We start from the raw sequence: 57671 nt of genomic DNA on the forward strand, positions 1-57671 counted from the left end.
AACTAGAAACTCGCGCATAAATAGCTACTTTATTTTCACCGCAAGAACGGTCATCTTCAAAAATAATAATTGTTCCTGTAGGAAGACGTTCTCCTTGTAACTGCCCTCGATTCCACATTCTCCAAGCAGTGTCATAACTGACCCCTTTTTTCTTAGCATAATCTGATAGTTTTATATGAACTGCAACGTAAACTTGTACTAACCATGTTAGCAGTTTTTTGCAGTCATTTGCATATATTTTTTACAAAACTTTACAATACCGACAATCAGCAATTATCAGTGACTCTTAGATGATAACAAATGTATCAGCAGCTGCGTGTAAGCATCCCACCGAAAAACTAATGCGCGGGGGGTTTGGGGGCGGCACCACGCCCCCAACGGGGGGTTTGGGGGGTAGAACCCCCCAAAAGCTGGGATTGAGTGGTAAAATCAGAAACAACGCCCGATTTTAGCAGGGGGGTTTCTCCGTAAAAATCCCAATTGGTAGATTTACAAAAATGAGATGTACCCGCCGTCAAATTTTGCCAAAACAGAAAATCCCCTCTTATGTTATATAAAGTAAAGGATTATTAAGCTTCGCGGAAGTTTATTAATTAAAGTTAAAAATATATTGACAAAAAAATTGGCTTGTGGTAAGGAGCAGAATTTAGCCAAACCTCCTAGCTGATTTCTTGTCAAGGGTTCACCTAAGTGTAATTGGAGATTTCATGACGGCAACGACGGATAAATTGCATGGGGAGTTGATCACCTCGATCGAGCCAGACTTTAAACTGAAAGATATTATTAAAACCATTCCCAAAGAATATTTCCAGAAAGACCCAGTTAAAGCTTGGTTTGGAGTGATTGCGAATATTTTGGCGGTCATTGCGGGTTATGCAATGCTAGTTTATTCTCCCTGGTATTTACTGCCTTTAGCTTGGATTTTCACTGGTACAGCTTTAACGGGATTTTTTGTCATCGCCCATGATTGCGGTCATCGGTCTTTTTCTAATCGATCCTGGGTTAATGATCTTGTCGGTCATATTTTCCTCTTACCGCTTATCTATCCCTTCCACTGCTGGCGTTTCCTCCACGATCGCCATCATGCTAAAACTAACATGGTAACTATAGATAATGCTTGGGATCCGTGGGAATTAGAAGCTTTTAACTCGGCCAATCCCTTAGTGCGTCTCTTTTATCGCGGCATTCGCGGTCGTTTCTGGTGGCTTGGTTCGATCGCCCACTGGGCTATTCTACACTTCAACATCGAACAATTCAAGGAGAACGAACGGGAAAAAGCCCGCTTTTCGATGATTGTCGTCCTAGTTTTTGCCGCTATTTTTTTCCCAACCCTCATTTTCTACACTGGTGTCTGGGGATTGGTTAAATTTTGGGTGGTGCCTTGGTTTGTCTATCATTTTTGGATGAGTACCTTTACCCTTGTCCATCACACGGACCCCGATATTCAATTTTCCTATCCCGAAGACTGGAATCAAGCTGTAGCGCAACTAGAAGGGACAGTTCACTGTAGCTATCCCCGTTGGGTAGAAATTCTCTGTCACGATATTAATGTCCATATCCCCCATCATATCTCGACGGCGATTCCTTCCTATAACCTCCGCAAAGTTCACGCTAGTCTCAAAGAAAATTGGGGTAGTCACCTGAAAGAAACCAAGTTTTCTTGGGCATTAATGAAGCGAATCGTTGATTATTGCCATATTTTCGACTCCGAAACCGCCTACAAAACCTTTAAGGAAAGCCGCGGTTAAATCAGTTATCAGTTATCAGTTATCAGTTATCAGTTATCAGTTATCAGTTATCAGATTTGAGTTTTAAGTGACAGTATTAAATCGAATTTTCCTACTGTCTTTTCACTGATTACTGATTATTGTTTACTGGCCACTGTTTACTGGACGGCTACGCCGTGCCTTTGGCAACACTGAAAAAAGCTCCCTGCTCCCCAATTCATAATTCATAATTCATAATTCATAATTCATAAGGAAAGATTACCAGTAAACGCGTTTACCATTGGGCATAACTGTTAACCAATTGGTTTTTGCTAGGGCGATTTGTTCTTGAGTTACTTGGGCATCAGAGAGATTAGCCCCGCAAAGATTAGCGTTTTTGAGATGAGCGTAGCGAAGATTGGCTCCGGTGAGATTCGCCCCGCGTAAATCGGACTCTTCCAGGTCTGCATAACCGAGATAGGCATCATTTAAATTGGTATTTTTGAGAATAGCTTGAGTGAGATTAGCCCGGCCCAGATCCGCATTGGATAGATCCGCCCCTTGTAAATTAGTGCCTGTTAATTTGCATTGAAAGAAATTTACCCCCAAAAGTTTTGCTTTAGACAGATTGAGATTCGATAAGTCCTCCTGGGCGAAATTGCGCCGGCCGTTATCGTAAGCATCGAAAATCGCTTTTTCATCTAAGCGGCGTTTTCTCTTCGATAAGGTTATATCTACGCTGCTGTGGTCTTTGTTTCTAGATGGTGTATTTGTATTGGTTGTTGAAAAGGCGATCTGTCCCCCCGACAGATTATCTGGAGAGGCCCCTGAATTTTTATTTTTGGAGCGAAATTTAGAGTTGATAGTGCCAGAAACTGAGGAAGTGAGTATTTGACCTGAATCTTGTGGTGGTTTCGGGGCAGTAACCATTGGAGCCGAGGTTAAACTTTGGGCTAGACTATCGGCATAAGCGGTCATGTCTAAAGCATCCATTACCTCTTGGGCGGATTTGTAGCGATGACGGACGGAGACTTCCAGCATTGTTTTCAGGACTTTAGCAAACTGGGGACTCACCTTGACTAATTTTTCCCAGAGTAATTCACCTGTATTGACATCAACTTCGATAGCTTTAGGAGATTTGCCCGTGAGTAGATAGATACAGGTAGCTCCCACGGCATAGATATCACTAGCATAGACCGGACGCATGGCCATCTGTTCGGGAGGGGCAAAACCTTGGGTACCCACGGCAAAATTAGTGAAAGCAGTTTGAGAATTGACATTGACAATAATAGTGTTAACTTGATTTTTGACAGCCCCAAAGTCAATCAGAACCAATTTTCGATCCGTTTCCCGAAGAATTAGGTTAGCGGGTTTGATATCCCGATGAATTACCTTTTGTTTGTGGATATATTTCAAAATCGGCAACAGTTCACTTAAAAACTGTTTGACTCCCGCTTCGCTAAACGGTCCGCGTTTTTTTACCTCTTGGTGCAGGTTATGACCTTTAACGTATTCTTGAACTAGATAAAACTGTTGATTATCTTCAAAATAGTCCAATAATCGGGGAACCTGCGGATGAACGCCCAGTTTTCCCAGGGTTTCCGCTTCTCGCTCAAAAAGTTCCCTGGCCATCTGAAAAACATTAGGATCGTCAGTGGAAGGTCGCAGTTGTTTAACCACACATAGGGGGGTACCTGGTAGAGACAAATCCGATGAGACAAAGGTTGCCCCAAACCCTCCTTTTCCCAAAATGCCTAGGATCTGATAGCGGTCGTGCAGAAGAAGTTTTGAACCGCAACTCTGGCAGATTAACGCTTTTGGGGTGTTTTTCGGTTGAGGACAGTCGGGATTAAGGCAGTAGGTCATATAGAGTCACCAGTTGACCAATACTTTTTGGCTAACACAGTTCAACAATGTATTCTGGGAGATTCTCCTCAAGAGGGAGGGTCTCCCAGAGTCTAAAACTATACAGAAACTCTAGACAGTCAAAGTGCGCCTCTAGTCTTGGTTATCGACTAAAACAACGTCTTTTAGTGTCATTGCTTAGTTAACGCAGAGGCAACTTATCAAGATAGCGGTTGCTTGCTAACTGGGATTTTTACCTAAACTCTTCTAGCCTATCACAGATTTGACAATTGGCGACCTCTATCAATTGTTAAGTAATCTTAGCTTTTCTTGATAATTCATCACCTCTAATCACTTTTTCCCTTTCATCAAAGCGGCCCGGGCCTGTTCGCGGTCATCGAAATGGATTTTTTCTGTCCCCAAAATTTGATAGTCTTCGTGGCCTTTACCCGCAATAATTACTCCGTCTCCCGGTTGTGCTGTTTGAATAGCCGTGTCAATGGCTAAAGCGCGATCGCTAATTACCTGTACGGTAATTTCTGGGGGAATGCCAGCGATAATATCCTCAAGGATTCGTTCGGGAGCTTCTGTGCGGGGATTATCGGAGGTAACTATGGCTAAATCTGCTAATTCTGCCGCTATTTTCCCCATTAACGGCCGTTTTGTCCGATCTCGATCGCCGCCACAACCAAAAACACAAATCATCCGACCAGAAATAAAGGGACGTGTTGCTTTTAAAACATTCTCTAAACTGTCGGGAGTATGGGCATAATCGACAATGACGCTGATATCTTGGTCGGGAGCGATTCTAACCCGTTCCATCCGCCCCGGTACTCCTGAAAACTGGGGAATTTGACCGATTACTGTCTCTAGCTCTACACCACATTCTAACACTGCCGCCACCGCCGCTAAGAGATTAGCCAGATTATATTGACCCACCAGAGGAGAAGCAAAGGCTATTTCCCCTTGGGGAGTCCCCATCACCCCTTCCACTCCCGTGGGTTGATAGTGTAAATCCTTAGTATAAAAATCGGCACTAGCATCGGACACACTATAGGTTAAAACCTGTTGGGGAGACAGGGAGGCCACTAAACGTTGACCATAGGCATCATCAAGGTTAATAATCGCCTTACCTTGCAGATAATCGGGACTAAATAATTTAGCTTTAGCGGCAAAATAATCCTCCATGTCGAGGTGATAATCGAGATGGTCCCGGGTGAGATTGGTAAACACCGTCACGGGAAAAGTACAACCCTGTACCCGTCCCTGGGCCAGTGCATGGGAACTAACTTCCATGACGGCGATTTCATTGCCGGTGCTCACCGCTTTGGCCAAACTAGCTTGTAACTCGTTAGCGAAAGGGGTGGTATGATTGGCGGTTTCTTGGAATCCTTGCCAACGGGTGTAAAGAGTCCCGAATAAAGCGGTGGGAATCTTTGCTTGGCTGAGAAAATATTCAATTAAATGGGTGGTGGTGGTTTTGCCGTTGGTTCCCGTCACACCGATTAATTTTAGGGTAAGGGCCGGATAATGATAGAATTTAGCAGCGATCGCAGCAGTGGCAGTAACTAAATCTGCCACAACGATTACGCAAGCATCCTCCGGGGGGGGAAATTTAGCAGCGGCTGCCGGGGAGATAATCGCCGCTAGGGCCCCGCTTTCCAAAGCGGAACGCCAAAATTCGCCGCCATCGACGCGAGTGCCGGGTAAACCGATAAATAAATCTCCCGGTTGACAAGCATGGGAGTTGGTGGAAATTCCTGTAATCTCGGTAATAGAAGCGATAGGAGAAGAAATCGGGGAAACCAGAGGGATAGTTGTTAAAAGTTCTTGTAGTTTCATAGTCAGGATTGAATCTAGGGATTGCTGCTTTTAGATTAGCCGATTATCAAAGAGGTTCCTAGGCCGAAGTGGGGGTGTGGGGTGTGGGGTGTGGGGAGATGGGAATTATGAATTATGAATTATGAATTATGAATTGGGGAGAAGGGAGTGGGAAGTGGGGAAGTGGGGAAGCTGTCTCATCACCCTATCACCCCAAAACCCTATCACCCTATCACCCTATCTCCTGCCTTTTCCCTTTTGCCTCCTGATATCTGCGATAAGCTAAAAAAAACAAGGCTATAGCTTGTCAACTGTTGACGATTTTCTGCTGACTATTTTCGGGATATTTATATGCAATTCGTCGATTTTCTGGCTCTCATTCATCCTGTCCTAGCGATAGTGGTCGTTTTTCCTATTATCGGCCTCGTAGTTAACTTTGCTTGGCAAACCCGTCAACGTCGCCTAGAAACCAACGCGGGAAATAAAAGTAAAATTCCCCCAGTGGTCGGGCCAGAACATCTACGCTTAGGCCGCTGGTTAACCGCTACAGTGGTAGGGGTTAACCTGTTAGCACTAGCTTACTCGGTCGTTTACGGTTTTAATGGTTTTGTCGATAAACAACAAGACGGAAAATTAGACTCCTTTCAGGTCATTTTTGTGATTTTGATGTTTTTTGTCACCATTGCCTCTTTGGTCTGTCTCTACCGTGCTAGACAAGGCCTCTGGCGCGGAATTTTTGCCACCTTGACTGGCATGGGTTTAATTATTATCGGTTCTCAGGATGGGGTCTGGCGACTCTCGGACCAATGGTACTGGTCCCACTACTATATCGGCATGGCGGCATCATTACTGATGATTTTCTCTCTGGCCATTGTCGAAGATATCTATAAAGACCGTTCCCATCGTTGGCGCATTGCCCATACAATTCTCAATTGTATCGCTCTGGCTCTCTTTCTGGGACAAGGGATGACCGGTTCGAGGGATTTACTGGAAATTCCCCTCAGTTGGCAAAAACCGGCAATTTATCGCTGTGATTTCACCAATAAAACCTGTCCTGAACCTAAATCCTCAACCCCCCTTATCAACCCGATAAGTTAAACTTTTTTAGGGACTGGGAGAGGTAGAGGGTGAAGGATTTGGGAAATCACACTCAGATGTACCCGTGGTATCAATGGGTTCCTCACACCAATTGGCAATCTTACCAAGTTGGGGCAAGGTGTTTAAGGGATTGGGTTTCAGGTTGTGGATTAAGTCAGTCCATTCTACTCCTTGTATCACAGCAACTTCGCCGCTATTTGGGGCACAGGTTGAAATTTTGCCCCACTTCTTACCCCAGGCGGCACCGACGAAATCACCGTTACCGGTTTTACCGAGGGAATAGGCAGGAGCAAAGATAAACGCTTCTAGTCTTTGCTTTTGACCCACTCTCAGACAAATTTGCGGCGCGGTGGAAGCTAATTCATTATTGGCATAAATTTGTAGATTGCCCGGTTTACAAACCGTGGGTCGGCTAACACGGCTGCAGTCGTGTTCGATGACACCGTTAATATCACCTCTAACATAAAAAACTACCCGTTGCCCCGGAGTAATGGTGATCCTATCGTTACCACTCAAGTTGATATTATTAACGATATACTCGTACACCTGTACGCTTTGACCGTTAATCGTGCGAGTAGTGGGTGTGTCTCCCTGTCTGGGAAAAGTTTCTTGAGCAGGCAAAAGAGGACTGGTAAGTTCTCCTAGGTTTGTAATACCGTTGGGAGGCTCCGGTAAATTGGGGAAATCAAGCCTCTCCTCCGGCACACCGACAAATTGCGCTTTGTAGGGGGTATTGGGTGCGGGTGTGGGCTGTTGAATATTATTTTGGTTAATATGACATTCTAGGTTCGGTCGCAAAGTTCCTGTCCCCTCGACAAATCCTGTGGCCTCCGTGGTGTCGCTCATAACCACATCCCCCTGAAATTTAGCACCGCCAGAATAATTCGGATTGCTGGCCGCAATCTGGTCAGTTTGACCTTCATCTTCCGTGGCTCCCTCCCTTATCCACAAAGCCGGAACCGTGGTGCGAGTGAATGCGAGGGGACGGGAAGGAAAAATAGGGATAGTTACCACCACGCGGTTACGCGAGGCGGCATTATCGCCACTATCTCTATTGATACCAATGTTAGTTAGGTCTGTTGCGGCACTTTTGAGGGAAAGTCCTTCGAGGGTGAGAACTCCCCAACCTAAACCCCTAGAGGGGGGAGTCTTCTCGGTATCATCGAGATAAACGTAGTTAACCACGCGATAATAACGATTATTACCGAGATCAAACCATTCACCACTAGCCAAATCTCTTAATCCTGGATTTACTGCTCGTTGTTCTGTGGGTGCGAGGATTTTGTAGGCAATTTCGTTATTACGATTGGTATTACCACAGGCGGTGGCAATGGCTAATTTTTTTAAATCTCTTTGGAAATTGGTACTAGGATTACCAGTGGGTATTTCGGCTCTCTCCCAACAATCGCCAGTAGTACAATTACTATCAACCGTTGCCATAACTCGAACGCTATTCAGTAAATCCCGCACGCGAGCCACTGCAGCTTCGGAACTTGTTAAACTATCAGCCTGGGCTTTTTGGGCAATTACTTTCGATTGATCCCCTTGGACGCGCATCATCACAGTTATCCCTGTTCCCATCAGGATAAGTCCAATTAACATGGCAAGAGGCAAGGCAAACCCCTTTTCCTTATTAGCCGTCAGGTGAAGGTATAAACGATTGTTCATAGACCAGTCCATCTAAGAATGGTTACTTCTATTATAATACTGTCAAGTTTTGGTCAAGTGACAAATGTGAGAATACAAGAATAGCACTGTGAGTACAATCACAGACAAAAGCCAGTTAATAGAATAGTCAGCCAGCAATTTTTCGATAAGTAGGTAGGCGTTAAAAATTATCAGATGCCCCCTTTATCAAGGGGGGATTAAGGGGGGATCGGCACCCCCCTTATCAAGGGGATCCCCCCGCCTATCGGCACCCCCCTTATCAAGGGGGGCAGGGGGGATCGAACCTAAAATCTATTTTTAATTTAATTATAACCAGCTACTTAAGTATTTTCGATTTTTGACTAAACTAAAGGACTGTTTTTCGATTCAGAATTGCCCGCCAAATCAAGCCTGTCCCCCGACAAAAGCTGATAATTAACAACCAAAGTGATTGTAATTCTCCCGCCGTATTTTTCGGTTGCCAGCGCAGGGGACGACAGAATAGAAAAGTAATTAGCTTTCTCTGCTCTGATAGGGCAAGTGGCTGGAATTTAAGAGTCGCTTGCCAGATTTTTCCTCGTTTTTCTAGATTGACTAGATGAGCCGATAGGCGCAAGTTTTCGCCTAAAATATCTAGGAGTAATTTTTCTGAGTAGATGGGTTCACTTAGGTTAATTTCTGCTCCTATTTCCGAAAGTTTTTTTAGATTGCCCTGTATAATTATATCCGATTCTGTGATCAAGTTAACAGGAGATTCCAGCACTTGATATTGAGTTTCTAAGGTGAGGGGAGCTTCCAATAAAGCCACTAAAGCAGTCATGATAATAACCACGTTATATATAGCCAAAATCAAGCCAAAATTTAGGGGACTCGCTTGATAATTGTGATGGTGCAAATTAAAGAAAATACCAATTAAAGTAATGGTGAGAAAAAAGAGCAATGGGTAGGATAAATGCCAATTATATTGATAATTTTGGCGAGCAATTCCCTTCGGTGTCACCTGAAATCCCTTGTCAAAGGGTTTCCAAAGAACATGGAGAACTGTTAGGGCTGTAGGTACACAAATAATCATCGATAGTACCTCAGAAAAAATAATGGAGCGCGAGCGAGAATTTAACCAGTGATAAGTGGCTAACTGCAGCATCATGTAGGGTAAAAATATATAGATTGTCTCATCAATAGTAATGTTAAAAGGTACTATATAACCAAAGGTATAAAGGAGAGGAATAAGCAGAGAAAATAAACGAGCTAAGGGAGAAAACCAAGATAAAAGTCCTTCTAAGTGTGCCAATCTTTGGGGTAGAGTTAGTCCCGCAATTTTTAGGGGATTAGCTTTGATAAAAAAGGCCTGTAAAGTTCCCCTTGCCCAGCGCAATCTTTGCCGTAAATAAGCTGATAAACTTTCGGCAGATAAACCAGCACTGAGTTTTTCATTTAAGTAAATAACTTCATAACCTTGGGCAGAGATAGCAATTCCAGTAAAATAGTCTTCACTAATAGATTCTATATTAAAATATCCCACTTCCTCTAAGGCTTTTCTTCTGACAATAAAAGAAGTGCCAGCACAAACAGAACTACCCACCCCATCTTTAGCTGGTTGGATATGACGATAAAATAATTCTTCGTCGGGAGTAACGATATTTTCTAAACCTAAGTTATGGGCAATAGGATCGGCATTATAAAAGCTTTGGGGCGTTTGCACTAAGGCAATTTTTGGGTTTTGAAACCAGCCAACAGTTCTTTCTAGAAAGTTCCGACAAGGGATAAAATCCGCGTCAAAAACTACCACTAATTCCCCTTGAGTTTGTCTGAGAGCATGGTTTAAATTACCTGCTTTAGCGTTTTTTCTATCCTCACGAGTCAGATAATGACAATTTAATTTTTCTGCCAATTCATAAATTTCTGACCTCTGGGTATCATCGAGAATATAAATATTTTTATGGGGATAATTAAGGGCTTGACAACCGATAATAGTTCTTTTTAAGATAAAGGCTGGCTCATTATAGGTGGGAATGAGGATATCTACCGTCGGTAAATACTGTTTATCGATCACCCCTTGGCTATAAAAATCAGCTTCTTTGCGTCTATCCTTCGTGGTTAAGACTAAAACTAACTGAATTATGCTACTACTTAAAATTATCATCTCAATTCCTAAAAGGAGTAAACTAAAAAAGCCATTGAGAGGAGTAGAAAGATTTAAGGTTTCCAGAATTCTCCAGAGTAGATAGCGCAGGGTTATAGCTAGAGTGATAGAAATAATGACTAATCTTGACCAAACTTGCGGACGCGGAGACAAGAAAACGATTAACTGCGTAAAAATTAGCAGGATAACCGTGGGTAATAATAATTGATAGCTATGAGCAACCGTGGGAACTTTAATCCAAGCAAAGGGGTTAAAAAATTCTTCTACTAAGCCAAGGATTAATCGATAAATATTGTGTTCTGGCCAACATAATGATAAACTAACCATCATTAGCCCGCCGATCACTGCCAAAATAATTAAAATAACCGATATTATCGCTAAAATGGATTTGAATACGGAGGAATATGCTGGTTTTTGAGGGAACGTAAAAATTGACTCTTGGTTAGACATAAATCCCCTTCTGAGTAAATAAATCTAACTACATTTTACAATTCTTAACAAAAACCCTGTGCATTTTTGGCAATGACAGGAGCGCTCTCCACCAAAATGCTAAATTTTGTATCAAACCCAAGATGAAACTAGCCAGAAAAAGTCTGGAAATAGTATACTCTGGTTAACCGTGAGGAAAAATTTAATCTATGATAGCCGTCAAAATCGCCGTTGTTAGCGCTCTCGTTTTAGTTGTGGTCAAATTCGTCGCTTCTGTTCTAGGTAAAGGCAATATACCCCTACTTAATCAGGCTGTCACTGTGATTTTAAGCCTTTTTATCGGTTTTGAGTTGATTCAACTAGGACAAACGGTGATTGAAAAGATTAATTAAGAGCTAAACGGGCCAGATAGAAGCTAGTAATAGTTTTAGCATCGATCGATTCTCCCTTGGCGATCGCTGATTCCATTTCCTCAAAACTCATAAAAACCACTTCTAGATCTTCATCGGCATCTTGAGCGGGGGGCAAGCTTAATTTTTCCAGATCCCGGGCCAGAAAAGCATAGATATATTCATCGGAATAACCCGGTGCCAGGGCAAATTTACCCAAAGATTGCCAATTATGCGCCCGATAACCCGCTTCTTCCTCTAATTCTCGTTTTACCGTCGTAGCAGGGTCTTCTCCTTCATCAATCGTCCCGGCGGGAAATTCCAGAATGCGAGCTTGCAAACTAAACCGATACTGACGTACTAAAACTAATTGACCTTCCTTGGTGATTGGAACTGCTAAAGCACCCCCCGGATGACGCACACATTCCCATTCTCCCTCGACACCGTTAGGTAAACGCAGTTTCGAGACTTCAAATTGAAAGACGCGACCCTGATAAAAAAGACGTTGTTGGAGAAATTGAGGCGGTTCAGACATAGAAAATTTGCAACTAGGACTTTAAGAATTAATATCAAGAAATGTCACCTTTGTCACCGGTGTTTCAGGTTATAATAGAAAATGCTGTCTTTACAGGTTAAATCTTTTTCGAGAAACCCCATGGCAAAAAAATCGATGGTAGAACGCGAGAAAAAACGCGCTCGTCTCAGACAAAAATACGAAGCTAAAAGAGCGGAACTAAAAGAACAATTCCGCACCGCCGAGGATTTTGAAGAAAAACTGGCAATTCACCAAAAATTACAGGAATTACCCCGCAATAGCGCTCCTAGTCGTCACCGCAACCGTTGTTTAACGACCGGCAGACCGAGAGGATACTATCGCGATTTTGGTTTATCCCGCAACGTTTTACGCGAATGGGCCCACCAAGGTCTTTTACCCGGTGTGGTCAAGTCTAGCTGGTAGTCAGAAACAATATCTAGGGTCTGCTGAAAAAGTTTTTCGTGGGGACAGGGTGTGGGGTGTGGGGTGTGGGGTTTTACCGGTTTTGAGGTGGCCAATTACCTAATTTTTAGGGAAAAAGTCCAAGGATTTTCCCCCTGATCACTCCCATACCTGGTACTTTTTGATTGACAAAAAGTCTAAAAGTCTTACCCAACAAGGTTTTTAGATTTATTCAGCAAACCCTATCTAGGGAAAATACCGGGATAGAGGCGTGGTTTTTGCGTCTCTATTGCTGTTTTTAGGCAATTTTAGCGATAAAATAAAAACCCTCGATCGAGTGATCGAGAGTTAAACATGAACAAAAAATTCACCTAGACTACAGTAGCAGCCTTACGGGCAGCAGCGGCCTCATCGGGATGAATACCGAGACGAGTGAGATTGAGACGACCTTTACTATCGATCTCGCGTACCTTGACTAACACCTCATCCCCCACGGCCACTTCATCTTCGACCTTACCGACGCGTCCCTCGGCCAATTGGGAAATATGGATCATTCCCTCTTTCCCCGGCAAAACTTCCACAAAAGCGCCGATTTGGATAATGCGAGTCACGCGACCGAGATAAACCTCACCCTCATTGAGTTTGCGGGTCATATTGTAAATCAGTCGTTTAGCTTTTTCGGCCTGTTCCCCATCGGTGGAGGAAATGGTGACAGTACCATCGTCATCGATATCGATTTTCGTGCCGGTCTGTTCAGTAATCCCTTTAACCGTCTTACCACCCGGCCCGATTACTAACCCGATCAGATCTGGATCGATCTTGATCGTCAATAACCGGGGTGCGTGGGGAGATAATTCCGTGCGGGGTTTTTCTAGGGTCGCTAACATCTTCTCGAGGATATGTTTGCGGGCCGGTAAAGCTTGTTCGATCGCCTTGGCCACCACTTCCATGCTTAAACCGGGGATTTTCATATCCATCTGGAGAGCGGTGATGCCGGAATCAGTGCCAGCCACCTTAAAGTCCATATCTCCCAGAAAATCCTCAATACCCTGAATATCGGTCAAAATCCGCACTTCTTCCCCTTCTTTAATTAAACCCATGGCCGCACCGCTAACGGGTTTTTTCAGGGGAACACCGGCATCCATCAGCGCCAGGGTAGAACCACACACGGAACCCATGGAGGTGGAACCATTAGAAGAGAGGACTTCCGACACCACCCGCAGCACATAGGGAAATTCCTCCTGTGGGGGGAGGACAGGTACGATCGCCCTTTCCGCTAAAGCACCGTGACCGATTTCTCGACGGCCGGGAGAACGCATCGGACGGGTTTCACCGACGGAAAAGGGTGGGAAATTGTAGTGATGAAGATAGCGTTTTTCATCTTCGGGATGGAGATCGTCGCCCAAATCCTGAGCATCACCGGGGGTGCCAAGGGTGGCGATCGAAAGCACTTGGGTTAAACCGCGATTAAACAAACCGCTACCGTGAACCCGACGGGGTAAAACTCCCACCAGGCAAGAAATCGGCCGTACTTCGTCCAGTTTGCGACCATCAACCCGCACCCCATCCTCGATAATTTGGGCGCGCATCAGTTTTTTGGTCAGATCCTTAAAGAGATTACCGATTAACTTGGGTTCTTCCAGCGTTGGAGCTTTTAAGGGATCTTCATCGGGGAGAGCGGTTATAGTTTCCTTGATCCGATTTTCGATCGCCTCTAATTTCTCATCCCGTTCGGTTTTGCTGAGGGTAAACTGACAGAGAATCTGTTTAATTTCCTCTTTAGCTTGTTCTCTCAGGAAATTCTGCACGGTTTCGTTTACTACCGGCGCTTCTCGGGTGACGAGGGGAATACCCAACTGATCGATCAATTCCCGTTGAGCGGTGATCAGGTCGCGCACTGCTTCATAACCAAAATCGATCGCCTCAATAATATCCCGTTCCGGTAACTGATTGGCTCCCGCTTCGATCATCACCACCCCTTCAGGACTACCGGCCACCACTAGATCCAATTCTCCGTTATGGATTTCCTTGTAGGTGGGATTGATGATAAATTCATCCCCCAGTAAACCGACGCGCACCGCTGCCATCGGTCCTTGGAAGGGAATACCTGCCAACAAAACCGCCACGGAAGCCCCAGTAACGGCCAAAACATCCGGGGGGACCTCCTCATCCATCGAGAGGGTTGTAGCGACCACCTGAATATCATCCCGCATCCAACTGGGAAATAGGGGCCGCAGGGGGCGATCGATCAAACGACCGGTCAGAATTGCTTTTTCCGGGGGACGACCTTCACGACGCAAAAATCCTCCCGGGATGCGCCCGGCGGCGTATAATCTTTCTTCATAGTCAACGGTTAAGGGTAGGAAATCTACTCCTTCTCTGGCTTTGGCTGTGGTTGCTGTCACTAAAACTGCCGTTTCTCCCGATTGGATCAGAACACTACCGCCAGCTTGGGGGGCTAAAAGCCCTATTTTTAGTCGAATATCCCTGCCATCAAAGGATATTGACTTGTCAAACTCTTCCATGTAAAGCTATATTCCTTTCTTTCACTTTTCTCTGTGCTGTCGCCATCCTAGCATTTTTTGTACCCCTTTCCAGCAGGTTTAGTATTCAGTGATCAGTTTTAAGAAGGTTCGGAGCCGGTCGTCAGTAGTCAGGAGCCGGTCGTCAGTAGTCAGTAGTCAGGAGCCGGTCGTCAGTAGTCAGGAGCCGGTCGTCAGTAGTCAGTAGTCAGGGGCCAGTAGTCAGGGGTCAGGAGATTATTTTTATTTATTCTTCCCACTTCTCACTTCATAATTCATAATTCATAATTTATAATTTATAATTCCTACACCCCAATTCCCCACTTTTAAACAGAATTTAAGATTACTTGCTCAAAACGGCCAAAAAATGATAGCTTCAGATATAGGAATAATCTGGTTAAGAAAAAAAATGTCTTCCCTTGCCGCTTGCTGGCCTAAAAATATTTCTAAGTATTAGCAAAACTGACTGACTCTCAGCTCTCAGCAGTTGAGCGGGATTTTTCCTAGCTCGAAGAACCCCAGACAAAGAAAATTAAGACAATTAAAAGGATTGCGTCTCTATTATCTGTTAGACGCTTCTAATCCAGTGAATTTGCGGGTTATCTTCAAATTAACCCCGTTTAACCCTATTTATTATCGATCATGGCTGAAAGTTATTTATTAAACAAACTGCAATCTGTAGAACAGACGTACAAAGAATTAACCCGTCGTCTAGCGGATCCCGATGTCACCAGTAATCCGGGTGAATTGCATCGTCTGGCCAAATCCCGCGCTTCCCTAGAGGAAACGGTCAACACTTACGAAATTTGGCAAAAAAGTCAAGAGGATTTAATCGGGGCGAAACAAATCTTTAAAGAATCCGCCAGCGATCCCGAATTACGCGAAATCGCCGCCCTAGAAGTGGCAGAATTAGAGGCAAAAATCGCCACTTTGGAAGACCAATTAACAATTCTGCTGCTGCCCCGGGATCCGCTCGATGAAAAGAATATCATGCTGGAAATTCGCGCCGGGACTGGAGGTGATGAGGCCAGTATTTGGGCGGGGGATTTAGTTCGTTTGTACTCAAAATATGCCGAAACTCAAAAATGGAAAGTTAGCCTTTTGAGTGAATCTCCGGCGGATATGGGAGGATTTAAAGAGGCAATTTTAGAGATTAAAGGCGATAACGTCTATAGTAAGCTGAAATTTGAGGCGGGAGTCCATCGGGTGCAGCGGGTTCCTCTGACGGAAGCAAGTGGTCGCGTCCACACTTCCACCGCTACCGTGGCGATTATGCCAGAAGTGGACGATGTGGAAGTGCATATCGATCCCAAGGATATTGAGTTAACCACGGCTAGATCTGGGGGAGCAGGCGGTCAAAATGTCAATAAAGTGGAAACTGCGGTCGATTTAATCCATAAACCCACGGGAATCCGGGTTTTTTGCACCGAAGAGCGCTCGCAATTGCAAAACCGGGAACGAGCTATGCAGATTCTCCGGGCGAAACTGTACGATATGAAATTACAGGAACAACAGGAAGCGGTCAGTTCCATGCGACGCTCTCAGGTGGGAACCGGTTCCCGTTCGGAAAAAATTCGCACCTATAACTATAAGGATAATCGTCTCACCGATCATCGCTTAAATCAGAATTTTTCCCTCGATCGCATTTTAGACGGCGCCATCGAAGAGGTGATCCAATCCTGTATCGCCAAGGATCAACAGGGAAAACTGGCAGAATTAGCCGCTGCCCAAGAGACAGCTTAATCAGTGATCAGTGATCAGTTACCAGTGAACAGTAAAAAGCTCCCCACTTCCGGCACTTTCCCCACTGGTGGGGGTGAGTGCGGGTGGGGAATGATGCCGGTTCCTTCAACTCACGACTAATTCTATGCTTCCACTAAACGAAAGGCCGCACCCAAACCGACAGCGATCTCATCGGGAGAAATTCTGCCATCATGGTTAATATCGATCGCATCGAATACCGCATCGGTTCCCGCCCATTCTTCCCGGATGATGAAACCATCCCCATCATGATCATAGACTGGGAAAATATCTTCGGCGGCGTGTTCTAGGGTTGACTGACCTTACAACTGGGTTAAACGTTGAATCAGCAATTGTTCTAATAATTCTAAAGCTTTGGTAAAACCTTGAATACCTTCCGTTAGTTTTTCGGAAGCCATGGCATCTTCGGCGTGCATTTTCTCAAAAGTCGCTTGATCCATGGCAATTTTGACAATATCAAGGGTTGCGGCCTGGTCTGGATCGAGCTTACGGGGTAAATCGGCTTCTGTCTCTTGCAATTGTTCGAGAAGTTTCGGGGAAATGGTTAAAAGATCACAACCAGCTAACTCGCAAATTTCGCCGATATTGCGGAAACTTGCCCCCATAACTTCGGTTTTATAGCCAAACTTTTTATAGTAGTTATAGATCTGGGTAACGGATTGGACTCCGGGATCTTCAGCGCCAACGTAGTCTTTACCAGTTTCTTTTTTATACCAATCGAGAATGCGACCGACAAAGGGAGAAATTAAGGTGACTCCCGCTTCCGCACAGGCGATCGCCTGATGAAAACCGAATAATAGGGTTAAATTACAGTGAATTCCTTCTTTTTCGAGGACTTCTGCCGCTTTAATCCCTTCCCAAGTCGAAGCAATTTTAATTAAGACTCTTTCTCTAGAGATACCCGCTTGTTCATACTGGGAAATGAGATAACGGGCCTTGTCGATGGTAGCTTGGGTATCGTAGGAAAGACGAGCATCCACTTCGGTGGAGACGCGGCCGGGGACGATTTGCAGGATTTGCAGACCAAAACCGATCGCTAGACGATCAAAAGCTAATTTGGCCACATCTTCCGGGGTGGCCTGCTCCCCTAATTCTTTTCTGGCCGCTTGCAGGGTTTGATCGACAATCGGCTGATATTGGGGCATTTGGGCCGCAGCCGTAATCAGGGAGGGGTTAGTGGTGGTATCTTGGGGGGTAAAAGCTTCGATCGCTTGGATATCGCCGGTATCGGCAACAACCACTGTAAATTGGCGTAATTGTTCTAGTAGGGTTTTAGCCATAACTTCTCCAGATGCGTGTTAACGCGAGACATTATCTGGATCTTAGCGATTCGATCGAAAGGAAGGGGAAAATTCCCGATTGATTTAATTCCCAAGCACAGACCTGGCCAAAGTCGGGATAAGAGCAGGAATCTTGGGTCCACTTCTTGCCCAAAGTCCTCTATTTGTGATAGTATTAGTGATTGTGTCGATTTAATAAAAGGGAGTTTATGCCCAAGCTAAAAACGCGAAAGGCGGCGGCCAAACGATTTGAGGCCACGGGAAGCGGCAAAAAAATCAAACGTCGCAAAGCCTTCAAAAATCATCTACTCGATCATAAGAGTGCCGAACGCAAGCGCCGTCGTTTGTCCCAGATTACCCTGGTACACGAGCGCGACGAGAAGGAAGTGCGCTTAATGTTGCCCTATTTGTAAATTTTCCAGAAAAATCGTCTAAAGGATTATCATGTCTAGAGTAAAACGGGGGAATGTCGCCCGCAAGCGACGCAAAAAAGTTCTCAAATTAGCCAAAGGTTTTCGCGGTTCCCACTCGCGCTTATTCCGTACCGCTAACCAACAGGTAATGAAGGCCTTGCGGAATGCCTATAGAGACCGTCGCAAACGTAAACGCGATTTTCGTCGTCTTTGGATTACCCGCATTAACGCCGCTGCTCGTCAACAGGGCATCAGTTACAGCCAACTAACCGGACAATTAAAGAAAGCTAATATCCTCCTGAATCGGAAAATGTTGGCCCAATTAGCTGTCCTCGATCCCGTCGCTTTTGCTAAAGTGGTAGAAACAGCCAAAGGATAATTTAGCCCCGAGCATGACGGAAACTTGGCAAACGATTCAATTCCCCAGTTCAGAAAGTGCGATCGCTTTAGCGGGTCATCAAGAAGCTAACCTCAAATTGATAGCCAGGCAAACTGGGGCGAATTTAGTCCTCAGAGGCATGGAATTGCGGATTGGGGGACAACCAACCCCGGTGGAGCGTGCCACAGCGATTGTGCGCTCCTTAAGTATTTTATGGCAAGAGGCCAAGTTAATCGCCGAAGCCGATATTATGACCGCTATCCATGCCCTCGATACGGGGCGTTCTAGCGAGTATAAAGAACTACAGCAGGATATTCTCGCCCGTACCCGTCGCGGGGAGCTAATTCGGGCAAAAACCTTCCGTCAGCGTCAATATATCCAAGCGATTCAAAGTCACGATATCACCTTTTGTATTGGACCTGCTGGCACGGGGAAAACCTTTTTAGCCGCCGTTTTAGCCGTACAAGCTTTATTAGAAGATAAAGTAGAACGGATTATCCTCACCCGGCCGGCCGTGGAAGCGGGGGAAAAATTAGGCTTTCTCCCGGGGGATTTACAGCAAAAAGTCGATCCTTTTTTGCGTCCCCTCTACGATGCTTTATACGAATTTATCGAAGCATCCAAAATTCCCGACCTGATGGAACGGGGTAAAATCGAAATCGCTCCCTTAGCTTATATGCGGGGACGAACCCTAGCTAATGCTTTTGTTATCGTTGATGAGGCCCAAAATACCACCCCAGCACAGTTAAAAATGGTCTTAACTCGCTTGGGATTCGGTTCGCGCATGGTAGTAACTGGAGATGTCACCCAAACCGATTTACCGCAACAGCAAGAATCGGGGTTAATTGCCGCTCAAAAAATCCTCAAATCAGTAGAAGGGATCGCTTTTTGTTACCTATCCCGGGCCGATGTGGTGCGTCATCCCCTAGTACAAAAAATTGTCTCAGCTTACGAACAGCACGAAAAATAACAGGCTCTTCTAGGTTCTGTGTGATAAGTTTAACTTACACAGGATCGATCTTTGTGTCCTTTGTGTCTTTGTGGTTCGCTCCACTCCCTCGCTAGGAGTAATGTATCTTAGAATACATTTTACCCACCAAACCTGGGAGAGCCAATAACAGATTGTTGAGATAGTCGCTCTTGTACTCTTGCGAGAGAGTATAGAATTAGGTTAATTTAACGCGATGTGCAACTAAAAACGACAGAATCAGGGTTCCAGAGGATACTTTATCTCTGCTGATTTCTGAAAGCCTTGTTGTAAATCAAGACTAAAAATATAGTTGCACACCGAGTTTAATTTAGCTTTTTCCCCTTAAACTAAAACCGACAAAGACGTAGTTTAAAGCGTTTCGGTATCCCCAAACCTCAAGGAATTGATAACGCTGCCATCCTTTCACCGAGCCAGTCTGAAAAGCTCTTAGGGTGTATAGTTGATTAGCCCAGTTGTTATCGTTTGGTGTACTATGGTGAAGACAGTGCGCCCCTAGGCTAACTGGAAGGATGGTCAGCCGAATAAAGACTGCTCCTACTAATTCTATGTACCATTTTAACCATTCTAACCAGTGGTCCGAGTGCGGAGGATAAGCACCCAAATATAGGGCAAAAGATTTACCAATTACCTGAGATTTAGCTCCCTCATTCTCATCGGCTTCATAGGCCCAATTATGCTCCGGTAGCTGTTGCAAGAGTGCGGCTGCATAGGTTCCGAGTTGGGTAAATACTGCCCAGAGTAAGCAGATTAAACAAGAATGGGTTAAACCCGCACAAACAGAGGTCAAGAAAAGCACAATCAGGGTAGCTATTTGATAGTTAATGGGAGCTTTAAGGAGATTAGTCAGGCGAGAAAGGAAGGTTTCTCCGTAAAACTTGGGAGAGAGTAATAACTTGCCCAAATTTTGCCAATAGAAGGCCTCTTCTTGGGCAAATTCAAAACCTAAATCTTCTACTAGGTAGGGGGTATTCCCTTTGTCATTCATGGTAGCTAGGTTTTTCGGCGGGTGGTGAATTAATAGGTGATCTTTTTTGAACAATGGAAAGGGCTTTTTCCCGGTAATTAAGGTAAGTAAACAACCTAAAAGATGGTTATAAGTGGGATATTGAGGGAAAAAAGCATTATGGGCGCAAAAGTGGGCTATTTCCTGCAATTGAGCCGCTCCAGCTACGGATAGCACCCATCCTAGGGGTATTAATTGCCAGTGGCTAAGAGCGATCGCTAATCCTCCTATATACTGGAGTATGCCATAGAGTAATTCTAAGGAGGGCGTGCTTTTCCAGAGAGGGGGGGTAAGGTAGTAGCCTGTTAGCCAGTCAAAGAAAGCTTGTACGAGACGATTATCGCTGAGTTGGAGCATCCCTAGGCGTGGATTATCCCTTAAAGCCGATGCTTGTGTTGGGGTGGGTTTTTTCAGTATCATGACAGTAGAAAATAAGTTGTACTGTCCTGAAAATGGTTAAATAACCAAATTCAGGCGGTTGTGCAGCTGTTCAATTTCTCGGTAGTGCTGGACTAATTGCCCATCACTAAAAAACGGCTTTGGAGAGATTTCTATCTCGATGGCGAGATTAATTACCCAAGCTTCTTTGGGTACATACCCCAAGCGATTTTTTAGCCTCTGGGTTAGTGATTTAATCTGGTAGTTTGAGATGTACATAAGCTCTGAATTAGACTACACTTTTAGCTTATTTCTAGCCCTTTTAATTGTCGAGGTAGTTTTTGTAGCATTTAGTAGTCAATTTGCCAAAGTATCATTAAGTAGCTAAAAGTAGCATTTTGTGAATTGTATTCTTAAAAGGAGAACCACAAGTACAAATGGGAGATAGAAAACCTAAGCCAGAAATTCCAAGTTCTTTAGGCAAAGAACTGTTTTTAAGCTGTGTGGAAAAAGTGATTCAATTGATAGAGCCTAATGGTATTACATCTATTCAAAAATGTTTAATCGAAGGGTTCGCACAGGGTTGGACTTATGAACACATAGAAAGAGAGTCTGGCTACGACGCGCAGTCGCTAAAAACGCACGCATATAAAATTTTTTTTCCATTACTTGCCCAGGCATTTAACAAGGGATTAGAAAGAGATATAGAAAAAGTTAACAAGGCCAATGTCATCTCATTGGTTGAAGAGTATAATAGAAAAATAAGTGACAATGGGACTTTTTTACAGGATAAACTTAAAGAAAATAAGACAAAAATTAATATATTTACAGAACTTAAAAATAAATTGTCTGGACAACAACAAGCAGAACTGAATCGGATCATAAAGTCTTACTTGCCAGATAATGACAATGCTAATTTTGAAGAAATCATCGATAAAATCATAAATATTCGAGATGATAAAGATTTATTAAGAATACTTTTTAGACTTACTCAAGATAGCAGAATTAATAGCGACACTCGCTCATACATTGAACAAACAATACAGGAGTTAAAGAAACTATTAAATATTACTGACACAGATTACAATGCTTGGATAGCAGAGATACCAGCAATTAATGCAGAACCTGACAATCGAGAAAATATTAACAACTATCTAATTATCAAAATAGAGGAGAGTAAAAGTCAAGCAAATACTTTCCCTGAATATAAATTTGCTGCGTGTTTTCTACATTTAAATACATCTCAAAGTCAAGGAAATAATTATATACCTCTTCCTGTAGATAGTAGCGTTAGCAAAGATGTTTATACTCAAAAAGATATAACGAACATTTTAACAAAAATTATTGAAGATTGTCATGAGAGAGGAGGTGCAAACTTAAATATTGAATTTTTCACCGATGGTAAGCTACTATATACTAACTTTGAATCTTGGGAATACAATTGCTTTGATAGCCTAACTCAACTTAAGAGAGTATATTTTGTTAATGTTCGCTCTCTTATGAGATTGGAAAAAATGTATAGTAAAATGCCAGCTTATCAAAATTGGAAAAGTAGATGGGAGAGATTAACAACAAATTCTATAGATACACAAACAGTTAATAACAGCGAGTCCTATTTGTGCCAAGAAACAACTCTATGGAGCAATCTTTGCGCTTCAACTCAAGAGGATTTAGAGCAATTATTTAAAAGAAGCTTAAAATATGGCATACCTTTAGTCGTTGGGTCGCGCTGTCATGCTCAGGAAGCAAGTCACAGAACAAAAATTAATACACTCTTACAGGGTATTCAAATTAATCAATTGTCCACAATAGTTCAAGAGGTGAGGCGAAAATCACCAGATAATTTAGAAGATGAACCCGAACATCTAGGACATCATCTATTATGCTTTTTAGAAGACCCTAATCGGATGCCCCCCTTCCACTACTTAACATCTCAGCACCTAGGTTAACTAACTATGAGTTCATGGAAAATCTTTCAAGGCAATCATGAAAAACGCTCAAGGGATGACATTCCCTGGCCAAAAATCCCACCTTGGCGAAGCTTCGCCACCAACAAATCCGAGGAGCGGGGAAAACAACTCATAGTTAACCCTAAAACCATCGAAACCGTAAACGCAGCCATTCACCTACGCCGGCCTATTTTAGTCACAGGGAAACCGGGTACAGGGAAAACCTCCCTAGCCTACGCAATCGCCTACGAATTAGACTTAGGAGAAGTATTAGTCTGGCCAATTAATACCCGCACCACCCTACAAGAGGGATTATACTACTACGACGCGATCGCACGTTTGCAAGATTACCAACTAGAAGAAAAAAAAGACATAGGGCAGTATATCCGCTTGGGTCCCTTGGGGACAGCCCTCTGTCCGAGAAATTATCCCCGGGTACTGCTTATCGATGAGATAGATAAAAGTGACATCGACCTACCCAACGACCTCTTAAACCTTTTTGAAGAGGGAAGATTTGAAATCACCGAACTTTCCCGACTCGCGAAAGATACCGAAAACGAACCAATACCAGTACAAACCCATGACGGTGAATGGGAATCCATCCCCCAAGGTAAGGTAAGCTGCCAACAGTTCCCCATAGTGATTATGACGAGCAACGGCGAGAGGGATTTTCCCCTACCCTTTAAACGTAGATGTCTGCTCTTAGAAATTCCCGACCCCACCCCAGAGGAACTAAAAGAGATAGTAAAAAGCCACTTTGATTATAAAGAGGCCAGTCCAGAAAGTAAAAAAATAGAAGCAGCGATCGCAGAATATGTTAAAAAACGAGAAAAAGGGCAACTAGCAACGGACCAGCTTTTAAACGCCGTCTTTATGAGCATGGGCGAAAATAAACCCACAGGTGCAGAATTAAAGTCCCTTACCGACCTACTATTTACCTATCTCACCGACACAGGCAATACATGACCCAAACCCTTCCCACACCAGAACTGATTGATAAATTTATCACCTTTGTCAAGGGCAGGGGATGGGACCTAGACAGTTACCAGATAGCTGATAGTTTATGGTGGTATGTTCTCACCCAAGAAGAGGAAGGAAAACCCCAAACCCCTACAGAGCCTAGGGAAGAAAAGGAAGAAACCCCGACCGCTAAAAACCCCTCCCAGGAGAGTAAAAACAAAACCCAAGAGTCACCAGCCCCATCCGATGAAGTTCCCTTAATACGCGAGACAGAAGCACAAAAACAGCCTGAGAAGATAGGCGCAGATACCCTACCCATTAGCCTCCCCAGTGCCAAATTCTGGCGAGAAACCCGAAAATTAGGGCGGGCAGTGCGTCCCCTCATCCAAAAGATAGACTCAGCCACCCAAAGACAAATAAACCTAAACAGCACCGTACAGAAATCGGCCGAATATAGCATCGGCAAGAAAGATGGCAGTTTAGCCCTAATACCCGTTTACCAAGCCCAAAAAGTCCGTTCCCTAGAGGTAGTTTTACTGATTGAAGAATGGGCCTCCATGGTCTTTTGGAAAGAAATGGCCGGGGAAATCCGCGATTGGCTAGAACAAATCGGGGCCTTTCGGGATGTCAAACTCTACCGCATCGGATGGGACGAAGACAGGCAAAATTTAGCCATCCGTACCTACTCTAACGATACTTGCTCAATTCACCCAAAAGATCTCATCCATCCTCGCGGCGAAAGACTTATCCTCTTCTACAGTGATTGTACTTCCCCAGACTGGTATCAAGGACGCTATAACCAAGCTCTTCAGGACTGGGGAAAACACCAAATCGTCACCCTGCTTTCTCCCTTCCCGGAAGCAATGTGGGAAAGAACCGCCCTTAGTCGAGGTTGGTTCGTCTCCCTAGTCAACCAAATCCCCCGGAAACCTTCACAAAACTGGAGATTTACCTCTATCCCCCTGCTGCTACAAATTGAGAAGGAAGAGGAAAATCAACATATTCTCAGAGAAACAATCCAAAAAACCTACTTTCCCCTACCCACCATCTCCCTAACCCCTTCATCCTTAAAAGCTTGGGCGCTCGTTGTCAGTGGTGACAGCAACGCCACCTGTGCGGGGGTACTACTAGAAAAATCTCCCCAAAACAGAGAAATACCCGCAACTATTTCTCCGGAGATGTCTGGGAAGCAAGCTCTAGAACTATTCGCTAGTACCGCCTCACCTCTAGCTTGGGAATTACTGAAAAAATTAGCCGCAGCCCCGGTAAATCTTCCCATCATCCGTCTTATCCAAAGCAAACTTTTAAGCGCCTCTAACCCCCTAAACATAGCAGAAGTCATCCTTAGCGGTTTTCTCAAAGTCTATCTAGGAGGGGAACCAGTGAAGTGGGACAAAGGAGGTAAATTTAACTTTCATACTCCCCCCAACAGCCTAGATTTTGAATTTGATGATGAGGTGAGAGAGCTTCTGCTCACTGAACTAGGGAATAGCCGCGCCTTAGAAGTAATTTTTGTCCTCTCGGAATACATCGCCCAAAAACTTAACCTGAGTACCACCACCTTTTTTGGTCTTATTCTTACCAATCCCCAAGTTCTCCTCGGCAAAGAAGCAGCTAATCTAGTTCGCGCCTTTGCCAAGGTATCTGCTAAGGTTTTCCAAAAGCTAGGGGAAGCAAAGTACCAAGAAATTAGCCAAAAGCTGCAATCTATGGTTGACTCACCTCCACCCCCACCGGTTGAGGAAAAGTGGCTGAGGAAATATAAAACCGTAACCATAGCTAAGGTAAAAGAGCTTACGCGAGGAGAGGAAATATTGTTTCAACTGCTCAAGGATAGACTTAAGGATTTCAGCGTAGAAGATGGGGAACTGTATCAGCGCCTTCGTTTAACCCCTGAGCAGCTTAAAATTTTGGCAAGCGAAGAAATAACCGCCGAGACAATGCCAGTCCAGTTTAGGGAAGTCTTGGATAACACAGAAGAAGAAATCATCACCGAGAAATTTAACCTAACCCTGTTTAAGTCTGAAACCGTCTTTGTGGATGAGACGGGACAAATTACCGCTAAAGAACCCGTGAGAGCCTTCTACTTTGAAGAAAATCCCCCCAGCTTAAAAATGCTCTATATTCCTTCGGGGGAGTTTTGGATGGGAACCGAAGCGGAGGAAATAGCGCGGCTAGTGGAAAAATACAATAGGGATTGGTTCCAACGAGAATCCCCCAGACATTTAGTAAAAATCGCCCCGTTTTACCTAAGTCAAGCTCCGATTACCCAAGCTCAATGGTTATATATTGCCCAAAGGGAAGATTTAAAAGTAGAGCGAGATTTAAACCCAGAGCCATCATATTTTAAAGGCAGCACAAACCCCGTTGAAGAGGTATCTTGGTTAGATGCCGTAGAATTTTGCCAAAGGCTCTCTAAAATGACCAAGAAACAGTATCGGCTGCCCAGTGAGGCGGAATGGGAGTATGCTTGTCGTGCTGGAACCACCACCCCCTTCCACTTCGGAGCAACCCTCACCTCAAATTTAGCTAACTACGATGCTAGGAAACGCTTTGCTAGGGAACCAGCAGGAGAATATCGCCAGCAAACCACCCCCGTGGGGCAATTTCCCCCCAATGGTTTTGGTTTGTATGATATGCACGGCAATGTCTGGGAGTGGTGTCAGGATGACTTCCAAGAAAATTATCAAGGCGCACCTAGGGATGGTAGTGCTTGGCAAGAAAAGAGCAAAAAACAGCAAAATCAGGCAAAAAAAGCTCTGCGGGGCGGTTCTTGGTTCGACAATCCCTATAACTGCCGTTCTGCTTACCGCCACTACAACTACCGCCGCGACTACAACTTCAGCGACTTCGGTTTTCGGGTGGTGTGCGGTGCTGGGAGGACTTTGTAACCCTTTTTCTCTTTTTTTCCTTTTTACCCTTTTTCTCTTTTTCGATTTTTTTGAACAAATGTACTAGATGAGGTTGGCTGATCAGTAGCTGGTTATAATTAAATTGAAGACGGGTTTTAGGTTTTCCCCTTATCAAGGTAGGGTTGATTCATGAATCAACCCTACAATCAAACCTAGGGGCAGGGGGGATCAAACCCCCTTATCAAGGGGGGCAGGGGGGATCAAACCCCCCTTATCAAGGTAGGGTTGATTCATGAATCAACCCTACAATCAATTTTTAATTTAATTATAATCACTTACTTAGGGCTTGCTGAAAAAGTACGGGCGAAGCATTCGGATAGAAAATCTACGGTTTCACCGATAGGTTATGCCCGAATGCTTCGCCCCTACAGGACGCGGGCCGATACAGAACACTAAAACCCTTACCTCGTCTATATTTCACATTTATTCAGCAAACCCTACTTATGCCTACAATAATCATCCAAAAGACCCAAAAACGTCTTTTAATCTATAGAGAAAAACTCACCGATGACCTAGAAATAGAATTAGTCAAAATACCATCGGGAACCTTTACAATGGGTTCTTCAGAACAAGAAAGTAGTAATAAAAGTGAAAAGCCGCAACACAACGTCACCCTGAAAAACTTCTTGATGGGTATTTATCCTATTACCCAAGCTCAATGGTTATATATTGCCCAAAGAGAAGATTTAAAAGTAGAGCAAGATTTAAAACCAGAGCCATCGCATTTTAAAGGCAGCACAAACCCCGTTGAAAGGGTATCTTGGTTAGATGCTGTAGAATTTTGCCAAAGGCTATCTAAATTAAGTAAAAGAAAATATAGGCTACCAACGGAAGCTGAGTGGGAGTACGCTTGTCGAGCGCAAACCAAACCCTTAAATCTCGACAAAGGAGAAACCTACCCCCCCTATCACTTTGGGGAAATTCTTACCCCAGATTTAGCCAACTATAATAACAATCTCCAAAAAACCACCCCTGTTGGGCAATTCTACGCCAACGACTTTGGTTTATATGATATGCACGGAAATGTCTGGGAGTGGTGTCAAGATGATTGGCGCGAAAACTATGAGGAGATAAAAAAGAGCAAAAAACAGCAAAATCAGGCATATAAAGCTCTGCGGGGCGGTTCTTGGTACTACAATCGCTATGCCTGCCGTTCTGGTTACCGCGACTACGGCAACCGCCGCGACGACTTCAACAGCAACGGTTTTCGGGTGGTGTGCGGTGCTGGGAGGACTTTGTAACCCTTTTTCTCTTTTTTCCCTTTTTACCCTTTTTCGATTTTTTTTGAGCAGATGTACTATATATGTACTACAAAAGGATTGAGAGAATTATCATGAGTAGAAAACGGGTTTCTCCGAGAAACCCGTTTTCTGTGGGTTACTCAACGGATTTAGGATAAATTGCTTGTTGAGACGAGACAAGAGGCAACAGTAAAGGGATTGGGGGAAGTTCAACTAATCTTAAGAATAAGCGGTTTAAATGCGTCTTAGTTTACATCAACAGCTGCTCATGGCTCTCCTATTCTTTGTGTGATCAGCTTAACTTACATAGGACTGATCGATCTTTGTGTCCTCTGTGTCTCTGTGGTTCCTTCCACTCGCTCGCCAGCAGGACTGTATCAGCTAAAGTGGTAGAAATTGACCAACGATTCAATTCCCCAGTGGAGAAAGTGCGATCGCATTAATGGTCTTAACTCCCTTGGGATTCGGTTCGCGCATGGTAGTAACTGGAGATGTCACCCAAACCGATTTACCGCAACAACAAGAATCGGGGTTAATTGCCGCTCAAAAAATCCTAAAATCAGTAGAAGGGATCGCTTTTTGTTACCTATCGCGGGCCGATGTGGTGCGTCATCCCTTGGTACAAAAAATCGTCTCAGCCTAGGAACAGCACGAAAAATAACAGATTATGGATATTAAAAATGGTTTCGTCGATGCGGTGGGTAATACTCCCCTAATTCGTCTCAATAGTTTTAGCGAGGAAACTGGCTGCGAGATTCTCGGTAAGGCCGAATTTCTTAACCCCGGTGGTTCGGTCAAGGATCGGGCCGCTTTATATATTATTCAAGAAGCGGAAAAAGCCGGTACTCTCCAACCGGGGGGAACCGTTGTCGAAGGAACCGCCGGCAATACTGGCATCGGTTTGGCCCATATCTGCAATGCTAAAGGTTATAAATGCCTGATTATCATTCCCGATACCCAATCCCAAGAGAAAATCGACCTATTGAGAACCCTTGGCGCAGAAGTGCGTACTGTTCCCGCCGTTCCCTACCGAGATGCCAATAATTACGTTAAATTATCGGGGAGATTGGCCAGTGAGATGGAAAATGCTATCTGGGCTAATCAATTCGATAATCTGGCTAATCGTCGCGCTCACTACGAAACCACCGGCCGGGAAATCTGGGAACAAACCGACGGTAAAATTGATGCTTGGGTGGCTGCCACGGGAACTGGGGGAACCTACGCGGGGGTGGCGATGTTTTTAAAAGACCAAAATCCCCAGGTGCGTTGTGTGGTGGCGGATCCGATGGGTAGCGGTTTATATAGTTATGTGAAAACCGGGACAATTACCCTGGAAGGTAGTTCAATTACTGAAGGAATTGGTAATAGTCGTATTACGGCTAATATGGAAGGCGCACCCATAGATGATGCCATTCAAATTGATGATCCCACTGCCATTAAAGTTGTTTATCAACTATTACAAAAAGATGGTTTATTTATGGGGGGTTCTGTGGGTATTAATGTCGGTGCTGCCGTAGCTTTAGCTAAACAAATGGGACCAGGCCACACCATAGTTACTGTTCTTTGTGATGGTGGGTCCCGTTATCAATCTCGTTTATATAATCCTCAATGGTTGGCTGAGAAAGGATTGGCTTAATCAGGAATTATCGGCTCATAAATTAGTGGAGATAATGGGAGGGGGAGGGCAACAATGAGGGAAGGCAGCAAGGGAAAATGAGGCGCTTCGGTTGGGCAAACACTTAAGATAAGATAGATAACAATGCTGATAACTATCATTATTAGGAGAATCATCAAATGTCAGTTACTATTGAACAGGATCTCAAAGAAATTTTAGGTTCAATTAATCAGAAGTTGGATAATCTACAAAAAGATGTTATGGATATTAAAATAGTACAGGCAAGATTAGAGGAAAAAGTCGATAGTTTAGAAAAAGATATTGAAGGGGTAAAAGAAGATACAAAAGAATTAAAAGGCTCTCAGAAAGCCCAGATTTGGACGTTAATCGGCATCTTGGGAACAGCTTTACTAGGAACAGTGATTCGCTATATTATTCTCCCTTTTCCTCAATCATAATTAAGACAATGAATTTTGAACCGCCTTCTGCAACAGTGATTCCTCAATTGCAGAAAATCACTGTAGGGGTGAAGCATTTGGGCATAACCTATCGCTGAAATCCTAGATTTTTTATCCGAATGCTTCGCCCCTACCCCGACCAATGTTTAGGCCATGCTAGAATGATGATAAAAGCATAGAATCCTATGTAGTTTAATTAATGGATGAAGATTCTACAGCGTTCAAAAGGCTTTAGATAATCCGGCTTGTTTCAAAACTACATTAGCAGTATGGCGTGATTTAATAGTATTATCAACTACAAATCTTCTTTCTGTCAGAGGACTATACCAAATTTCATGATCTCCTTTACCTTGACGTTCAAAATAACATCCAGCTGCTGAGAGCAGTTTTTTTAATGCAGGTGTTAAAGAAGTAGCCATCTAAACAGCGCAATCAATTGATTCTTGACGATGACTAATTAGTTCAAAAGTTATCGGTGCTTGAGGTTCAAGAGTAATTAGATGATTGAGTTGTAATAATTCTGGAATCATCTGTCGTAATTTAGCTGTTAAAGCTTCGATGGTATCAGCTTCGGTGACTAATCCCGGAATATCTTCACTCTCTGCTACCCAAACTTGCGCCTCTCGATCCCAAAATGCTTCTACTTGGTACGGTTTTTGATTCATGATGATTTAGTTCAAGTGAGTAGAATTAGCTTATCTATCAATCAAGATTATACAGTGCGATCGCCTTTCTGACAATCTTACCACCAATCCCCAACTCTTGATGATTGCCGATGAATCGCTTATAACTGAATTAACCGCCACCATCCGCCACGCTATGAATGAACAACGCACCCAAACATACCTAAACCTCATTAATCAGCTATTATCCTGCAATAATGGCGATAAACCCCGCATTGTGCAGGAAAATCAGGAATTGCTGGATGAGGGGTTGGTACAGATAATGGTAGCAGTAGCGCAACAATTAGAGGAAGCAGGAAACGAAAATAAGGCGCAATTTTTGATGAATATAGCGAAACAGTTAGCACAAGCTTTAGGATTATCAGGGGATGAAACCACCGCAACCGCCAACACCCCGCAAGACTATCTCAACTTCTTAGGGGAAACATTACAAAAAATCTCTGAAAATACTAACCCCCAAGTAATTTATCCCTTCTGGGCGCAAAATCTGGATAAATTGGATGATAATTTAGCGGAAATTCTAGACAGTCGGGTGAGAGAGACATTAACGCAAGTCACGCAAGAACAAGCCTATTATATGGCTAGAGATATTTTTAATTTTAGTAATTTAATTCAACAATTTCCCCTCGGTGACATCGCCGCTAACAAAGAAATTGCTATCACGGGTTATGAAATGGCCTTAACTATCTTCACTTTTGAGGCATTTCCTCGAAATTGGGCAGACACACAGAATAATCTGGCTATTGCTTACCGTAACAGAATCAGAGGGGAGAAAGCTGAGAATTTAGAACAAGCCATCTTTCATTGCACCGAAGCCTTGAAAGTGAGGACTTTTGACGCATTTCCTCAAGATTGGGCAATGACACAGAATAATCTCGGTATTGCTTACCTTGACAGAATCAGAGGGGAGAAAGCCGAGAATTTAGAACAAGCCATCTTTCATTGCACCGAAGCCTTGAAAGTGAGGACTTTTGACGCATTTCCTCAAGAATGGGCAACCACACAGAATAATCTCGCTTTAGCTTACAGTAAAAGAATCAGAGGGGATAAAGCTGAGAATTTAGAAAGGGCGATCATCGTTTACCAGGAAGCCTTGAAAGTTTATACTTTTGACGCATTTCCCCAACAATGGGCAATAACACAGAATAATCTCGCTATTGCTTACAGTAACAGAATCAGAGGGGAGAAAGCTGACAATTTAGAAAGGGCGATCATCGTTTACCAGGAAGCCTTGAAAGTGAGGACTTTTGAGGCATTTCCCCAACAATGGGCAATAACACAGAATAATCTCGCTATTGCTTACCGTAACAGAATCAGAGGGGAGAAAGCTGACAATTTAGAAAGGGCGATCGCCACTTATCAGGAAGCTTTGAAAGTTTATACTTTTGACGCATTTCCCGAAGATTGGGCAATGACACAGGATAATCTCGCTAGTGCTTACAGTGACAGAATCAGAGGGGATAAAGCTGAGAATTTAGAAATGGCGATCGCCGCTTGCCACGAAGCCTTGAAAGTGAGGACTTTTGAGGCATTTCCCCAACAATGGGCAATAACACAGAATAATCTCGCTATTGCTTACAGTAACAGAATCAGAGGGGAGAAAGCTGAGAATTTAGAAATGGCGATCGCCACTTACCATGAAGCCTTGAAAGTTTTTACTTTTGACGCTTTTCCCCAAAATTGGGCAGATACACAGAATAATCTCGCTAATGCTTACCTTGACAGAATCAAAGGGGATAAAGCCGACAATTTAGAAAAGGCGATCGCCGCTTACCAAGAAGCTTTGAAAGTGAGGACTTTTGAGGCATTTCCCCAAAATTGGGCAAATACACAGAATAATCTCGCATTAGCTTACAGTGACAGAATCAGAGGGGATAAAGCTGAGAATTTAGAAAGGGCGATCACATCCTATCAGAATGCTTTAACAATCCGCACAAAAGAATCTGATCCCCTTAATTGTTTACAAACTGCCCGCAATTTAGGCATCCTACACTACAACGAAGAACAATGGCAACCTGCCACAGAAGCCTATCATATCGCCATTGAAGCCGTCGAAAATGCCCGATTAGAAGCATTAAACCCCCAAAGTCGCCAAGAGGTTTTATCCAATGGCATTGGTGTATTTCATCGTATTGTGCAAGCTTATCTTAACCTCAATCAGCCTGAGAAGGCATTAGAATATATCGAACGCAGTAAAGGGCGTAATCTGGTGGAATTAATGACTCAGAAAAATCTGCACCCCCAAGGCGTTAGTCAAGAAATTATCGCCCAATTAAATGAATTAAAACAACGAGTTGTTAACGAGCAAATCCGCTTACAACATCAAAGCATTAACCAGAATTTAATGGGTCGTGATAACTTAACTCCCTACGTTCAAGATCATAGTTATCTGAAAGAATATCAACAAGACTTAGATAATTTTATTGCAAGAGAAATTAAAGATCCTCTCTTTAACCTCACTCAAAAAGTTGAGCCTATTCCATTTACAGAAATTCAGGCTTTAACTGATGCTGAAACTTGTCTGCTGCAATGGTACATTACAAGGGAGAAAATACTCACTTTTGTCGTGTCTGCTGAGGGAGAGGTTAAAGTTTGGCAATCTTCCGAAGATGATATAAATCAATTATTTGATACAATCAACAATTATCGACAGCTTTACTACTCCAAAAATGGCAAACAAGAATGGAGAAATCAACTGTCTAACCTCTTACAGACTTTTGCTGATACTCTGCATATTAATGATATTCTTGCCCTCATTCCCGATACTTGTCAACGCTTAATTATTATCCCCCATGTATTTCTGCACATTCTCCCTATTCACGCTTTCCCCGTCTCTAACTCCCCCCTTGCTAATATTTCTCCCTCTAACTCCCCCCTTTCTAATATTTCTCCCTCTAACTCCCCCCTTTCTAATATTTCTCCCTCTAACTCCCCCCTTTCTAATATTTCTCCCTCTAACTCCCCCCTTTCTAAGGGGGGTTGGGGGGGATCAGAATTACAAGATTTATTTCCCAAGGGTGTACAATATGCCCCTAGTTGTCAAATCTTGCAAAAAATCTCCCAAACTTTTCACCATTCCGACTTTAATAAACTGTTCGCTATTCAAAACCCCACCAAAGACTTATTTTACACCGATTTAGAAGTTAATATCCTCTCAACTTTCTTTACTGAACCTCAAGTTATCGCCCAAGATAACGCCACTAAAAACGCTGTTCTTCCCCATCTCAAATCCTCAGATAACCACTGTTATCACTTCTCCTGTCATGGAAGCTTTAACCCAGTTAATCCCCTTGAATCCGCCTTATTTTTAGCCAATAAGGAACCCTTAACATTAGACGAAATCTTTGAACTGCGCTTGCATAAATGCCGCCTTATCACCCTTTCCGCTTGCGAAACTGGCATGATTGATATAAACTCTATCAGCGATGAATATATCGGTTTACCCAGTGGTTTTCTGTTTGCGGGAAGTCCCAGCGTTGTCAGTAGTTTATGGACAGTTAATGACCTATCAACCTCCTTCTTGATGATTAAATTATATGAGATTTTATTTAATGAGAATCAGCAAGTTTCTGTACCAGTTGCTTTGAAAACTGCACAAAATTGGTTAGAGAATTTAACCATTGAGGAATTGGACAAATTTCTAGAGCAATATCAGCCGCAAATAGACAAACATCTTGCCTTATTGCAACCAGAACAGCGTCCACTATATAAAGAATCATTGAAACTAATAAAACAACGCCAACCCCATCCTTTTATTAGTCCTTACTATTGGGCAGGTTTTATCGCTACAGGGGTTTAATCGCCACAATCAGCACAAACCTTTTTCATACCCAACTTAAAAGCACAAATACCGATAGCTGTCGCTACACCAACAGGAATACCAGCACTCACAGAAATCGGTTCTATAAAAGGTGCAATCATACCCGATTGTAAGCCTTCTCTAACTTCCTCTTGACAGATAAATTGGCGACATTTTTTGAGTAAATCTCCGATAGATCTATCTGGTTCTGTACCAGTTTCTCGCATTAGCAGTAAGGGTATAGCATACTTGAGATAACCGTCGCACTCATCAATCACATCCAAAGATGTGATTGCACCTAGATTATCTGCCAATTCAGCGCGAAACTGGGCAATTTCTTCAGGAGTAACTTTAGTTGATTCAATATCCATAGGTTGTTCTTATTTACAGACAATGCTAATTGTATAGTTTCTATTTTGCCCTCTATTGATAGTTTTTAATAGACAGTGTTAATCTAACTGGTTACTGATAACTGAAAAGGTTCTTTAATTCCCTACCATTGTGATAATTGCTGTCATTTAAACCACGACAAAATTAACTAATTTGCCCGGGACAACAATCACTTTTTTGATTTCCTTGCCCTCTAAATAACGTTGGGCGATTTCTGATTCCAGGGCGAGGGTTTCTAGGGTGCTTTTATCGGCACTAGCGGGAACTTGTATCGTGCCTCTGGTTTTTCCCAAAATTTGGATGACAAGGGTAATCTCGTCCACAATCAGGGCAGTGAGATCAACTTTTGGCCAGGGTTGCAGGTGAATTGATTGGCTATGGCCTAAAGCTTGCCATAATTCTTCGCTAAGATGGGGAGCAAAAAGGGAAAGTAAGATTAATAGGGTTTCGATTCCTTCCCGATAAATGGGGGATGCAAAACACTTATTATCCCCTAAAGCGTTACTGAGTTTCATCAATTCGGAAATGGCGGTATTAAATTGATAATCTCCTTCTAAATCCTCGGAGATTTCTTTAATAGCGGTGTGAATTGCCCGTCTTAAATCTTTGTCAGTTTTCGAGAAAGTCTCTATTTTTTTGACTTGCTTGGGTTTATTTTCAATATATTCGCTGACTAAACGCCACACCCGATTAAGAAAGCGAAATTGTCCTTCTACCCCCGCATCATCCCACTGTAAATCTTTTTCTGGGGGTGCAGTAAAAAGTATAAACATTCGGGCAGTATCGGCCCCATATTTTTCGAGGACTTTCAGAGGATCAACGCCGTTATATTTCGACTTAGACATTTTTTCAAAGAAGAAAGATAGAACTTCTCCCGTGTCTTTATCGCAATATTTATCCTCTTTATAGATAACATTTTCTGCGGGGACATATTTGCCAGTTTCGGGATTTTTGTAGGTTAATCCCTGTACCATTCCCTGGGTTAACAGACGGTTAAAAGGTTCATCGACATTAACTAAACCTCGGTCTCTTAAAACTTTGGTAAAGAAACGAGAATAGAGTAAATGTAGGATAGCGTGTTCGATTCCTCCGACGTATTGATCCACGGGCATCCAATCATTAACCTTCTCAAATTGAAAGGGTATATCTTCATTTTTAGCATCGGTATAACGGAGAAAATACCAACTAGAATCGATGAAAGTATCCATGGTGTCGGTTTCCCGTTTTGCGGGAGTGCCACAGCGAGGACAATCCACATTTACCCAGTCTTCTAATTTGGCTAAAGGAGAAGCACCTCGACCGCTAAATTCGACATTTTCTGGTAAAGTAACCGGTAAATTATCGATAGGTACTGGCACGGTTCCACAGTTAGGACAGTGGATAACTGGAATTGGACAACCCCAATATCTTTGACGGGAAATTAACCAATCCCGGAGACGATATTGTATTCTAGCTTTGCCGTAATCTTGGGCAGTGGCATAATCAATAATAGCGGTTTTTCCTGCTGTAGAATGCAGCCCATTAAATTGAGCGGAATTAATCATAATTCCTGCTTCTGTATAGGCCTCTTTTAACTCAATTTCGCCACTTTCTGGAGTAATAACTATCTTAATTGGCAGGTTATTTTCCCGAGCAAATTTAAAATCGCGACTGTCGTGAGCCGGGACTCCCATCACTGCCCCCGTCCCGTATTCGTAGAGGACATAATCAGCAATTAAAATCGGAATTTCTTCACCAGTAAAAGGATTAATTGCCATTCCTCCGGTTTTAATACCGCGTTTGGGTTTATCTTCGGCGGTTCTTTCTAATTCGCTTTCGCTGGCTATCTCTTGAATAAAAGTTTCTACGGCCGATTTTTGTTCGGGAGTGGTAACTTGTAAAGTTAAGGGGTGTTCAGGAGCAAGTACCACATAAGTGACTCCATAAACCGTATCGGGACGAGTGGTAAAAACGGCAATTTTTTCTGTGGAGTTAACAAGAGGAAATTCTAAATAAGCACCTACCGATTTACCAATCCAGTTGGCCTGCATGGTTTTAACCCGTTCTGGCCAACCGGTAAGCTTATCTAAATCAGTGAGTAATTGTTCGGCATAATCGGTAATTTTTAGGAACCATTGCCGGAGTAATTTTCTTTCTACTTTAGCACCCGATCGCCAAGATTTTCCTTCACTATCTACCTGTTCATTTGCTAAGACAGTTTGATCGATAGGATCCCAATTCACTGCCGCTTCTTTTTGGTAGGCTAATCCCGATTCAAAAAACTGTAAAAATAGCCATTGGGTCCAACGATAATATTCCGGGGAACAGGTGGCAACTTCTCTTTCCCAATCGATAGATAATCCTAACTGTTGTAATTGCCGTTTCATCTGGGCAATATTTTGATCAGTCCATTTTGCCGGAGGAACTCCCCTTTCAATAGCGGCATTTTCTGCGGGTAATCCGAAAGCATCCCACCCCATGGGATGCAGCACGCGATAACCCTGCATTCTTTTCAGACGGGCAATCACATCGGTAATAGTATAGTTGCGAACGTGACCCATGTGCAGGTTGCCCGATGGATAGGGGAACATGGAGAGGGCGTAAAATTTCGGTTTATCGGTGTTTTCTGGGGTTTTGTCCAATCCCATTTGCTGCCAAATCTTCTGCCATTTCTGTTCGATTTCTGCGGGGTTGTACTGCACTGGGGTTTTTTCTCCTGAGTTTTATCTATCCTTCCTATTTTACAGCAGCCGGCTGGGGGCGATTGCCAGTTTTGGGGCTATCCACCCTAGCAAAAACCCTCTGGGTTTTAAGTAAGTGGTTCTAATTAAATATGAAGATAGATTTTGCCTCCGGTCCCCCCTCTCTATCCATTAGTCAGATATTTCTTAACAAAAAGAGAAGAAACTTAAAAAAAGGGGAAACGATTGATAGGTATAGTTTTGAAAGAAGGAATCAAGGTGGAGGTCAGCAAAAAAATGGAGAAATGGGCAGCCCAAGAATTACAGTATCGTGGAAAACTTGGCTGGACAATTTAGTACAAGTGTTCCGTAAGCTTCGGAAAATCTAGCCGCGATGAATGGCAATTTTTGTGTGACACTATTCATAAAAACGTTCCGCTCAATTTCTTCTTATCAATATGCTCTTAAAATTTCCTCAAAACCTGAAAATTAAGCGAATAGTATTATTAGTATTCTGCCTAGTGATAGGGATATTTGTCTGGTGGTTATCGTGGCAATCCACCGGGATGAGCCAAATTCAACGACCCGAAACAGTTGCCCAACAAATTTACCAAGTAATGCCAGATTTACCGAAAGAAAACAACTATACCCGTCGAGACACAGGAAAGATCGATCCGAATAATACTTTAATCAGTCGCTTTCTTCGTTATCATCAAGATACAAAAAAAAGGTTTACTCTCATCCGTTTTGATTGGCAATTAACCCTAGGGGATTATCTAGGAGTGAACGAGAAAATCAGCGAAGAAAACTATCCCGGACAGGTCACTCTTACGGTTAACCCGATGGCAGCCGATATCAAAGCGATGAACAGTCTTAATCGTCGTCAACGGCAGCAGTTAGTAACTCTTTTAGTCGAAATTTATAACCCCGCTATTCTCCCCCAAGAAACCCCCAATCCTAGTCCTTCTCCTAGTCCCTCTCCCCGTCGTCCATCTTTATCAAAACCGGGAGATGCTGACCTATTAAAATTCTAGAAAATTATGGAAAAAATTCTCAAATATGGTTCGGGTTGGCGCCTGGGTTGGAATCCTCAAGCAGCCGTTTATAAAGGATTAATTGGTGGCGATGATTGGGCGATGGAGTTGACCGAGGCCGAGTGGCAAGATTTGCGTCGGTTACTATCACAATTGACCGCAACTATGGCGGCCATGGCCACAGAATTAATGGATGAAGAAAGTATTGCTTGTGAAGCGGAAAGCGAGCTTTTATGGTTAGAAGCGGCAGGATTTCCCGATCATTATTCCCTGCGATTTATTCTCTATCAAGGTCGCGGTTGTGAGGGCAATTGGTCGGCCACTGCCCTGCCAGAGTTGCTCGCCGCTTGGGACAATTTGCTTTACAATTTTTAAGAAAGCGGTGGACATAAGTTAATTTTTGTTTCCCCCTCTTGACTTTTAGATTCCCCTGTGCTGCCATGATTGCCCATCCGAGGACGAAGACCGATAATCTCACCTACACTCCGCCCCCATTGCTGAAAAACGGTTTTGCCATGACTCTCTATGTGTCCCTAAAAGCGCGAGAAACCTGGCAAAATACGATCGCTATTCCCGAACCAGTCTATCAAGAAACCATTTTCACCGGGGCCAATGCCGTCCCTATCTACGGGATTGTTTCCATTCCCCCGCAAGCGAAAGGAACAATTATCGGGACCTACGGCATCACGGGAGACTTAGATAATCAATGGTTTTTAAGGATTTTAGGCAGAAAAGCCGTAGCGAGAAACTACGCAGTCGTCCTCTTCGATTGGCGGGCCCACGGTAAGACAGCCGAATTATCCCCGACTCTCACCTCCGATGGCATCTATGAAGGGCTAGATTTCATTCATATTGCCGCCCAAGCTCAAAAAATGGGCTGTCCCGCTCCTTTTTGGTTCACAGGTTACTCTCTGGGGGGACAATTAGCCCTCTGGGGAATTAAATCGGCAGAGAATCAGGAAGATCTGGGGATCGATCCCGCCCATATCGGTGGTGGGGCGGTAATTTGTCCTAATTTAGACTCTAATCGTTCCTTATCCTATCTCGTCCGGGATACCTGGGGGAAACATCTGGAAAAAGCGATCGCCAGGGAATTACGCAAGTTAGCCAAACGCATCCATCAAGCTCATCCCGATCATATCGATCCCGAAGCAATTACTCGCGCCACCACGATTGCCGGATTCGATCGAGAATTAGTGATTAAAAAGCTAGGATTTGAGACAGTCTATGACTATTATGCCGCTAGTAGTCCCTTGCCCTTTCAACCCTATTTAACTAAACCCACTTTTATCCTCTACGCGGCCGATGATCCCCTCTTTTCCCCCGCAGTTATTCCCGATCTGCAAGCAGCGATCGCCGATAATCCCCACGTCGATCTACTCTTAACCAACCATGGCGGTCATGTGGGTTATATCAGCAGTTTATCCTGTCAGCGTCAGTGGGGCGATAGCGATCGCTGGTGGGCATGGAATCGGGTTTTAGACTGGTTTGACCAAAAAACTGGCAAATAAGAGCTAATTTCTAGGATTCAAAGGCCGCTAGAAACTCCTCCAGCTGCTGCCAAGTCGGTTGGGATGCGATCGCTCCTGCCCCCCTTGTCACCATTGCCCCCACCGCACAGGCATAAATCACCGCCTTACGCGCTAAATCGGCATTTTCCTCGATTTTATCGCCTACAAGACCGGCACGAGCTAAAAAACCAGCCACAAAGCCATCCCCCGCCCCAGTGGTATCCACTACCTCCCCAGAAAAAGCCTCTACAGTGCCGCTATTTTCGCCTAAATGATATTTACAACCTTTTGCGCCGCGCGTAACCAGAATTGCCCCTAAATTGGGGTATTGTGATGATATTTCTCCCGGGCTATCAGTGCCAAATAACCAGCTTGCTTCTTCCTCGCTACATTTGAGCAAATCGGCCTGGGCAATAAAATCTCGAATCTGATCAGGAGCGGCCTCAAGATTAGGCCAAAAAACCGGTCGCCAGTTGATATCGACCAATACTTTCACCGCGTAAATTTTAGCTAATTCGATGGCCCGCATCATCGCCGCTCTTGCTGGGGGATAGGCTAACCCTAGGGTTCCCATCACTAGATAATCGGCATTTTTCAACAGATTTTCGGGTAATAAGTCAGCATTAAGGGCAGTGTCGGCAAAATCAGTTGTTTTTCTGCCGCCAAAACCCGCAAAATGTCTGTCTCCCCCAGCATCGCGGGTGACATAAACTTGTCGGGTGGGTAGGGTGGCATGATACTGTACACCAGTGGTATCGACTCCGAGAGCGTCTAGCAAGGCGATTAACTGTTCTCCGGGTTTATCTTTGCCCACACAACCGATAAAAGCCGAATTTATGCCCAATTTTCGCAATCCACAGGCCACGTTTGCCGGCGCACCCCCCGCGTAGGTTGTCCAAGAAGTTACTTTCTCTATAGAGCGATCGCTTTGATCGGCAATTAGATCATAGAGGATTTCCCCTAAACAAATGACAGACACCGGCGAAGATCTTTGATTGTTAAGCATTGGTGTGGGAATTATGAATTATGAATTATGAATTATGAATTGGGGTGTGGGGTGTGGGGTGTGGGGTGTAGGGAAGAAAACCTCTTTCATCTCTGGTAGTGAAAATTTTTTCATCGGGACTGAATCCTGTCTCCTGACGACCGACTCCTATCTCCTGACTCCTATCTCCTGACGACCGACTCCCGATCACTGATTAATAACTTGTCAAGAAATCACGATAAATCAACTAGAGATTATCTTAGACATTTAGTATAATCAAACACATAGATTAGGGGAAATTGCTCATAAATCAGCCCGATCGAGCGTGAATCCTCTTTTATTTTTTAGTCTTAGACTAAGGAAATATCATGGTTGATTGTAGTCGGATTCAGTTTGACGAGGATAAAAGCAAGATAGATCTATTGCAACTACGAGAATTATTTAATTTAACCGCATTTTGGGCAATTGATCGCCGTTTAGAAGATTTAGAAACCGCAATTGACTATAGTGATCCAGTGGTGACGGTGTGGAATGAGCGGCAATTAATTGGTTTTGCTCGCGCCATTTCTGACGGCATTTATCGGGCAACTATTTGGGATGTGATCGTTCATCCCGATTATCAGGGAGCGGGTTTAGGGCGTAAATTAGTAGAAACAGTCTTGGCCCATCCCCGAATAAATCGGGTGGAAAGAGTCTATTTGATGACTACTAATCAAGAGAAATTTTACCGGCGCATTGGTTTCCAAAGCAACGCCACCACGACGATGGTATTATTTAATCGTTATCCCGAGGATTTTTCCTGTCCGGCGATCGAGGTAAAGAAAAAACGATCCGTGTGAGCTTGTCCTGACTATTGTTATCGATTTGATCTAAGCTCATTTCCCCCCCCGAGACTTCGATAATCCCCTTCGCTAACTGAAATTTAAGACTGGGAGAAAAGCCAAGAGCTTGAGTAAATTGTTTTACTTCTTCTGGGTTTGATTCTAAACTCAAAGGGGAAATTTCTGGCATTTGCCAGAGAGCGATTTCCCCGGGAAATTCTAGGACAATAGTGACTTTTTTCTCGCCAAGGGCGCTTACCGATATACAAATAGAGCCACTCGTTAAGTTAGCGATCGCTGCATCGACGAGAAGGACAAGAGCAGAAAATAAACGCTGATAATCGGCAATAATAGCAATATCATCGGTTAAAGGGCTAAATTTAAGCTTAATATTGCGGTTAGCTGCCTGTAAATAGGTTAAACTTGCCCAATCTTCCCAGAGTTTAGTTAAAGAAAAAATTTCTTGATCGAGAGGTATAGTACCAGACTCTAGTTTGGAGAGATTAATCATCTCATCGAGCATTGCCATCAGTTTACAGCCCGCCAGTTGTCCCTGGGCGATAAATTCCCTTTCCTCGGCCGGACTTTCACAAAGATCGGCGAGAATCATTTGATGGAGACTGATCATACTGCTCAATGGCGATCGCAATTCGTGGGCAACCCGTCCCAAAAAACTGCTTTTGAGGTGATTAATTGCCACGGCCATCTGATAAGCGAGGCGAGTTTGCTGTAATTCCCGTTTTAAAGCGTCAATATCGTCCATATTTACAGAAAAACTGCCCCTTGTCGTAAGATATCCCATCCTTGACATTGCCAACGCGCGACGGTGGAGGGTTGTCCACTATTGATTATTCCCCATGCTTGCCTTTCTGTGGGCGCTAACACCGTCACCGAGGGAAAAGTAGTCATAATCGCTTCTGGAGTTAATAAAGGCTCTTGTCCTGACAGATTAGCACTTGTGGTCGCTAAAACACCAGTTCGACCGAGAATTTCTCTTGCGATCGCATGAGCGGGAACTCGGATCCCGATCGTGCTAGGATCCTTCGGGTTAAGAACTTTTGGTACTTTTTCAGAAGCGGGTAAAACCAAAGTTAGGGAGCCGGGCCAGTGTTTTTCGGTCATTTGCCGCCAAATTTCCCTTTCTTCCTGACTTCCCTTGACATAATCCCATAAATCTGCTGCTGAGGCCGCCATGAGAATTAAAGGTTTATCAAAAGTCCGTTTTTTAGCGGCAAAAACTAAGGCAGCATAGGGGGGAGAAACCGCTAAAGCGGGGACTGTATCCGTGGGAAAAGAAACCACTTGACCACTGAGGGCCGCGTGAACAATTTCGTTAAGAGAAGCAGTAGGCATTGAGAATTGATCATTTTTGGGGACTAATTTAGCCTAAAACTTTTTGGTACAATTTTAAAGGGCAAGCAGTTGATCAAGATTAATTTTACTAACACTTGCTCCTAGTGCCTCTTGTCAAAAATGGTCAACTTCTTACCCTTCCAGAATCGGAATTTGATCGATTCATCACAGTTGACGCAACCTGTCGTTTTAACAGAATCTGTCTCAATTTGATATTGCGGTAAACGATTAATTTAGATAGATAGTTAACAGCTTATGCAACACGGTTATTAGCCTGTTTACAGCTTATACCGCAAACTCATACTCTAATTGCCGTTGCAACTGATTCGATGTGGCAACATACCTAACAGGACGTGTAAGCTTTTTAACTTTACCAAGTTTTTCTGCCGCTTCCAACCACTCACCTACCAACTTTTTAGGAAGCTTAAACATTTCAGAAATTTCATCTTTTGTGCGCTCTGTACTAAGTGCTTGTTCTATATAGGGCAGAATTATCAGGAAAGCATCATAATTTTCATTGCAAGAAGCACCCATAATTCTCTGTTCTTCAGTAGTAGATGCCGCTTGTAACGGAGAACTTGACTGACTTGCAGAAGCCCCTAGATTCTCCTCTGTAGTAAGAGTAGTGTTTATCTCAGTGCGTTCTTCATAAAAACCTACTGCTTCTAATTGAGAACTTAACTGATTGGTAGATTCTTGCCAGTTCTCTTCTTCAGTAATTGTGTCCAGAATCTGAAGTTGCAATGTATTAGCAGATTTAGGCTTATCTTTCTCAAACTCAAATTTCTTTACGGATTGATATAAGAAGCTAAACATATCATTATATGTCTGCTTACCAACACCTTCAATTTTTCCTAACTCTCGAAATCTTCTAATTGGTAAGGCATGAATTATTTTTTTTCTGATATCAGCTCTGAGATTAAGTTCTTTATCCCATCCAAAGCTCTCAATATTATTGACCAAACTAACCATTGAACCCTCTACACCCGTTGCTTCCTTTTCTTGATCTAAACAAATAAATACATCAATATCGAGGTTTCCCAGATATTTTTCCATCAAAGGGGATACATCACCCCAATCAAGTCCACCATGACTACATCCCAACTTAGGAAAAGCGATCGAAGTAATGCCGCCTTTCTGATAGTTAATGGAAAAATACTTAAGTCCCTCATCTATCCATTCAATTTTAGAGGGATACTTCCAGTGATCCTTTGTCGGGAAGTTAAGAATCCAAACATTCCCATAATTTCTGTAAAGATAAGGCTTTCCAGTTTTAACCTCTTTTTTCCTGCATCGCTCTACATAGTCTTTTTCCATTTCTGGAAATCTTAGCTGAAACTCTAGAGCCAAGCCAGCACCCATTACACCAACGCAGTTAACTGTGTTAACAATCGTTTGCGTGTTGACATTGAAAACTGTGGTATCTGTGTAATGTAGCATGACTAGAAATATAAACCTGGACCTACCATTCCTATAATATCAGTTCTCTGTATAGCTGCAAGGATAACGTTGCTGTGCTTCTGGGAACGGCAAAATACTGCTTTGATCCTATTGGGCGCTACCGTCGGGTAAACAAGTATCTCTGCACACTTCATGCGCTTGCCATCTTCGAAATCATTCCAGTATTGCGCCCAGATTACATTCCACGGCAACTGGTTAAGCATTTGCGCACCCCGATAGAACCGAGTCTCCCCTGCCGCTGCATTTCCATCAGAAAAGATAACATTTGTTTCTAATAAAAGTTGTGGCTCAATTCCCAAAATAACAATGTCATCTTGATGCTGTTTCCTACTATACAGCATTGGATTTCTGGGTGAAAAATACAGCGGGACATATTCATGTAGTGGTATTTCGTCAATTTTTCGATTAGCTCTTCTATCTTGAACATCTGGATCAGAAATATCTACTTCTATTAATCCTCTCCTATAGGCTTCATTATGTGACAACAATCCATTCGTAATGATAGAGGTAAGGTTATTTATATAAGTCATGTGGTACAGGTACTCAATACCGTACTCCTGAAAGATATCCATACGGAGGAACCTCAGCTATGCTCACTTGCTTATTGTTCCCTGCGACTAACGGCAGGGCAACTGTTAGTTTACCATACTAGGTTAGCCACAGCCCGCAATATAAAATTCAAACTTAGGTAGGTAGGTGTTAAAAGTTGTCAGATACCCCCCTTATCAAGGTAGGACTGATTCATTCTCCGAATCTAATTCTTTTTTTGCTACCCTTAATCGCTTATGAGGTAAGCTAGGGAGCAGGGAAGTACAGGTTTTTGCTCTCATAGTAGGTTGATTCATGAATCAACCTACAAAGCACGACGTTTTGACAAATTTTCAGCTATGTATTTCCGAGAAATCGACTAAAAACGTTGCCAGATAAGGATTTTAGAGAATGACATAAGAGAGAATGAAACGACCCTACCCTTATCAAGGGGGGACTAAGGGGGGATCAGAGGCAAAATCTATCTTCAATTTAATTATAACTACTTACTTAGGTATAATTTAGCTATCTCCAACCAATGAGCGACGATTAATTATGAATGAGCCTGATACTTTTGCTAATCTCCAACAATTAGAATATATTCCCTACCTAGATACCACGGGTAATATCTCTGCTGATTTCCAGGGAAAAATCGGGGTTTATGCCATTTTTAATCGAGAGCAAGTCCTAGATTTTGTCGGCTATTCTCGTGATATTTATCTCAGTTTAAAACAACATCTTGCCCGACGGCCCCAAGCTTGTTATTGGCTAAAAATCCAGTTGATTGAGCGTCCCAATCGGACTATTCTCGAATCGATTAAACAAGCTTGGCTAAGAGAAAGTCAGGCAGTAATCGACAATGAAAAACTCTGGACAGAACCAATTGATGCTAAATTAGCCATGACTGAGACAGAAAAAGAAATTTATCAAAGTGCTGACGAAGTAGGGCAAATCAAGTTATTAAAACAGGTATCCAGACGAGTAGAAAACGATGTTTTATCAACTCTAGAAAAACGGGGAGTACAGATGGAAATTCGTTTTAATCCTAAGTTAAAAGAACAGGGTTTGCTCGATTTAAAGTAAAAATTAAGTAGGTAGGCGTTAAAAGTTATCAGATGCCCCCCTTATCAAGGGGGGATTAAGGGGGGATCGGCACCCCCCTTATTAAGGGGGGATTAAGGGGGGCAGGGGGGATCGAACCTAAAATTCATTTTTAATTTAATTATAACCAGCTACTTACTAGGAGCGATCGATTCTCCAGACAAACCGCTATGATAGTATATCGCCCCATCCCCACAGCAATGGAACAGCGATGACCACTCAAGACTGGCCAAACCTACTGCAGCAACTACTCGATCAAAAATCCCTTTCCCTTAACCAAGCTGAAGAATTAATGACCGGATGGTTAAACGGCCAGATTCCGGAAGTTTTATCGGGGGCGATTTTAGCGGCTTTGCAAGCAAAAGGAGTCTCGGCCGCCGAATTAGCGGGAATGGCCGGAGTTTTACGGCAACAATCTCGCTTAGAAGACCCTAAACCCCATACCACTCCCGTTATCGATACCTGTGGCACCGGCGGTGACGGGGCTTCAACCTTTAATATTTCCACTGCCGTGGCCTTTGTGGCGGCCGCCGGGGGCGTAAAAGTGGCTAAACACGGCAATCGCTCCGCCTCCAGTAAAGTCGGTTCGGCCGATGTTTTAGAATATCTTGGGGTTAATTTGAGCGCCCCTAGCGAGAAGGTGGCGGCGGCTTTAGATGGGGTGGGAGTGACCTTTCTTTTTGCCCCCGGTTGGCATCCAGCCCTGAAAAGTGTGGCTAATCTCCGCAAAACCCTGAAAGTTCGCACGGTTTTTAATCTTCTGGGTCCTCTAGTTAATCCTCTCCGTCCCACAGGTCAAGTTATCGGGGTTTATGACCAGCAATTTCTCACCCCCATGGCCACAGCTTTAGCACAAATGGGAATCCCAAAGGCGATTATTGTTCACGGCCGGGAAAAACTCGACGAGGTGGGGTTAGGAGATCTGACCGATATGGCTTTATTAAATAATGGCGAGGTGATTTCTGCGGCGATCGATCCCTTGTCAATTGCTATCCCCAGAGCCAGTTTAAATGCCCTTAAAGGCGGGGAAGTGCCAGAAAATGCCGAAATCCTCAAAAATGTCCTGCAAGGGGGGGGAACGCCGCCTCAACGGGATGCTGTGGCGATTAATGCCTCTCTTGCCCTACAGGTGGCAGAAAAGGTCACTTTTGGCGACCATGCTGCCGGTTTCGCCCTCGCTCGCGACATTTTAGCCAGTGGGTTAGCTTGGCAAAAATTAGAGGAGTTGGTTAAGTTTCTCGCTTAGGAAAATTCCCTGCTCCCTTCCCCCCACACCCCATCTCAATGCACTTACTGCATGATATAAATGCTTAAACACGATGGTGAGCGAATTTCTGTTACAAACAATACAAAATCACCCAAGTTAAAACGAATTAAATAACAAATAGAGACTAGGTAAATTACTAAATTTTTGCTAATGACGACAGTATTTTACAGAATACTTATTGTTAAATCGCGATTTCTTCATTTCTAACCCCCACCAACTAGAACAATTACACTCACAAACCAGAAGGAGATAGATTCGTGGTACAAGCACCTGAAAAAGATGGAACGACTCTCAATAAATTCGAGAAATTTAAAGCCGAAAAAGACGGATTAGCCATTAAAGATGAACTGGATCATTTTGCCCAAATCGGTTGGGAAGCGATGGATAAAACCGATTTAGAACATCGCTTAAAATGGGTGGGGGTTTTTTATCGTCCCGTCACCCCGGGTAAATTCATGATGCGTTTACGGGTTCCTAACGGCATTATTAGCAGTGAGCAAATGCGCGTTTTAGGGGAAATCGTGCAGCGTTACGGCGATGATGGCAATGCCGATATTACTACTCGTCAGAACTTACAATTACGCGGTATTCGTATCGAAGATATTCCTGATATTTTCCAACGACTAAAATCCGTGGGTATGACTTCGGTACAATCGGGCATGGATAATGTCAGAAATATTACCGGTTCACCCATGGCGGGACTAGATGCGGATGAATTAATTGACACCAGGGAATTAGTCCAAAAAGTCCAAGATATGATTACCAACTACGGTCAAGGTAATTATCAATTTAGCAATCTGCCCCGCAAATTTAATATTGCCATCGAGGGGGGCCGGGATAACTCGGTTCATGCGGAAATTAACGATATTGCCTTTGTTCCTGCCTATAAAGAGGGAGAATTAGGCTTTAATGTTGTGGTAGGTGGCTTTTTCTCGGCTAAACGCTGTGAAGCGGCAATTCCTATGAATGTTTGGGTGAGACCGAATCAGGAAGTGGTGGATTTATGCCGAGGGATTTTAGAAGTTTACCGCGATAACGGATTACGCGCCAATCGTCAAAAATCCCGTTTAATGTGGTTAATTGATGAGTGGGGAATTGAGGAATTCCGCACGCGGGTGGCTAATCACCTAGGTTATCCCTTGGCAACGGCAGCGGAAAAAGACGCTATTGACTGGGAAAAACGAGATCATTTAGGAGTTTTTCCCCAAAAACAGGAGGGATTGAGCTATATCGGTCTTTGTGTTCCCGTTGGCCGTCTATTTGCCGATGATATGTTAGATTTAGCCCGGATTGCCGAAGTGTATGGCAGCGGAGAATTGCGTTTAACCGTGGAACAAAACGTGATTATTCCCAATATAGCGGCTGAAAATATGCCAACTCTTTTAACCGAGCCTTTACTGGCTAAGTTTACCCCCAATCCCACTCCTTTACAACGAGCGCTCGTTTCTTGCACGGGGGCGCAATTCTGCAATTTTGCCCTGATTGAAACCAAAAATAAGGCTGTGGACTTGATTCGTCAGTTAGATGCCGAATTAAATATTCCCCGGGGTGTGCGTATGCACTGGACCGGTTGCCCTAACTCCTGCGGACAACCCCAAGTGGCCGATATCGGTTTGATGGGGACAAAAGCTCGCAAAGACGGCAAAACCGTGGAGGGAGTTGACCTCTACATGGGGGGTAAAGTGGGTAAAGATGCCCACCTGGGCAGCTGTGTACAAAAAGGGATTCCCTGTGAAGATCTAAAATCGCTGTTAACTTCTATCCTCATCGAACAATTTGGGGCGACACCGAAAGGTTAATTAGCAAGTTTCTCGATACGCTGAATGGGTAGGGTTGATTCATAGTAGGGTTGATTCATGAATCAACCCTACCCAAACCCCCCGTTGGGGGCGTGGCGCCGCCCCCAAACCCCGGAGCGCATTAGTTTTTCGGTGGGATGCTTACACGCAGCCGCTGACACATCTGTAATAATTTAAGAGTCACTCCCCTTGCAGAAGTGCCTCTCCTGATATGTAGCCTATACTCAAGGGATTTAGTATGAGATGGGAATCGTTACTTAGCTTTAAATTGAGCTTGTTTACGAAGTAATTCCCCGATGGTTAAATTGGGTTGGGGTCTGCCCTCAAAAACCGTTCCTACCTCAAATTTTTGCAACTGTACCCGTGCCAAATGATAGGCCTCATCGGGCAAGGGAATATAACCAATAGTATCTAATAAATTGGGAACTCGATCGAGATAATATTCGACAAATTTCTCTAAAGCGGGATTCTCTTGGGCTTTTTGGGCATTAACATAAATAAACAAAGGACGAGATAAAGGCTGATATTTACTATCCTCGACATTGCCGCGAGTTGGTTCAATACCGTTAACTTTTAAAGCTTTTAATTTATCCCGATTTTGTTCATAATAAGCGTGGCCAAAATATCCCAAAGCGTTGGCATCTTGACTGACGGCATTAACTAAAGCTTGGTCATCTTCACTAAAATTAACGTCCCCACGACTGGCATCTTTGCCGTTAATTACCTCACTAAAAAAATCGTAGGTTCCAGAATCTTTACCTGGCCCATGAAGGGTAATCGTTCGGTCGGGCCAAGCGGGATTAATTTGATTCCAACGTTTGATTTTATTCTCGGCTGCTGGTTCCCAAATAGTTCTTAATTCTGTGGTGGAAATATCATCAACCCAGTCATTTTGGGGATTGACTACCACGGTTAAAGCATCAAAAGCGATCGGTAGTTCAATAAATCTTACCTTATTAGCATCACATTCTTTTAATTCTTCCACAGAAATCGGCCGAGAAGCATTATTAATATCGGTTTCTCCCGCACAAAATTTTCTAAAACCGCCGCCAGTTCCTGAAATATTAGCGTCAATTTTAACATCAGCTAAAGCTTTGTTAGGGGTATTAGCTTTAAAATCTTCGAGAACTTTATCGGTAATTGGTGCTACGGTACTCGAACCATCGATTTTAATCGGTTTTAGGTCTTGAGTGGAAATATTGACACAGGCGGGTAAAATTAGGGCAGTACCCAGGACAATTGCCACTACTTTGGTGGGACGAGATAGCTGAGTAAAGATTTCTAGCATAGGTGTAAAAAGGAGAAAGTAAAAACGGGTATTGGGGAGACTTTTCAGTTATCAGTGGGGTAGTGGGGTAGTGGGGTAGTGGGGAGAAAAAAGCTGAGGGATGATGACTAAAAACCTTAATCTTTTCTTTGTTGTTTTTACGTCACTACAATGATAGGGAAAGAGAAAAAACTAATCTAAACTGGAAAAGTCAGCGGATTTACCCGCGACTTAAAACTAATGTTTAGTCAAAATAAATAGTAAAAGAAGAACGTAGGTTGGGTTGAAGCATGAAACCCAACGCCCGCATGGGTTACGCTACCGCTAACCCATCCTACAAATAATTGTGCCTCCCTACTTAAAACTAATGTTTAGTCAAAATAAATAGTAAAAGAAGTTGAGATTTTTGTCTAGTTATCGAGAAAACTTTTCTTGACAATAGATTATGTTTTTTTATTCACTTCTTAACCTATTCTTTACCAATCCGTGGTAAACTTTAGCGTAAGATTTAAGGCAGTTTACGGATCAAAATTAATCCTATGCTCAACAAAAACAGAACCCATTTACTAACAGCCTTATCCATAGCCACTTTAACAGCGACTTTAACCGCTTGTGGGGGCGGCGATACGGCAGGAACTAGCGGAGAGGGAAGCAATAGAATCGCCCAGGTTCCTCTACAAGGAGAGGTCGCCCTCAATGGTGCGGGCGCTTCTTTTCCTGCACCCCTATATCAAAACTGGTTTGTCACCATTAATCAAATATTTTCTAAACTGCTAATTAACTATCAATCTACCGGTAGCGGGGCGGGAGTCGAACAATTTATTCAAGGTACGATCGATTTTGGCGCTTCCGATGTGGCCATGAGTGACGAGGATATGGCCAGAGTTAGCCGCGGGGTTTTACTGCTACCGATGACGGCGGGAAGCATCGTTATGGCTTATAATTTGCCCGGAGTAGAAGGGCTGAAACTAAGTAGGGAAGCATATATAGGCATCTTTTTAGGCACGATTACCCGTTGGAACGATGCCAAAATCGCCGCCGATAACCCCGATTTAAAACTACCCGATGAAGAAATTACCGTAGTTCACCGGGCAGACGGTAGCGGAACAACGGGGGTTTTTACTAAGTTTTTAAGCGCCGTTAGTCCCGAATGGAAAAAAAGCATCGGGGAAGGAAAAGCCGTACAATGGCCGACCAAAAAAGGTAAATTTCTCGGCGGTAGAGGAAATGAAGGCGTAACTGCCCTAATTCAACAAAATCAAGGCTCGATCGGCTATATCGAGTACGGTTTCGCTAAAAATAATAACCTGCCGATGGCCGCCCTGCAAAATCAGGCGGGTAAATTTGTCAATCCCGATGAAACCAACGCCGCTGCAACCTTAGCCACGGTGGAATTACCCGAAAATCTGCGGGCTTTTATCGTTGATCCCCCGGGGGAAAATTCCTATCCCATTGTCACCTACACTTGGATGTTGGTTTATAAAAAATACAACGATCCCCAAAAAGCTTTAGCTATGGAGGCGATGATCGAATTTGGACTCAATCAGGGACAGGAACAGTCCGCCGCCCTTGGTTATATTCCCCTACCGAAAAACGTCCGGGAACGAGTAGCCGCCGCTGCCGATGTCATCTATCCCGATTACACAATCAATGTGGATTAGTAGCCGAAAAAATGTATTCAAAGTTACAATAATAGTGGAGAAAGGCCAATTTCTCCCTTAGCTACCGCAAACTAGCTGGATTTAAACCCTAATCATGAGTGCGCCCACAGTTCCACCCGACTCAAATTTTAAAGAACGTCCAGAATCGGAAAAAATCCTCGATAAAGGCTTTGTCGGATTAACCACTGCCTTTGCCATCGCTATTGGGCTGATTTTGCTCCTAATTGCCCTAGTTATTTTTATTCGGGCCTTACCGGCGATTCAAACCTTTGGTCTGGGATTTTTGACCAGTAGTGCTTGGAATCCCGTGCGCGGTCGGGAAGAATTCGGAGTTCTGCCCGTTATCTACGGAACTCTCGTTAGTTCTCTGATTGCCCTCCTGATTGCTGTTCCCCTCGGTATCGGTTCAGCCATTTTTTTAAGCGAAGATTTTATTCCCTTAAATGCGCGGACAATTTTGGTTTTTCTCGTACAACTTTTGGCCGCTATTCCCAGTGTTGTTTACGGATTATGGGGTATCTTTGTATTGATTCCTATCCTCAGACCCCTTGGTAACTGGTTAAATGCTAATTTTAGTTGGATTCCTCTGTTTAGTACTCCTTTAGGGGGTCCAGGGATGTTACCGGCGGGGGTTATTTTAGCAATTATGATCCTGCCGATTATTATCGCTATCTCTCGCGACTCTTTGGCCGCTTTACCGCCGGATCTAAGGCAAGCTTCCCTAGGCTTGGGGGCCACCCGTTGGGAAACGATTTTTCGGGTATTAATTCCCGCCGCTTTTTCCGGGATTGTCGGGGGGATTATGTTAGCTTTAGGGCGTGCTTTAGGGGAAACCATGGCAGTAACGATGATTATCGGCAATTCTAACCGCATTAGTGCCTCTATTCTCGCCCCCGCTAACACGATCGCTTCCTTATTGGCTAATCAATTCGCCGAAGCATCGGGAATGCAAGTATCAGCTTTAATGTATGCTGGTTTTGTTCTCTTGGTTTTGACCCTAGTAGTCAATATCTTCGCCGAATTAATCGTTAATCGCGTCAAAGCTAAGTATTAAGCCGTCAGAAGGCAGAAGGCATCTTTTTTCTCCCCACTCCCCCACTTCATAATTCATAATTCATAATTCATAATTCCCACTGATAACTGATATGGATAGTGCGAATTTAGGCAATAATCTCAAAAAGAAACCGGGTAGTCCTCGATCGCTATTGGGGACAATTATGACCGTAATTTCGGGTTTATGTTTAGCAGTGACGATTATTCCTCTTTTTGCCGTCCTAGGCTTCGTTTTTGTGCAAGGGGTGGGCAGTTTAAACGCCAATCTCTTTACCAAATTACCGCCACCGCCGGGGTTAGGAGGGGGAGGCATCGCTAACGCCATTTTAGGGACAATTATCGTTGTTGCCCTGGCTACGGCGATCGCAGTTCCCATCGGCGTTTTAGCGGCGGTTTATCTCTCGGAATTTAGCGGTGATAACAAACTTGCCCAGGGTGTGCGCTTTGCTACCAACGTTTTAGCGGGTGTCCCTTCGATTATTGTCGGGGTTTTCGCCTACGGTTTGCTAGTTGCGCCATTATTTGGCGAAGGAACAGCCCTTTTAGGCTTTTCTGCCCTTGCCGGTTCGATCGGTTTAGCGGTGTTAATGTTACCCACTATTATTAGAACCACCGATGAGGCTTTAAAAATCGTTCCCCAAGACATCCGCTGGGCGGCCATGGGTTTAGGGGCTTATAACTACCAAACCGTCCTAAAAATCGTCCTTCCTGCGGCAGTTCCCGCTATTTTGACCGGTGTTACTTTAGCAATTGCTAGGGCGGCTGGAGAAACCGCCTCTTTAATTTTTACGGCATTATTCTCTAACTTTTGGCCCCGGGGTGTCTTTGAACCGATTGCCACCCTTTCGGTCCTAGTTTTCAACTTTGCTACTGCCCCTTTTGCCCCCCAACAGCAATTAGCTTGGGCAGGTGCTTTAATTCTGGTGCTTTTGGTGTTGGTAACTAACATTTTATCCCGTTTAGCCACGCGCCAGAAAACCTATTAAGTCAAGGAAAAAGTAAAAAGGGATATTTAACTAAAAATCTACCTATCTTTCTGATTCCTCAATTATCCAAATTCAAGGTAAATAATTTATGCTAACTAATCGCACTACCCAATCAACTGCAACCGTTTTAAAGGTGGATAAGGCTAATATTTACTATGGTAATTATCGAGCAGTGCGGGACGTTTCGATCGATATTCCCAAAAATAGAGTCACCGCTTTTATCGGACCCTCTGGCTGTGGAAAAAGTACCATTCTCAGGTGTTTTAATCGTCTCAATGATTTAATTCACGGTTTTCGTATTGACGGCAAAGTTTTTTATCATAACCAAGATATTTACTCTCAAGAGGTGGATCCTGTCGAAGTCAGAAAATACATCGGTATGGTGTTCCAGCGCCCTAATCCTTTTCCCAAATCCATCTATGATAATGTGGTTTACGGAGCGCGATTAAATGGTTATAAAGGCGATTTAGATGAATTAGTAGAAACTTCCTTGCGTCGGGCTGCTCTCTGGGAAGAAGTAAAAGATAAACTGAAAGAAAGCGGTTTTTCCCTATCGGGGGGACAACAACAAAGATTATGTATTGCTCGCACTATTGCCGCTCAACCAGAAGTATTATTAATGGATGAACCCTGTTCGGCACTCGATCCAATTTCAACTTTAAAAGTTGAGGAATTAATGCACGAATTAAAAGAACGTTATACAATTATTATTGTTACTCACAATATGCAACAAGCCACCAGAGTAGCGGATTTAACGGCTTTTTATAACGCTGAACCCACCGATAAAGGTGGCAAAATCGGTTATCTAGTTGAGTTTGATCATACGGATAAAATCTTTAGTGATCCTCAAGAAAAAGCAACTAAAGATTATGTTAGTGGACGTTTTGGCTAAATCAGTTATCAGTTATCAGTTATCAGTTATCAGTTATCAGATGTGAGTTTTCAGTGAACAGTATGAAGTGGCAAGTTGGGAGTTTTCTTTTCACTGATTACCGATTACTGTTTACCAGTCACTAAAAAAACACTCATCTCTTTTTTTTTAAAGATTATGTATAGTACCGATGTTGTCACCGATGCGGTTTTGAGAACCAAAAACTTAAATGTTTACTATGGTTCTAATCTCGCTGTTCGTGATGTTAACCTTGATATTCCTGAGAAAAAAGTGATCGCTTTTATCGGTCCCTCTGGCTGCGGGAAAAGTACAGTTTTACGCTGTTTTAATCGCATGAATGATCTGGTTAAAAGTGCCAAAATTGAGGGAAAAGTTACCTTTCGCGGCCAAGATATTTATGGTAATTCCGTTAATCCTATCGGGTTACGCAGTCGCATCGGTATGGTGTTTCAAAAACCGAATCCTTTCCCTAAATCTATCTATGAAAATATCGCTTTTGGGGCGCGATTAAATGGTTACATCGGTGATATGGATCAATTAGTGGAAGAATCTTTAAAAAAAGCCGTTCTCTGGGATGATGTTAAAGATAAACTCAAAGAAAGTGGTTTAGCTTTATCGGGGGGACAACAACAAAGGTTATGTATTGCTCGCGCTATTGCGGTTAAACCGGAAGTTGTTTTAATGGATGAACCCTGTGCGGCACTCGATCCAATTTCTACCCTAAAAATTGAGGAATTAATTCACGAATTAAAAACCCAATATACTATAGTTATTGTTACTCATAATATGCAACAAGCGTCGCGGGTTTCTGATTTAACGGCTTTTTATAATGCTGAACCGACCCCAAAAGGCGGTAAAGTAGGTTATTTAGTGGAATATGATCGCACAGAGGTTATCTTTCAAAATCCCGCTCAAGAGTCCACTAGAGATTATGTTAGCGGTCGTTTTGGTTAAGATCACAGCAATAATAGCTAAAATAAAAGTTGATAGGGTGAGTTAATCTCACCCTATTTTAAGTTTCTAAAACTTGGCTTTCTGGCGTAGTAATTCGGCTAAAGTCACATCGAATTTTGAGTGTCCCCCGAAAACTGTTCCCGCTTCCCCGTTAAAGAAAGTGACCTTGGCTAAATGATAATGCTCACCGCTCAGGGGAATATAACCGACCTCTTGAACGATATTTTGAGCTTGACTGAGATAATACTCGACAAAACGCTGTAAATCCTTATTAGACTGGGCTTTTTGGGCGTTAACGTAGATAAATAAAGGACGGGCTAAGGGTTGATAGGTGGATTGTAGCACCGTTTCCCGGGAGGGCAAAACAGCCCCTTTACCACTGTCTATTGCTAAGGCTTTTAAGTTCGCCGCTTGTTTTTCGTAGTAAGCTAGACCAAAATATCCCAGGGCGTTGGCATCTTGACTAACTCCTTGGATTAAAGTGTCATCATCTTCACTGGCAACGTAATCGCTGCGGCTAACATCTTCTTCTCCTACCACCGCTTCCGTAAAATAATCGAAAGTTCCCGAATCTTTGCCCGCACCAAAGAGATTGAGAGGTTTATCCGGCAATCCCGATCGCACCTGACTCCACTTGGTAATTTTACCCTGGGCCGCAGGTTCCCAGATTTTTTTTAATTCCTCTAAAGTGATGCTGTCAATCCAATTGTTTTCTTTATTGACTGCGATGGTGAGTGCGTCAAAGGCGATCGGCAATTCGATAAATCTAATGTTATTCCGATTACAGGCTTCGATCTCATCGCTGCGAATCGGTCGCGAAGCATTGCTAATATCGGTTTTTCCAGCGCAAAACTGCCGAAATCCGCCAGTAGTACCCGAAAAGTTGACGCTTATATCCGCAGACGGCTGTTTTTGTTTTTTGTATTCATCGGCGACAGCCTTGGTGATCGGGTAAACGGTGCTAGACCCATCAATAATAATTGATTTATTTGATTGGGAGTCAACGGGAGCGCAAGCAACTAAAACACCAGCACTAACAAAAATCAGAGCCTTTTTGAGCAATTTATCGAGATTTATCAGCATTTATCCATCCCCTTGCTTTTCTGGGAGTCAGAAAAATCTATCTCCATCATTTCAAAAAAAATTGATTTAATGCTAAAACTCCACCAAAAAGATAACAAACTTAACAGTAGCGAAAAGCAGCGGTGGCCCTGTTTGCCTTGACACACCTAGATAGGGTCTGCTGAAAAAGTTTTTCGTGGGGGCAGGGTGTGGGGTGTGGGGTGTGGGGTGTAAAGTCTAAAAGTTTTACCCAACAAGGTTTTTAGATTTATTCAGCAAACCCTAGATAAAAAGCTTTGTCCGGGCAATTTCTCCCCAAAAGATGCTTTAAATTAAGATTTCATCCTCGAATAGATACAATGGATTTTGGTCTTAATCGATCTAAATTGTTGCTAAAAGCTGTGAATTTTTTAAATTAAACTTAACCAAAATTTTACCGAATCTTAACCCAAAAAAATCTCCAATATTTATAGATTTAAAAGTAATATTTGTGCCTTAAACTATATCTTGAAGAAAGTTCAACTTTC

Annotated in this window: 46 protein-coding genes and 3 pseudogenes; 28 read left to right on the top strand and 21 right to left on the bottom strand. The window is 43.4% G+C overall.

Annotation, left to right across the window (positions count from 1 at the left end):
* Positions 1 to 175: pseudogene (locus IM450_RS06190) on the bottom strand (IS607 family transposase); the annotation flags it as partial.
* 532 nt (positions 176 to 707) lie between these two features.
* Between IM450_RS06190 and IM450_RS06195 the strand changes: the two are divergent.
* A complete protein-coding gene (locus tag IM450_RS06195; protein ID WP_004268232.1) occupies positions 708 to 1748 on the top strand; it encodes a fatty acid desaturase in 1041 nt (346 codons plus the stop codon).
* Between the two features lie 237 nt (positions 1749 to 1985).
* Here IM450_RS06195 and IM450_RS06200 read toward each other — a convergent pair whose 3' ends face one another.
* Together IM450_RS06200 and IM450_RS06205 are read right to left on the bottom strand one after the other, a co-directional pair.
* Entirely contained in the window at positions 1986 to 3572 is a 1587-nt protein-coding gene (locus IM450_RS06200; RefSeq protein ID WP_287665395.1) for a serine/threonine-protein kinase, read from the bottom strand.
* A 330-nt stretch (positions 3573 to 3902) separates the two neighbouring features.
* On the bottom strand, positions 3903 to 5393 hold the full coding sequence (locus IM450_RS06205) for a UDP-N-acetylmuramoyl-L-alanyl-D-glutamate--2,6-diaminopimelate ligase (RefSeq protein ID WP_287665398.1): 1491 nt from the start codon (positions 5391 to 5393) through the stop codon (positions 3903 to 3905).
* A 330-nt stretch (positions 5394 to 5723) separates the two neighbouring features.
* Here IM450_RS06205 and IM450_RS06210 point away from each other — a divergent pair, with 330 nt between their 5' ends.
* Positions 5724 to 6470, top strand: coding sequence for a DUF4079 domain-containing protein (locus IM450_RS06210; RefSeq protein ID WP_287665400.1), 747 nt, complete (start codon positions 5724 to 5726; stop codon positions 6468 to 6470).
* 6 nt (positions 6471 to 6476) lie between these two features.
* Here IM450_RS06210 and IM450_RS06215 read toward each other — a convergent pair whose 3' ends face one another.
* Together IM450_RS06215 and IM450_RS06220 are read right to left on the bottom strand one after the other, a co-directional pair.
* Positions 6477 to 8138: a hypothetical protein gene (locus IM450_RS06215; protein WP_287665402.1), complete on the bottom strand. Its 1662-nt coding sequence runs from the start codon at positions 8136 to 8138 to the stop codon at positions 6477 to 6479.
* Positions 8139 to 8484: 346 nt separating this feature from the next.
* Entirely contained in the window at positions 8485 to 10710 is a 2226-nt protein-coding gene (locus IM450_RS06220; RefSeq protein WP_287665404.1) for a glycosyltransferase, read from the bottom strand.
* Positions 10711 to 10898: 188 nt separating this feature from the next.
* On the opposite strand from IM450_RS06220, the gene IM450_RS06225 reads away from it, so the two are divergent.
* The gene (locus IM450_RS06225; RefSeq protein WP_002739991.1) at positions 10899 to 11081 is read left to right on the top strand and encodes a hypothetical protein; all 183 of its coding nucleotides are present in this window, start codon (positions 10899 to 10901) and stop codon (positions 11079 to 11081) included.
* Here the strand turns inward: IM450_RS06225 and IM450_RS06230 are convergent.
* Positions 11074 to 11613: an NUDIX hydrolase gene (locus tag IM450_RS06230; RefSeq protein ID WP_004268241.1), complete on the bottom strand. Its 540-nt coding sequence runs from the start codon at positions 11611 to 11613 to the stop codon at positions 11074 to 11076. The genes IM450_RS06225 and IM450_RS06230 overlap by 8 nt on opposite strands.
* A gap of 120 nt (positions 11614 to 11733) precedes the next feature.
* Between IM450_RS06230 and rpsN the strand changes: the two genes are divergently transcribed.
* A complete protein-coding gene (rpsN, locus tag IM450_RS06235) occupies positions 11734 to 12036 on the top strand; it encodes a 30S ribosomal protein S14 (protein WP_002740009.1) in 303 nt (100 codons plus the stop codon).
* A 350-nt stretch (positions 12037 to 12386) separates the two neighbouring features.
* Here the strand turns inward: rpsN and IM450_RS06240 are convergent, their stop codons facing one another.
* Positions 12387 to 14540: a polyribonucleotide nucleotidyltransferase gene (locus IM450_RS06240; protein WP_004268249.1), complete on the bottom strand. Its 2154-nt coding sequence runs from the start codon at positions 14538 to 14540 to the stop codon at positions 12387 to 12389.
* 639 nt (positions 14541 to 15179) lie between these two features.
* On the opposite strand from IM450_RS06240, the gene prfA reads away from it, so the two are divergent.
* A complete protein-coding gene (gene prfA, locus IM450_RS06245) occupies positions 15180 to 16280 on the top strand; it encodes a peptide chain release factor 1 (RefSeq protein WP_004268253.1) in 1101 nt (366 codons plus the stop codon).
* A gap of 122 nt (positions 16281 to 16402) precedes the next feature.
* On the opposite strand, the pseudogene IM450_RS06250 reads toward prfA, so the two are convergent.
* Positions 16403 to 17578 (bottom strand): annotated as a pseudogene (locus IM450_RS06250) (transaldolase).
* A 209-nt stretch (positions 17579 to 17787) separates the two neighbouring features.
* Between IM450_RS06250 and rpmI the strand changes: the two are divergent.
* Genes rpmI through IM450_RS06265 form a run of 3 tightly spaced genes read left to right on the top strand, consistent with a single transcriptional unit; the run spans position 17788 to position 19340 of the window.
* Complete coding sequence (rpmI, locus tag IM450_RS06255; protein WP_002781071.1) at positions 17788 to 17991, top strand: 50S ribosomal protein L35; 204 nt, start codon at positions 17788 to 17790, stop codon at positions 17989 to 17991.
* A gap of 31 nt (positions 17992 to 18022) precedes the next feature.
* Positions 18023 to 18370: a 50S ribosomal protein L20 gene (gene rplT / locus IM450_RS06260; protein ID WP_002739593.1), complete on the top strand. Its 348-nt coding sequence runs from the start codon at positions 18023 to 18025 to the stop codon at positions 18368 to 18370.
* A 13-nt stretch (positions 18371 to 18383) separates the two neighbouring features.
* Positions 18384 to 19340: a PhoH family protein gene (locus IM450_RS06265; RefSeq protein ID WP_004268263.1), complete on the top strand. Its 957-nt coding sequence runs from the start codon at positions 18384 to 18386 to the stop codon at positions 19338 to 19340.
* A 328-nt stretch (positions 19341 to 19668) separates the two neighbouring features.
* Here the strand turns inward: IM450_RS06265 and IM450_RS06270 are convergent, their stop codons facing one another.
* Together IM450_RS06270 and IM450_RS06275 are read right to left on the bottom strand one after the other, a co-directional pair.
* Entirely contained in the window at positions 19669 to 20784 is a 1116-nt protein-coding gene (locus IM450_RS06270) for a fatty acid desaturase (RefSeq protein ID WP_287665412.1), read from the bottom strand.
* Positions 20785 to 20820: 36 nt separating this feature from the next.
* Positions 20821 to 21021 (bottom strand): hypothetical protein, encoded by a 201-nt coding sequence (locus tag IM450_RS06275; protein ID WP_287665415.1) that lies wholly within the window; start codon positions 21019 to 21021, stop codon positions 20821 to 20823.
* Positions 21022 to 21179: 158 nt separating this feature from the next.
* Between IM450_RS06275 and IM450_RS06280 the strand changes: the two genes are divergently transcribed.
* The 7 genes and pseudogenes from IM450_RS06280 to IM450_RS06310 all read left to right on the top strand — a co-directional run bounded on the left by IM450_RS06280 (position 21180) and on the right by IM450_RS06310 (position 29877).
* On the top strand, positions 21180 to 22691 hold the full coding sequence (locus IM450_RS06280) for a VMAP-C domain-containing protein (RefSeq protein ID WP_287665418.1): 1512 nt from the start codon (positions 21180 to 21182) through the stop codon (positions 22689 to 22691).
* Positions 22692 to 22697: 6 nt separating this feature from the next.
* Positions 22698 to 23657 (top strand): AAA family ATPase, encoded by a 960-nt coding sequence (locus tag IM450_RS06285; RefSeq protein ID WP_287665421.1) that lies wholly within the window; start codon positions 22698 to 22700, stop codon positions 23655 to 23657.
* Positions 23654 to 26542, top strand: a complete 2889-nt coding sequence (locus tag IM450_RS06290) for a formylglycine-generating enzyme family protein (RefSeq protein WP_287665424.1) — start codon at positions 23654 to 23656, stop codon at positions 26540 to 26542. The genes IM450_RS06285 and IM450_RS06290 overlap by 4 nt, the downstream gene beginning before the upstream one ends.
* Positions 26543 to 27006: 464 nt before the next feature.
* Positions 27007 to 27804: a formylglycine-generating enzyme family protein gene (locus IM450_RS06295; protein WP_287665427.1), complete on the top strand. Its 798-nt coding sequence runs from the start codon at positions 27007 to 27009 to the stop codon at positions 27802 to 27804.
* Between the two features lie 442 nt (positions 27805 to 28246).
* Positions 28247 to 28447: pseudogene (locus IM450_RS06300) on the top strand (PhoH family protein); the annotation flags it as partial.
* A 24-nt stretch (positions 28448 to 28471) separates the two neighbouring features.
* The gene (locus IM450_RS06305) at positions 28472 to 29440 is read left to right on the top strand and encodes a cysteine synthase A (RefSeq protein WP_002755861.1); all 969 of its coding nucleotides are present in this window, start codon (positions 28472 to 28474) and stop codon (positions 29438 to 29440) included.
* A 158-nt stretch (positions 29441 to 29598) separates the two neighbouring features.
* Positions 29599 to 29877: a hemolysin XhlA family protein gene (locus IM450_RS06310; protein ID WP_159296268.1), complete on the top strand. Its 279-nt coding sequence runs from the start codon at positions 29599 to 29601 to the stop codon at positions 29875 to 29877.
* Between the two features lie 221 nt (positions 29878 to 30098).
* Here the strand turns inward: IM450_RS06310 and IM450_RS06315 are convergent, their stop codons facing one another.
* Positions 30099 to 30296, bottom strand: a complete 198-nt coding sequence (locus IM450_RS06315; protein WP_287665433.1) for a type II toxin-antitoxin system HicA family toxin — start codon at positions 30294 to 30296, stop codon at positions 30099 to 30101.
* Entirely contained in the window at positions 30297 to 30542 is a 246-nt protein-coding gene (locus tag IM450_RS06320) for a DUF1902 domain-containing protein (protein WP_004268291.1), read from the bottom strand.
* Between the two features lie 100 nt (positions 30543 to 30642).
* Between IM450_RS06320 and IM450_RS06325 the strand changes: the two genes are divergently transcribed.
* Positions 30643 to 34359 (top strand): CHAT domain-containing protein, encoded by a 3717-nt coding sequence (locus IM450_RS06325; RefSeq protein ID WP_287665437.1) that lies wholly within the window; start codon positions 30643 to 30645, stop codon positions 34357 to 34359.
* On the opposite strand, the gene IM450_RS06330 is transcribed toward IM450_RS06325, so the two are convergent.
* The gene (locus IM450_RS06330) at positions 34356 to 34730 is read right to left on the bottom strand and encodes a hypothetical protein (RefSeq protein WP_287665440.1); all 375 of its coding nucleotides are present in this window, start codon (positions 34728 to 34730) and stop codon (positions 34356 to 34358) included. The two genes, IM450_RS06325 and IM450_RS06330, sit on opposite strands and share 4 nt — an antisense overlap.
* A 147-nt stretch (positions 34731 to 34877) precedes the next feature.
* Positions 34878 to 37430 carry a leucine--tRNA ligase gene (gene leuS / locus IM450_RS06335; RefSeq protein WP_287665443.1) on the bottom strand — a complete coding sequence of 851 codons (2553 nt, stop codon included), beginning with the start codon at positions 37428 to 37430 and terminating at the stop codon, positions 34878 to 34880.
* A gap of 437 nt (positions 37431 to 37867) precedes the next feature.
* On the opposite strand from leuS, the gene IM450_RS06340 reads away from it, so the two are divergent.
* From IM450_RS06340 to IM450_RS06350, 3 genes are all read left to right on the top strand, one after another.
* On the top strand, positions 37868 to 38443 hold the full coding sequence (locus IM450_RS06340; RefSeq protein ID WP_287665446.1) for a hypothetical protein: 576 nt from the start codon (positions 37868 to 37870) through the stop codon (positions 38441 to 38443).
* A 6-nt stretch (positions 38444 to 38449) separates the two neighbouring features.
* Positions 38450 to 38818 carry a DUF1818 family protein gene (locus IM450_RS06345; RefSeq protein WP_287665449.1) on the top strand — a complete coding sequence of 123 codons (369 nt, stop codon included), beginning with the start codon at positions 38450 to 38452 and terminating at the stop codon, positions 38816 to 38818.
* A gap of 65 nt (positions 38819 to 38883) precedes the next feature.
* Positions 38884 to 39954 (top strand): YheT family hydrolase, encoded by a 1071-nt coding sequence (locus tag IM450_RS06350; protein WP_287665452.1) that lies wholly within the window; start codon positions 38884 to 38886, stop codon positions 39952 to 39954.
* Between the two features lie 10 nt (positions 39955 to 39964).
* On the opposite strand, the gene IM450_RS06355 is transcribed toward IM450_RS06350, so the two are convergent.
* Entirely contained in the window at positions 39965 to 40960 is a 996-nt protein-coding gene (locus IM450_RS06355) for a carbohydrate kinase family protein (protein WP_287665455.1), read from the bottom strand.
* A gap of 347 nt (positions 40961 to 41307) precedes the next feature.
* Here IM450_RS06355 and IM450_RS06360 point away from each other — a divergent pair, with 347 nt between their 5' ends.
* Positions 41308 to 41778, top strand: a complete 471-nt coding sequence (locus IM450_RS06360; RefSeq protein ID WP_287665458.1) for a GNAT family N-acetyltransferase — start codon at positions 41308 to 41310, stop codon at positions 41776 to 41778.
* Here the strand turns inward: IM450_RS06360 and IM450_RS06365 are convergent.
* The 4 genes from IM450_RS06365 to IM450_RS06380 form a co-directional block, all read right to left on the bottom strand.
* The gene (locus IM450_RS06365) at positions 41714 to 42571 is read right to left on the bottom strand and encodes a sensor histidine kinase (protein WP_287665460.1); all 858 of its coding nucleotides are present in this window, start codon (positions 42569 to 42571) and stop codon (positions 41714 to 41716) included. The genes IM450_RS06360 and IM450_RS06365 overlap by 65 nt on opposite strands.
* Entirely contained in the window at positions 42526 to 43113 is a 588-nt protein-coding gene (locus IM450_RS06370; RefSeq protein ID WP_287665462.1) for an L-threonylcarbamoyladenylate synthase, read from the bottom strand. Before IM450_RS06370 ends, IM450_RS06365 begins: the two co-directional genes overlap by 46 nt.
* Before the next feature lie 285 nt (positions 43114 to 43398).
* Complete coding sequence (locus tag IM450_RS06375; RefSeq protein ID WP_287665465.1) at positions 43399 to 44553, bottom strand: macro domain-containing protein; 1155 nt, start codon at positions 44551 to 44553, stop codon at positions 43399 to 43401.
* Between the two features lie 2 nt (positions 44554 to 44555).
* Positions 44556 to 45146: a DUF4433 domain-containing protein gene (locus IM450_RS06380; RefSeq protein WP_287665469.1), complete on the bottom strand. Its 591-nt coding sequence runs from the start codon at positions 45144 to 45146 to the stop codon at positions 44556 to 44558.
* Positions 45147 to 45657: 511 nt separating this feature from the next.
* On the opposite strand from IM450_RS06380, the gene IM450_RS06385 reads away from it, so the two are divergent.
* The 3 genes from IM450_RS06385 to IM450_RS06395 all read left to right on the top strand — a co-directional run bounded on the left by IM450_RS06385 (position 45658) and on the right by IM450_RS06395 (position 49269).
* Complete coding sequence (locus tag IM450_RS06385; RefSeq protein WP_287665471.1) at positions 45658 to 46185, top strand: GIY-YIG nuclease family protein; 528 nt, start codon at positions 45658 to 45660, stop codon at positions 46183 to 46185.
* 229 nt (positions 46186 to 46414) lie between these two features.
* Positions 46415 to 47449, top strand: a complete 1035-nt coding sequence (gene trpD / locus IM450_RS06390; RefSeq protein WP_287665473.1) for an anthranilate phosphoribosyltransferase — start codon at positions 46415 to 46417, stop codon at positions 47447 to 47449.
* A gap of 278 nt (positions 47450 to 47727) precedes the next feature.
* On the top strand, positions 47728 to 49269 hold the full coding sequence (locus tag IM450_RS06395) for a ferredoxin--nitrite reductase (protein ID WP_287665476.1): 1542 nt from the start codon (positions 47728 to 47730) through the stop codon (positions 49267 to 49269).
* A gap of 253 nt (positions 49270 to 49522) precedes the next feature.
* Here the strand turns inward: IM450_RS06395 and IM450_RS06400 are convergent, their stop codons facing one another.
* Positions 49523 to 50557 carry a PstS family phosphate ABC transporter substrate-binding protein gene (locus IM450_RS06400; protein ID WP_287665478.1) on the bottom strand — a complete coding sequence of 345 codons (1035 nt, stop codon included), beginning with the start codon at positions 50555 to 50557 and terminating at the stop codon, positions 49523 to 49525.
* A gap of 518 nt (positions 50558 to 51075) precedes the next feature.
* Here IM450_RS06400 and pstS point away from each other — a divergent pair.
* The 5 genes from pstS (at position 51076) to pstB (IM450_RS06425) (ending at position 56082) form a co-directional block, all read left to right on the top strand.
* The gene (gene pstS, locus IM450_RS06405; RefSeq protein WP_287665480.1) at positions 51076 to 52197 is read left to right on the top strand and encodes a phosphate ABC transporter substrate-binding protein PstS; all 1122 of its coding nucleotides are present in this window, start codon (positions 51076 to 51078) and stop codon (positions 52195 to 52197) included.
* A gap of 94 nt (positions 52198 to 52291) precedes the next feature.
* Positions 52292 to 53251, top strand: a complete 960-nt coding sequence (pstC, locus tag IM450_RS06410) for a phosphate ABC transporter permease subunit PstC (RefSeq protein ID WP_002749316.1) — start codon at positions 52292 to 52294, stop codon at positions 53249 to 53251.
* Between the two features lie 91 nt (positions 53252 to 53342).
* Positions 53343 to 54236, top strand: coding sequence for a phosphate ABC transporter permease PstA (gene pstA, locus IM450_RS06415; protein ID WP_194017550.1), 894 nt, complete (start codon positions 53343 to 53345; stop codon positions 54234 to 54236).
* A gap of 88 nt (positions 54237 to 54324) precedes the next feature.
* Positions 54325 to 55128, top strand: coding sequence for a phosphate ABC transporter ATP-binding protein PstB (gene pstB / locus IM450_RS06420; protein ID WP_287665483.1), 804 nt, complete (start codon positions 54325 to 54327; stop codon positions 55126 to 55128).
* A 156-nt stretch (positions 55129 to 55284) separates the two neighbouring features.
* Positions 55285 to 56082 carry a phosphate ABC transporter ATP-binding protein PstB gene (gene pstB, locus IM450_RS06425; RefSeq protein ID WP_004268307.1) on the top strand — a complete coding sequence of 266 codons (798 nt, stop codon included), beginning with the start codon at positions 55285 to 55287 and terminating at the stop codon, positions 56080 to 56082.
* A gap of 66 nt (positions 56083 to 56148) precedes the next feature.
* Here the strand turns inward: pstB (IM450_RS06425) and IM450_RS06430 are convergent, their stop codons facing one another.
* Complete coding sequence (locus IM450_RS06430; protein ID WP_004268311.1) at positions 56149 to 57165, bottom strand: PstS family phosphate ABC transporter substrate-binding protein; 1017 nt, start codon at positions 57163 to 57165, stop codon at positions 56149 to 56151.
* Between the last annotated feature and the right edge of the window lie 506 nt (positions 57166 to 57671).

Origin of the sequence: Microcystis sp. M083S1 (assembly GCF_020246405.1) — a bacterium.
Lineage (GTDB): Bacteria > Cyanobacteriota > Cyanobacteriia > Cyanobacteriales > Microcystaceae > Microcystis > Microcystis aeruginosa_C.

Excerpts from the sequence above, each read along its gene's own strand:
- pstB (WP_287665483.1), top strand. The coding sequence starts at position 54,325 with ATGCTAACTAATCGCACTACCCAATCAACTGCAACCGTTTTAAAGGTG.
- IM450_RS06345 (WP_287665449.1), top strand. The coding sequence starts at position 38,450 with ATGGAAAAAATTCTCAAATATGGTTCGGGTTGGCGCCTGGGTTGGAAT.
- IM450_RS06325 (WP_287665437.1), top strand. The coding sequence starts at position 30,643 with ATGATTGCCGATGAATCGCTTATAACTGAATTAACCGCCACCATCCGC.
- IM450_RS06220 (WP_287665404.1), bottom strand. The coding sequence starts at position 10,710 with ATGTCTAACCAAGAGTCAATTTTTACGTTCCCTCAAAAACCAGCATAT.
- IM450_RS06215 (WP_287665402.1), bottom strand. The coding sequence starts at position 8,138 with ATGAACAATCGTTTATACCTTCACCTGACGGCTAATAAGGAAAAGGGG.
- IM450_RS06305 (WP_002755861.1), top strand. The coding sequence starts at position 28,472 with ATGGATATTAAAAATGGTTTCGTCGATGCGGTGGGTAATACTCCCCTA.
- IM450_RS06205 (WP_287665398.1), bottom strand. The coding sequence starts at position 5,393 with ATGAAACTACAAGAACTTTTAACAACTATCCCTCTGGTTTCCCCGATT.
- IM450_RS06230 (WP_004268241.1), bottom strand. The coding sequence starts at position 11,613 with ATGTCTGAACCGCCTCAATTTCTCCAACAACGTCTTTTTTATCAGGGT.
- IM450_RS06385 (WP_287665471.1), top strand. The coding sequence starts at position 45,658 with ATGAATGAGCCTGATACTTTTGCTAATCTCCAACAATTAGAATATATT.
- pstB (WP_004268307.1), top strand. The coding sequence starts at position 55,285 with ATGTATAGTACCGATGTTGTCACCGATGCGGTTTTGAGAACCAAAAAC.
- IM450_RS06315 (WP_287665433.1), bottom strand. The coding sequence starts at position 30,296 with ATGGCTACTTCTTTAACACCTGCATTAAAAAAACTGCTCTCAGCAGCT.
- trpD (WP_287665473.1), top strand. The coding sequence starts at position 46,415 with ATGACCACTCAAGACTGGCCAAACCTACTGCAGCAACTACTCGATCAA.
- IM450_RS06280 (WP_287665418.1), top strand. The coding sequence starts at position 21,180 with ATGGGAGATAGAAAACCTAAGCCAGAAATTCCAAGTTCTTTAGGCAAA.
- IM450_RS06285 (WP_287665421.1), top strand. The coding sequence starts at position 22,698 with ATGAGTTCATGGAAAATCTTTCAAGGCAATCATGAAAAACGCTCAAGG.
- IM450_RS06350 (WP_287665452.1), top strand. The coding sequence starts at position 38,884 with ATGATTGCCCATCCGAGGACGAAGACCGATAATCTCACCTACACTCCG.
- IM450_RS06430 (WP_004268311.1), bottom strand. The coding sequence starts at position 57,165 with ATGCTGATAAATCTCGATAAATTGCTCAAAAAGGCTCTGATTTTTGTT.
- IM450_RS06240 (WP_004268249.1), bottom strand. The coding sequence starts at position 14,540 with ATGGAAGAGTTTGACAAGTCAATATCCTTTGATGGCAGGGATATTCGA.
- IM450_RS06370 (WP_287665462.1), bottom strand. The coding sequence starts at position 43,113 with ATGCCTACTGCTTCTCTTAACGAAATTGTTCACGCGGCCCTCAGTGGT.
- IM450_RS06365 (WP_287665460.1), bottom strand. The coding sequence starts at position 42,571 with ATGTCAAGGATGGGATATCTTACGACAAGGGGCAGTTTTTCTGTAAAT.
- IM450_RS06355 (WP_287665455.1), bottom strand. The coding sequence starts at position 40,960 with ATGCTTAACAATCAAAGATCTTCGCCGGTGTCTGTCATTTGTTTAGGG.
- IM450_RS06290 (WP_287665424.1), top strand. The coding sequence starts at position 23,654 with ATGACCCAAACCCTTCCCACACCAGAACTGATTGATAAATTTATCACC.
- IM450_RS06200 (WP_287665395.1), bottom strand. The coding sequence starts at position 3,572 with ATGACCTACTGCCTTAATCCCGACTGTCCTCAACCGAAAAACACCCCA.
- pstC (WP_002749316.1), top strand. The coding sequence starts at position 52,292 with ATGAGTGCGCCCACAGTTCCACCCGACTCAAATTTTAAAGAACGTCCA.
- IM450_RS06270 (WP_287665412.1), bottom strand. The coding sequence starts at position 20,784 with ATGATACTGAAAAAACCCACCCCAACACAAGCATCGGCTTTAAGGGAT.
- IM450_RS06375 (WP_287665465.1), bottom strand. The coding sequence starts at position 44,553 with ATGCTACATTACACAGATACCACAGTTTTCAATGTCAACACGCAAACG.
- IM450_RS06360 (WP_287665458.1), top strand. The coding sequence starts at position 41,308 with ATGGTTGATTGTAGTCGGATTCAGTTTGACGAGGATAAAAGCAAGATA.
- IM450_RS06380 (WP_287665469.1), bottom strand. The coding sequence starts at position 45,146 with ATGGATATCTTTCAGGAGTACGGTATTGAGTACCTGTACCACATGACT.
- pstS (WP_287665480.1), top strand. The coding sequence starts at position 51,076 with ATGCTCAACAAAAACAGAACCCATTTACTAACAGCCTTATCCATAGCC.
- IM450_RS06320 (WP_004268291.1), bottom strand. The coding sequence starts at position 30,542 with ATGAATCAAAAACCGTACCAAGTAGAAGCATTTTGGGATCGAGAGGCG.
- IM450_RS06400 (WP_287665478.1), bottom strand. The coding sequence starts at position 50,557 with ATGCTAGAAATCTTTACTCAGCTATCTCGTCCCACCAAAGTAGTGGCA.
- IM450_RS06275 (WP_287665415.1), bottom strand. The coding sequence starts at position 21,021 with ATGTACATCTCAAACTACCAGATTAAATCACTAACCCAGAGGCTAAAA.
- IM450_RS06295 (WP_287665427.1), top strand. The coding sequence starts at position 27,007 with ATGCCTACAATAATCATCCAAAAGACCCAAAAACGTCTTTTAATCTAT.
- rpsN (WP_002740009.1), top strand. The coding sequence starts at position 11,734 with ATGGCAAAAAAATCGATGGTAGAACGCGAGAAAAAACGCGCTCGTCTC.
- IM450_RS06330 (WP_287665440.1), bottom strand. The coding sequence starts at position 34,730 with ATGGATATTGAATCAACTAAAGTTACTCCTGAAGAAATTGCCCAGTTT.
- IM450_RS06310 (WP_159296268.1), top strand. The coding sequence starts at position 29,599 with ATGTCAGTTACTATTGAACAGGATCTCAAAGAAATTTTAGGTTCAATT.
- rpmI (WP_002781071.1), top strand. The coding sequence starts at position 17,788 with ATGCCCAAGCTAAAAACGCGAAAGGCGGCGGCCAAACGATTTGAGGCC.
- pstA (WP_194017550.1), top strand. The coding sequence starts at position 53,343 with ATGGATAGTGCGAATTTAGGCAATAATCTCAAAAAGAAACCGGGTAGT.
- IM450_RS06265 (WP_004268263.1), top strand. The coding sequence starts at position 18,384 with ATGACGGAAACTTGGCAAACGATTCAATTCCCCAGTTCAGAAAGTGCG.
- IM450_RS06195 (WP_004268232.1), top strand. The coding sequence starts at position 708 with ATGACGGCAACGACGGATAAATTGCATGGGGAGTTGATCACCTCGATC.
- IM450_RS06225 (WP_002739991.1), top strand. The coding sequence starts at position 10,899 with ATGATAGCCGTCAAAATCGCCGTTGTTAGCGCTCTCGTTTTAGTTGTG.
- rplT (WP_002739593.1), top strand. The coding sequence starts at position 18,023 with ATGTCTAGAGTAAAACGGGGGAATGTCGCCCGCAAGCGACGCAAAAAA.
- IM450_RS06340 (WP_287665446.1), top strand. The coding sequence starts at position 37,868 with ATGCTCTTAAAATTTCCTCAAAACCTGAAAATTAAGCGAATAGTATTA.
- prfA (WP_004268253.1), top strand. The coding sequence starts at position 15,180 with ATGGCTGAAAGTTATTTATTAAACAAACTGCAATCTGTAGAACAGACG.
- IM450_RS06210 (WP_287665400.1), top strand. The coding sequence starts at position 5,724 with ATGCAATTCGTCGATTTTCTGGCTCTCATTCATCCTGTCCTAGCGATA.